Consider the following 56476-nt stretch of genomic DNA (forward strand, 5'->3'; position numbering starts at 1 on the left):
GCAAGACACTCATCGAAGCGCCCACCGCCGGCCACGGCGCCACCTGCAAGAGCTGCGCGCACTGCCCGTGGATGGCGATGAACGCCCTGCAGGGCGTGCTAGCCTGTTTGGAACACGGCAAGGGCGAAATCACCGTGCCCGAACCCGTGCGCAGCCAGGCGCTGGGCTGCATCGAGCGCATGCTCGACTTCGTCGCGCGCCACCCGACGGCCATTGCCCAGCCCCAGCACGGTTTCGTGCGTCATCTCGGAGCGGCCTGACCCCATGTTCGACCACGACGAAACCCTGGCCGAAGCCCGTGCACGCAATGTGCGCGACGCCTTGTTCGAAGACCTTGGCCGCCGCGACTGGACGGCCGAGCTGGTGCCTGCCGACCAACGTGTGCGCGCCCGAGTGCTGCTACGCGAGCCGGCCGTGCTGTGCGGTCGCGAGTGGTTCGATGCCTGCATGCACACGGTCGATGCGGCCACGCAAGTTCACTGGCGAGCGGCCGAGGGCTCCGAACTGCCCGCCGACACCGTGGTGTGCGAGATTGAGGCGCACGCGCGTGCGCTGCTCACCGCCGAGCGACCGGCGTTGAACTTCCTGCAACTGCTGTCGGGCACGGCCACCGTCACCCGGCAGTATGTGCGAGCCATCGAAGGCGCCAGCCCCAATCCAAGGGGGTGCGCCATCCTCGACACCCGCAAGACCTTGCCAGGCTTGCGGCTGGCCCAGAAGTACGCCGTGCGCGTGGGCGGCGGCCAGAACCAACGCCTGGCCCTGTACGACGGCATCCTCATCAAAGAAAACCACATCGCCGCTGCCGGCGGAGTCAGCGCCGCGCTTCGCAACGCCCGGGCGCTGGTTCAGCAAGCCCAGGCCGACATCGGCATCCAGATCGAAGTCGAAACCTTGGCGCAGCTCGAAGAAGCCCTGCAAGCCGGGGCCACCAGCGTGCTGCTGGACAATTTCGATCTGGAGCGCATGCGCCAAGCCGTCGCCTTGAATGCGGGGCGGGCCGTCTTGGAAGTCTCCGGCGGAGTCAGTCTGGACCAAGTGCGCGCCATCGCCGCCACGGGCGTGGACCGCATCTCCATCGGCCGCCTGACCAAAGACGTCAAGGCCGTGGACTTTTCGATGCGGGTGGTCCAGCGGCTGTGAGCCCGGCCCAACAGTTGGCCACCGAAGCCGGGGCTATTCCGGGATTCGCACCAGGGTCGGCTCCCCGATACTGCCCCATCCATTCCGGAGCATCGCATGAGCCCCGCCGATTTCACCAACGTCCACAACTACTTCGAACGCCCCGTCTTCGAGGCCGTATTGCAAGCGGCCACGCGCTACCCCCAGGTGCATGGCGACATGCTGGCCGACGTGGCCTGCGTGGCACTGAACCGGCTGCCGCCACGCTACATCCGCCACACGGTCGATCTGGCCTTTTACATGACCGAGAAAGAACGCGCCGACAACGAGCGCGCCTTGACCGAGGCCGTCGCCTACGCGTTCGAGTTCGTGCAGGCCCGCACCGCCATGCGCGCGCGCAGCTGAGGGCTCCTCACAGCCCGCACCCCGGAGGCGAGTCCGCCCAGCGTCGGCCCGCCGGGCGCGTCAGAATCGTTGGGAAACTCACCGGCAGCGTGCGTGGAAAGTCACGGCTGAAGTGCAGCCCTCGGCTTTCATGCCGCATCAGGGCTGAGCGCACGATGAGCTCAGCGCATTCGACGAGATTGCGCAACTCCAACAAGTCACGCGTGACGCGGAAGTTGGAGTAGTAATCGTCGATCTCGCTGCGCAACAACTGGATGCGGTGCAGGGCCCGCTCCAGTCGACGCGTCGTGCGCACGATGCCCACATAGTTCCACATCAGCAGGCGCAGCTCGTCCCAGTTGTGAGCGATCACCACCTGCTCGTCCGCGTCTTCGACCTGGCTTTCGTCCCAGGGCGGCAACGCGGCCACTTCCATGCGCGCATGGGCCTGGATGTGTTGCGCCGTCGTGCGTCCCAGCACCACACATTCCAGCAGCGAGTTGCTGGCCAAGCGGTTGGCCCCATGCAAGCCGGTATAGGTCGACTCCCCCACGGCATACAAGCCCGGCAGATCGGTGCGCCCGTTCAAGTCGGTCACGATTCCACCGCAGGTGTAGTGCGCGGCGGGCACCACCGGAATCGGCTGTCGCGTGATGTCGATGCCCAGCGACAGGCAGCGCGCGTAAATGGTCGGGAAGTGCTCCTTCAGAAAGCCGGCGTCCAAATGCGTGGCATCGAGCCACACATGGTCCAAGCCGTGCTTTTTCATTTCGAAGTCGATCGCACGCGCCACGATGTCTCGCGGGGCCAGCTCCGCGCGTGCGTCATGGGCCGGCATGAAGCGCGTGCCATCTGGCAATTTCAGATGGGCGCCTTCACCACGCAAGGCCTCGGTGATCAAAAAGCTGCGCTCCTGAGGGTGGTACAGGCACGTCGGGTGGAATTGAATGAACTCCATGTTGCCCACCCGGCAACCGGCGCGCCAGGCCATCGCAATGCCATCGCCCGTGGCCGTGTCGGGGTTGCTGGTGTAGCGATAGACCTTGCCCACACCACCGGTGGCCAGCACCACGGCCGCCGCCGGCAACGTGTCAACCCGGCCGCGCTCGATGTCCAGGGCATACACCCCATAGCAGCGAGGCGGCTCATCACGCTTGAGATGGCGCGAAGTGATCAGATCCACGGCCATCCAGCGTTCGCGCAATTCGATGGAAGGATGTCGGCGCACCTGCTCCAGCAGCGCCTCGTGGATGGCCTTGCCCGTGGCATCGGCCGCGTGGGCGATGCGGCGCACCGCATGACCGCCCTCGCGCGTCAGATGCAACCCCAGCGGGCCCTGCGGATCGGGCGAGAACGGCACCCCCTGGGCCACCAGCCACTCGATGGCCTCCGCACTGCGCTCGGCAATGAAGCGCGCCGCCGCCTCGTCCACCAGCCCGGCACCGGCATCTTGGGTATCGCGCACATGGCTCTCGATACTGTCATCGTGCCCCAGCACCCCGACGATGCCGCCTTGGGCCCAGGCGGTTGCCGCCTCATGCACGCCGCGCTTGGCCAACACCACCACCGGCCGCTGGGCTGCCAAGTGCAAGGCCACCGTCAGTCCGGCCAATCCAGCTCCCACGATCACCACGGGATCGTTGCGTGTCGATTCCATGCCATGTCCGAATTCATGCGAGCCGCCCGCGCTGCGCTGGGGGCCTCCTGTATGCTGCAAGGCATTCTATCGGCGAGACACGTCGATGCGAGCCCCTCATCGCCAGTGTGAAGAAGGTCTCACTCCATCGACCGCCTCCCCCGAACGGGTGTATCGGGCCCATGAAACGCATCGCTACACTGCCTTCACGCTCCGACCACGCTTCCCACACGAGGCACCATGTCCTACGTCCAGCGCATGGATGACGATACCCGCCCCCCGAACCGCCCCATCGAATGGGCGCCGACCATGCCTGACACCATGGCCACGCAAATCATGGCGCGCGACAGTGACGACCCCCGGGTCGCCGGCTCTCAGGACATCGGCCGGCTGACCGGCCCCAACACCCGCGAGCTGTTCGTCACTTGCGATGCGGCCGAAGCGCTGCGCTTGCAATTCGAACATTTGCAAAGCCAACATGTCGCGCTGCACGACATCGGAGGCAATGTCTCGCGCCAACTGCTGCGCCAACTCGCTGTGCAAGGCGGCAGTGCCGTGCAAAAGCTCATCATCCGTCAACAAGGCTACGGCACCCTGTTGGCCAGCATCGAGTACGCCACCTATGCCTCGCCTGAAGGCCAGCGCATCCACATCTATTCCACCGATGTGCAAAGCACCCCGGCAGGCCAACAAGCCGTCGCCAAAGTCTTGATGGAAAACGCCCAGGTCAGCGTCGTGCTGCTGGGTGAGATGGCCGGCCAAGGCTCGGCCAACGCCCTGCGGCAATGGATGCAATGGGTGCACGTACCGGCTTGGGTTTGCCCCAGTCTGTTGATCATGCCACTGGGCCCCGCGGCCGCACAGGCGGCCGCCGCGCAGTCTGCGCAAGTGGTGCAGCGTCATGGCATGCTCGTGCGCGCCGCCCCCCAGCCCTCGCGCCCGGCCGATGCCTGGTCCTTCATCCTGGGCTTCTGGCAAAAGAATGCCGCCCGAGGTCGCTTGGCCGGCGCGCCGCCAGCCAACCTGGGCCCATCCCCGCCCCAGCTCACCCCCCTGACGCTGCAGTTCGATGCACCGCCGGTCGACCGCGCCGCTCCCCCGTCGCACACACCACCTGCGCCACCGGCCCAAACCACCCCGACCGCGGCGGCCCAAGTCTCCATCGAAGCCTATGTCGGCCTGGTCGCCCAGATGACCGGTCTGCTGTCATGCTGTGTCTTCGACGTGCACCTGGGCGCCCCCTTGGGTTATGCAGGCCGGGGTCCCTCCCCCCTGGACATGGCCCGCCAAGGGGCGGCGATCTTGAAGGCACAGCAGATGGCCCGGCTGGCCCTGAATCTGGGCGAACCGATCCACGAGATCCTGACCTCCTCAGACCGCCACCACCAAGTCGTGCGACCGCTGCCAGGACTGCCCGATGTGGCCTTGCACTGCTTGCTGGACCGACACAAAACCAATCAGTCCTTGGTGCGCTTCCAACTGCAGCGGCTCGACGCTTGGCTCAAGCAGCAGTCTGCGGGGGCGCGCTGAGCGTCATTGCCAGGCAGCGTCAATGCGATGAGCCTGCATCGCCCGAACGGGAGGGGACTTCGCGCGCCTGCACATCGATCACCTCGTTCGAGACAGAAGAACGTCCACGCCCCATCGCTCCGGCACGGGCTCGCAGATCGCGCCAACGACAAGCCCGGAAGCGGCCCAGCTCAGCCAGATTCGGCCGCCGCCCCCGCAACAACGCCCACACGCTGAGCACCACTGCGACAAACAGGCCCGCGACCACCAAGCTGGCCAGGAACACGAGGCTGCAGACCACAACCAAGAGCCGCAGCAGCAATGCGGCCACGGAAGCCGCCAAAGTGCGTAAAAAATCCATCGTCATGAGAGTCCGGCTCGGCCCGCAGGTTCCGCCAGCGGTGCTGCGGGCCGATCGGACTCAGTGCACGGTGCGGCCGAACACGAACTCGCCGTTTTCCACGCCCACCGGAATCACATCCTTGGGCCCAAAGCGGCCTTCGAGGATGAGGCGAGCGACCGGATTCTCGATGCGATGCTGGATGGCCCGCTTGAGGGGCCGGGCACCGAACACCGGGTCGAAGCCCACCTTGGCCAATTCCGCCAAGGCTTCGGGCGACACCTCCAGCCGCATGTCCATCTTCTCCAGGCGCTGCTCCAACTGCTTGAGCTGAATCTTCGCGATCGCCTCGATGTGCTTCTGGTCCAGGGCGTGGAACACCACCGTCTCGTCGATGCGGTTGAGGAACTCGGGCCGGAAATGCTGTTTGACCTCCGCCCACACCGCCTGGCGAATCAATTCGGGGTCCTGCCCAGCCATCTGCATGATCTGATGCGAGCCCAAGTTGCTGGTCATCACGATCACCGTGTTCTTGAAGTCCACGGTACGACCCTGGCCATCGGTCAGACGGCCATCGTCGAGCACCTGCAACAACACGTTGAACACATCCGGATGGGCTTTTTCCACCTCGTCCAGCAGCAGCACGCTGTAGGGCTTGCGGCGCACGGCTTCGGTCAGGTAGCCCCCTTCGTCATAGCCCACATAGCCCGGCGGCGCGCCAATCAAGCGGCTGACCGAGTGCTTTTCCATGAATTCGCTCATGTCGATGCGAATCATGTGATCATCGCTGTCGAACAAAAAGCCCGCCAAGGCTTTGCACAACTCGGTCTTGCCCACCCCCGTGGGGCCGAGGAACAGGAAGCTGCCCAGCGGCCGGTTCGGGTCCGACAACCCCGCACGCGAGCGACGAATCGCATTGGCCACGGCGGTGATGGCCTCGTCCTGCCCCACCACCCGCTCATGCAGGCGCGCCTCCATCTGCAAGAGCTTCTCACGCTCACCCTGCATGAGCTTGCTTACCGGAATGCCCGTGGCACGCGAGACGACTTCGGCAATTTCTTCGGCTCCCACTTGGGTGCGCAACAAGCGTGGCCGACCACCGTCCTTCGCCCCTTTGGTCTTATCGCTTTCCTTGGCCTGAGCTTCCTTCAGCCGCTTTTCGAGCTCCGGCAGACGGCCGTATTGCAATTCGGCCACTTTGTTGAAGTCACCCTTGCGAGTGAACTCCTCGATCTGGAAGCGAATTTTGTCGATCTCCTCCTTGATCTGCGCCGAGCCCAAGGCGCTGGCCTTCTCCGCCTTCCAGATCTCCTCCAAATCGGCGTATTCGCGCTCCAGGCGCGCAATTTCCTCCTCGATCAGCGCCAAGCGCTTCTTGGAGGCCTCGTCCGTTTCCTTGCGCACCGCCTCGCGCTCGATCTTGAGTTGAATCAAACGCCGATCCAGGCGGTCCATTGCCTCGGGCTTGGAGTCGATTTCGATCTTGATCTTGGCCGCAGCCTCATCGATGAGGTCGATGGCTTTGTCCGGCAAGAAACGATCAGTGATATAGCGATGCGAGAGCTCGGCCGCCGCCACGATGGCCGGGTCGGTGATCTCCACACCGTGATGGACCTCGTATTTCTCCTGCAAGCCGCGCAGAATTGCAATGGTTTGCTCCACGCTGGGCTCGTCCACGAGGATTTTTTGGAAACGACGCTCCAGTGCCGCATCCTTCTCGATGTACTTGCGGTACTCATCCAGCGTGGTGGCGCCAATGCAGTGCAGCTCGCCACGGGCCAACGCCGGCTTGAGCATGTTGCCCGCATCGATGGCGCCTTCGGCCTTGCCCGCGCCGACCATCGTGTGGATTTCATCGATGAACAGGATGATGCGCCCCTCGTCGGCGGCCACCTCCTTGAGCACGGCCTTGAGCCGCTCCTCGAACTCGCCACGGTACTTGGCCCCGGCCAGCAGGCCCGCCATGTCGAGCACCAACACCCGCTTGTCCTTCAGGGTGTCGGGCACCTCGCCGGCCACGATACGCTGCGCCAGACCCTCGACGATGGCCGTCTTACCCACGCCGGGCTCACCGATGAGCACCGGATTGTTCTTCGAGCGGCGCTGCAGCACCTGAATGGCCCGTCGGATTTCATCGTCGCGGCCGATCACCGGATCGAGCTTGCCTTGACGGGCGCGCTCGGTCAGATCGAGCGTGTACTTCTTCAGCGCCTCGCGCTGCCCTTCGGCATCGGCGCTGTCCACCGCTTGCCCGCCGCGCACCGCTTCGATGGCCGCTTCCAGCGATTTGCGGCTCAAGCCATGGTCTCTGGCGATTTGGCCGATGTCGGCCTTGCTGTCGCTCAGCGCCAGCAGGAACATCTCGCTGGCCACGAACTGGTCGCCCCGTTTGAGCGCTTCTTTTTCAGCCGCCTGCAACAACGTGACCGTGTCGCGACCGACCTGCACCTGCTCGGCGCCTTGCACCTGCGGCAGACGCTTGATCGCCGCATCCACCGCCTTGTGCAAGCCGGCCGTGTTCACGCCGGCGCGGGCCAACAAAGCCTTGGGGCCATCGTCTTGCTGCAGCATCGCTAGCAGCACATGGGCCGGTTCGATATATGGGTTGTCGTGAGCCAAGGCCAGGCTTTGGGCGTCGCCCAAGGCCTCTTGGAACTTCGTGGTGAGCTTGTCCAGTCGCATGAGAAACCTCCAACTGCTCCCGCAGGTGGGGCAGGAGCGCCCACTTTCAAGTGGGCCCGGCGCCAAACGCGCCCCCCGAAGCACCAGGTTTGCGCTGGATCAAGCCCCGACGCTTGGCCTCACCCGATTCCGCCGCGCATCAACCGCCAACCCAGGGCGCAGGCCGCCAACGCCCCCAGGACATGACCCAGCCCATGCACAGCCCACAGCAGCCACTGCTCCTTTTGCAGCAGGTGCAGCGACTCCAGCGAAAACGCAGAAAACGTGGTGAACCCCCCGAGAAAACCCGTCACCAACAGCAGGCGCAAACCTTCGTCGGGATGGCGTGCCAGCCAGGCCATGGCCAGTCCCATGCCCAATCCTCCCAGCCAATTGACCAGCAGCGTCCCCAATGGAAAGCCCTTCCACGCCGGGTTGAGCCATGTACTGAGCGCCCAGCGAGCCAGGCCGCCAAGACCGGCACCCACCCCCACGGCCAGCGCCGCGGTCGGATGCAGCGCTCCCATCAGCGCCCCCCCGTTTGGCCAGCGTTGTGGGCCTCGATGCCCCAGCGCCGCAGCGCCTCGTCATCGCTGAGCCGGGCATCGACCCAGCGGGCACCGGCCGGGGTGGTTTCCTTCTTCCAAAACGGTGCCTGGGTCTTGAGGTAGTCCATCAAAAACTCGCAAGCGCGAAACGCTTCGGCCCGATGGGCCGACGTCACGCCCACATAGACGATTTGGTCCTGCGGCTGCAACAAACCGACCCGGTGGATCACCCGCGCGGCGCGGATCTCGAAGCGGCGCTGCGCCTCGTCGATCATGGCCTCGATAGCCTTTTCGGTCATCCCAGGGTAATGCTCCAGCTCCATGCAACGGACGCCTTGGCCGTCGTTGTGGTCTCGCACCGTGCCCACGAAAACCGCCACCGCCCCCACCGCGGGGTCACCGGCCCGCAAGGCCGCCACCTCAGCCCCCAGGTCGAAGTCCTCGGTCTGAATGCGCACACGCGGACCGCCCATGTTCAACCTCCGGTCACCGGGGGGAAGAAGGCCACCTCCACCCCATCCCGCAGGCGGGCCGATTCATCGCACAACGCCTGGTCCAGTGCCGCGCGCAAGACGCGCCCGGAAGCCAGCACCTCGGCATGGGCCGACGAGCGCGACTGCAGCAACACCCGCAGGCTTCCCACGGTACTGCCTTCGGGCACTTCGATGCTTTCTTGCGGGCCCAGGGCCTCACGGACCGAGGCAAAGTACTTCACCGTGATTCTCATTGCATCCACTCGGCAAACGACAGGAAACGCACCCGGTCCCCTGGAGCGATCGCTTGCCCCGGCGGCACATCGACGACGCCCTCGGCCCACACGGCCGAGGTCAGCACGCCGGAGCTCTGGTTCGGAAACAAGGCCAGGCGCCCGTCCTCTTGGCGACGCACCCGCAAAAACTCACGCCGCCGATCAGGACGCGGCCACTCGAACGCGGCCTCCAACCACACGCCGCGCGGCGCCGTGGGATCGGCCCCTTGCAAGGCCAGCAAGAAGGGACGCACCAGCAACAAAAAGGTGATGAAACTCGACACCGGGTTGCCGGGCAAACCAATGAAGGCCGCATCGCCGCCATCATCGCGTCGGACATGGCCAAAGGCCAAGGGCTTGCCGGGCTTGATCGCGATCTGCCACAGGTCCAAACGTCCCTCGGCCTGCACCGCCGGGCGGATGTGGTCCTCCTCGCCCACGGACACTCCCCCCGAGCTGAGGATCAGATCGTGATCACGGGCCGCCTCGCGCAAAGCCGCACGTGTGGCCTCCAGGCTGTCCGGCACGATGCCCAGGTCGGTACACTCACAGCCGAACTGAGCCAGCAGCCCGCGCAGCGTATCGCGATTGGCGTTGTAGATGGCCCCCGGGCGCAGCGGCTGGCCCGGCATGACGAGCTCATTGCCCGTGGACAGCAAAGCCACTCGCACGCGGCGCACCACCGGCAAGCTCGCTGCACCGGCGGTGGCGGCCAAGCCCAAGGCCTGAGGGCTCAGGCGAAGGCCACGGCCCAACACCACCGAGCCCTCCCGCAAGTCCTCGCCGCGCTGGCGCACCCACTGCCCCGGAGTCGGCACTGCGAGAATCCGCACCGCGCCGTCCAGCGGTTCGCACTGCTCTTGCATCACGACGGCATCGGCGCCCTCCGGCAGCGGCGCCCCGGTGAAAATGCGCGCGGCCGTGCCGGGCTGCAGCACCGCAGCCACTTGTCCAGCCGCCACACGCTGACTCACCGGCAGGACCGCACCGGCCACGGACACATCGGCCGCACGCACGGCGTAACCATCCATTGCACTGTTGGCCTGGGGGGGAACGTCCAGCGGCGAGATCAAATCACGCGCCAGCACCCGGCCCAAGGACTGGGCGGTGGGCAGCTCTTCAATCCCGGAAATCGGCGTAGCCGCTGCCAGCAGCTTGGCCAGCGCCTCCTCCAGGCTGAGCATCGGAGAACGGGGAGCGGTACTCATAGCGATCCTGATTGTGCAACAGGTGCTCCACCACGCTGGACGCATCGTTCAAGTCCAGCACCGGGCGCAAGGTGGCGTAAGGCAACTGCTGCGGGCTGTCCGTGGCGATGGCCGTCACGAAAGGATCCTCGATGTACTGCGCTGGCCGCCCGAGTGCGGCACGCCACACCTCGATCTTGAACAGGTCAGCATGCTTGAAGCCTTCCACCAGCACCCAGTCGCAGTCGTAGAGTTCGGCGATGAGCTGGTGCACGGTGGGTTCGCAGGGCACCTCGAATTCCCGAATCTTGGCCAAACGCCGATCAGAGGCCACCACCACCTCGAAGGCACCGGCTTGCCGGTGGCGCCAAGAGTCCTTGCCGGGATGGTCCACATCGAAGGTGTGATGGGCGTGCTTGACCACCGACACCCGCTGGCCTGCCAGCTTCAAGCCGGCGATCACCTGCTCGACCAGCGTGGTCTTGCCCGACCCGGAGTACCCGCAAAAACCCACCACCTTCATGCTCGCATCCCACGCGCCTGGCAACCGGCACGTCTCAACGGCAATTGTCGGCGATGTAGCGCTTGACCGCGTCGGCATCGACCCCCATGACCGTGAAGCGTTTGGGGAGGTTCTCCAAGCCCTGCAAGGCAGCCGGACGATCGGGCTCACGGCCCAGAGCCTCTCGGATGGTGTGGGCAAACTTGGCCGGCAGCGCCGTCTCGAGCACGATCATCGGCACGCCTGGATCCGTGTGCTCGCGCGCGACCTTCACCCCGTCGGCCGTGTGCGTGTCGATCATGACGCCAAACCGCGCATAGACGTCGCGGATGGTCGCCAGCCGATCGGCATGGGTACTGCGGCCAGAGACGAAGCCATAGTCGGCCACCTTGGCGAACTCGCCCGGCGTGAGCGTGAAAGCCCCAGCCTGCTCCACCGACTCACGAAAAAGCTGCGACGTGCGCTGGGCATCGCGCCCGAGCAAGTCGAACACGAAACGCTCGAAGTTCGAGGCTTTGGAAATATCCATCGACGGGCTGGAGGTCTCGAACGTCTCGGCGGCCTTGCGCACCCGGTAGGTGCCGGTGCGGAAAAACTCATCGAGCACATCGTTTTCATTGGTGGCCACCACCAACCGATGGATTGGCAGCCCCATCATCCGGGCCACGTGACCAGCGCAAACATTGCCGAAATTGCCCGACGGCACGCAAAAACTCACCCGCTCCTCGTTGCTGCGGGTGGCCTGGAAGTAGCCGGCAAAGTAATACACCACTTGGGCCAGCAACCTCGCCCAGTTGATGGAGTTCACCGTACCGATCTTGTAGCGACGCTTGAACTCCAGGTCGTTCGAAACCGCTTTGACGATGTCTTGGCAGTCGTCGAACACCCCCTCGATGGCCAGATTGTGGATGTTCGGATCCTGCAGACTGTACATCTGAGCCTGTTGGAACGGGCTCATGCGGCCGTGCGGAGAGAGCATGAACACGCGCACCCCACGCTTGCCACGCATCGCATACTCGGCAGCGCTGCCCGTGTCGCCCGAAGTCGCGCCCAGGATGTTGAGCTCCTCCGCGCGGCGGCCGAGTTCGTACTCGAACAACTGCCCCAACAGCTGCATCGCCATGTCCTTGAAGGCCAGCGTCGGTCCATTGGACAGTGCCAGCAGGAAAAAGCCCTCCCCCAGCGGCTTGAGCGGCGTGATCGCCTCGGTGCCGAACACGGCCTTGGTGTAGGTGCGCCGGACCAAGGCGCGCAAGTCCTCAGCGGGAATGTCGTCGATGAAGATCGACAGGATTTCGAAGGCGAGCTCGGGATAACTCAAGCCGCGCCAACGCCGCAACGTGGACTCGTCCACGCGGGGGTAGGCCACGGGCAGATACAACCCACCGTCCGGTGCCAGGCCCTCCAGCAAGATTTCCGAGAAACCGCGCTCGGTACGGTCACCACGGGTGCTGATGTACTTCATGGCTTTCAGTTCAGCTCTTCCTTGCGGATACGCACGATGGGCTCCAGCACCGTGGGCAGAGACTGCATCGTTGCGATGGCTTCGTTCATGCGACCTTCGCGGGTCTCGTGCGTCAAGATGATCAAGTCGGTCTGATTTTCGTCATCGCCGGCTTCACGTTGCAGCACCGCATCGATGGAGATGTCATGCTCGGCCAGAATGCCGGTGATGCGCGCCAACACACCCGTTTGGTCGGCCACGCGCAGCCTCAGATAGAAAGAGGTGACCACGTCTTCGATCGGCAGCACTGGCACATCGTCCAGCGCGTGCGGCTGAAACGCCAAATGAGGCACGCGATGATCGGGATCTGCCGTGTGCAGACGGGTCACGTCCACCAAATCGGCCACCACCGCAGAAGCCGTGGGCTCCGAACCCGCGCCCTTGCCATAGTACAGCGTCGAGCCCACCGCATCGCCGTGCACCACCACCGCATTCATCGCACCTTCCACATTGGCAAGGAGCCTCTTGGCTGGCACCAGCGTGGGATGCACCCGCAGCTCGATGCCGCCTGCGGGCAAATCGTCCCGGCGCTTGGTCACCCCGAGCAACTTGATGCGGTAGCCCAGCTGCTCTGCATACGCGATGTCGGCCGCTTGCAGCCGGGTGATGCCCTCCACATAAGCCTTGTCGAACTGCATCGGCACACCGAAGGCAATTGCGCTCATGATCGTGGCCTTGTGCGCCGCATCGACCCCTTCGATGTCGAAGCTCGGATCGGCCTCGGCATAGCCCAAGCGCTGCGCCTCTTTCAGCACGGTATCGAAGTCCAGCCCCTTGGAGCGCATCTCGCTGAGGATGAAGTTCGTGGTGCCGTTGATGATGCCGGCGATCCACTGGATGCGATTGGCCGTGAGGCCCTCGCGCAAAGCCTTGATGATGGGGATGCCGCCGGCCACGGCCGCCTCGAAAGCCACCATGACCCCTTTGTCGCTGGCCGCAGCGAAGATCTCGGTGCCATGCACGGCCAACAGCGCCTTGTTGGCCGTCACCACATGCTTGCCCGCGGCGATGGCCTTGAGCACCAGTTCGCGGGCACGCGTCGTGCCGCCGATCAACTCGACGACGATGTCCACCTGCGGGTCGGTCGCCACCGCGTCCAGATCGTCACTGATCGTGAGATCCGCGCCCAGGGCCGCCCGCGCCTTGGCCGGGTTGCGGGCCCCCACACGGGTCACCACGATGCCACGGCCGGCACGACGCTGGATCTCGGCCTGGTTGCGCGCCAACACGTTGACCACACCGGTGGCGACGACGCCAGCGCCCAGCAGGCCCAGGCGCATCGGATTCTGGAAGGAGTTCATGCGTTCGATCCGTGAGAGTGACGCTTGCGGTAATGCTCGAGGAAGCGGGCGATGCGGCCGATCGCCTCGGCCAAGTCATCGGAGTTGGGCAGGAAGACGAGACGGAAATGGTCGGGATGCGGCCAATTGAATCCGGTACCCTGCACGATGAGCACCTTCTCCTCGGCCAGCAGCTCATAGGCGAATTGCTGGTCATCGGCCACCGGGTACAGCTTGGGGTCCAGGCGCGGGAACATGTACAGCGCCGCCTTGGGCTTGACACAAGTGACCCCGGGAATGTCGGTCAACAGCTTGTACGCGAGGTCACGCTGGCGGCACAGGCGGCCGCCGGGCGCGACCAAATCCTTGATGCTTTGGTAGCCCCCCAATGCCGTTTGAATGGCCAACTGCCCCGGCGTGTTGGCACACAAGCGCATCGAAGCCAGCATGTTCAGGCCTTCGATGTAGTCCCGCGCATGCTTCTTCTCGCCCGAAACCACCATCCAGCCGGCCCGGTAGCCACAAGAGCGGTAGTTCTTCGACAGCCCGTTGAACGTGACGAACAGCACATCGTCGGCCAAAGAGGCAATGCTGGTGTGGGTATGCCCGTCGTACAACGTCTTGTCGTAGATCTCGTCGGCAAAAATGATGAGCTGATGCTGCCGTGCGATCTCCACCAGCTCCAACAACACCGACTCGGGATACAGTGCACCGGTCGGATTGTTCGGGTTGATCACCACCAGCGCCTTGGTGCGCGGCGTGATCTTGGCCTTGATATCGGCGATGTCGGGCATCCAGTCGGACTGCTCATCGCACATGTAATGCACCGGCACGCCACCGGACAACGACACCACCGCGGTGTATAGCGGATAGTCCGGAGCAGGAATCAGCACCTCGTCGCCATCGTTGAGCAAGGCGTTCATGCTCATCGCGATCAACTCGGATGCGCCATTGCCCAGATACACGTCATCGACCGTCACGCCGCGGATGTTCTTCTCTTGCGTGTAATGCACCACCGCGCGGCGCGGCGCAAACAGACCTTTGGAGTCGGTATAGCCCGCCGTGTGCGGCAGGTTGCGGATCATGTCCTGCACGATCTCCTCGGGCGGCTCCAAGCCAAAGACCGCCAAATTGCCGATGTTCAGCTTGATGATCTTGTGGCCCTCTTCTTCCATCTCACGGGCCTTTTCCAGCACCGGCCCACGGATGTCGTAGCAAACGTTGGCCAGCTTGGCCGATTTGGCGACGGGTTTCACAAAAGCACTCCCCGGAAGCAAGCCCCGATTCGGACTGCAACGAACGCAAATGGTGCGATCTTGCTGCGATGCAAAACCTATAATTTAACCATACGCCCACCCACCGCTGACGCCCCAGCCTCCCCCTGCCCGTGAAACTGCAGCCCGATCGCGCCGATGCGTCCTTGAACATCATCACGGCTCTGACGGCCCAGGGCATCACCATCAACGCCGTGGTGCATACCGGCAGCCTGCTGGTGCCATGGCGTGGGCCGGTGCAGTCCTGGGCCTGCCAGAGCGTGACGGATTTGACCGTCGAGGACTTCACCCGTGTGGCGGACCTCGCCCCCGAGGTCGTGCTACTGGGCACCGGTGCACGCCTGCAGTTCGCCCGGCCGCAACTCCTGCAGCCGCTGATGATGCAGCGTATCGGCGTAGAAACGATGGACACCGCCGCGGCCTGCCGCACCTACAACATTCTGGCCAGCGAAGGCCGCAGCGTGGTGGCTTTGCTGATGATGACGCCCCCGCCATCGGCCCCATGATGGGCCCCAGCCCCCATCATGGGGCCACCGACCATTGGCAAGGGATATCGGCAGGTGAGAAGCTATAATCTCGGGCTAGGCCTGAACGGGCGCAACCCTCTTCAACACCTACATGACGCCAGCCCTCAATAAACCTCTCCCGGACTTTGAAGCGCTTGCCACGAACGGGGTGAAGTTCACGCCCCAGGCCTACGCAGGTCAGATCGTCGTGCTGTATTTCTATCCCAAGGACAACACCCCGGGATGCACGACCGAGGCCATGCAGTTTCGTGACAAGCACAAAGAATTCGTGAAAGCCGGCGCGGTGGTTTTCGGTGTATCGCGCGACAACATGGCTTCGCACGACAAGTTCAAGCAGAACTTGGAGTTGCCCTTCGAGCTGATCGCCGACACCGAAGAAAAGCTCTGCCACATGTTCGGCGTGGTCAAAAACAAGATCATGTACGGCAAGAAGGTCAAAGGCATCGAGCGCAGCACCTTCGTGATCGATGGCGACGGCATCCTGCGCCACGAATGGCGCGGCATCAAGGTGGCCGGCCATGTGGATGAAGTCCTCAAGGCCGTCAAGGCGCTGAAGAAGGCGGCTTGAAATCTCGCCAGCGTGCCGGGTTCCATCGGCCGTACCGATGCACACGACGTGATGACATTGCACCGCTGCGGTGGCCGTGCATAATGAAGCCATGCCGTCGACCCGATTCGAGAGTCGTCACCGCCGCATCCACGCAAAGCCGCCCAGCTTGCTGTGCGGCTTTTTTGTTTCCGCTGCCTGAACCCGCCTGACGATGCCTCTGCCCAAGCCCCCCACGAAGAAAGCCACCCTGCTGACCCTCTCGGACATTGACGCGCAGAGCGCGCCGCGCAAGACCCCCCGATCGCAAAAATCCGAGCCCAGCTCTCACGGCCTGCTGGAACTGCGCACCGATGCACCGGTTGCGCTGGCGCCGGCGCAGCCTCGTCAGTCCACGCCTGTACCAGTGGCTGCGCAGGCGCAAGCCCCGGCCCGCCCGAAGCGGCCTCAGCGGCAAGGCCCGCCCAAGCTTTTCGTGCTCGACACCAATGTGCTGATGCACGACCCGATGTCGATCTATCGCTTCGAGGAACACGACATCTATTTGCCGATGATCACGCTGGAGGAGCTCGACAGCCACAAGCGGGGCATGTCCGAAGTGGCCCGCAATGCCCGGCAAGTCAGCCGCGAACTCGACGCCCTGGTGGCTCAAACGAATGCCAACTTCCCCGAGGGGGGAGTGCCCTTGTCCAAGACCGGGCATCGCGAAGCCGGGGGGCATCTGTTCTTCCAGACCCAGCTCGTGGACGTGCAATTGCCCGTGGGATTACCCCAGGGCAAGGCCGACAACCAGATCCTCGGCGTCGTGCAATCGCTGCGCCAGAAGCATCCCGACCGCGAGGTGGTGTTGGTGTCCAAAGACATCAACATGCGCATCAAGGCACGTGCCTTGGGGCTGCCGGCCGAGGACTACTACAACGACAAAACACTCGAGGACGGCGACCTGCTCTACACCGGCGTGTTGCCGCTGCCGGTCGATTTTTGGGAGCGCCATGGCAAGACCATGGAAAGCTGGCAGCAAGCGGGCCACACCTACTACCGCATCAGCGGCCCCTTGGTGCCGGCACTGCTGATCAATCAATTCGTCTATCTCGAAGCCCCTGGGGTGACGCCACTGTACGCACGCGTCACCGAGATCACGGGCAAAACCGCCGTGTTGCGCACCTGCAAGGAATACACCCACCAAAAGAATGCCGTGTGGGGGATCACGGCGCGCAACCGGGAGCAAAACTTCGCGCTCAACCTGCTGATGGACCCGGAGTGCGACTTCGTCACCCTCACCGGCACGGCCGGCACCGGCAAGACCCTGATGACGCTGGCCGCTGCCCTCAGTCAAGTCCTCGAGGAGCGACGCTACACCGAAATCATCGTGACCCGGGTCACCGTGCCGGTGGGTGAGGACATCGGCTACCTGCCCGGCACGGAAGAAGAAAAAATGTCGCCGTGGATGGGCGCTTTGGACGACAACCTGGAAGTGCTCGCTCGCACCGACACCAGCGCCGGCGAATGGGGACGGGCCGCCACCCAAGAACTGGTGCGCTCCAAAGTGAAGATCAAGAGCATGAACTTCATGCGTGGGCGCACTTTCCTGAACAAGTTCGTCATCATCGACGAAGCCCAGAATCTGACCCCCAAGCAAATGAAAACGCTCATCACCCGGGCCGGTCCTGGCACGAAGATCGTCTGCTTGGGCAACCTCGCGCAAATCGATACGCCCTACCTCACCGAAGGCAGTTCAGGCCTGACGTATGCCGTGGACCGATTCAAGGGCTGGCCGCACAGCGGGCATGTCACGCTGGCTCGCGGCGAGCGTTCGCGCTTGGCCGATTTCGCCAGCGAAGTGCTCTGAACGATCGAAGGGGGCCTCAGTAGTCGCCGCCCCCGAGCGCACCGGGCGCCAGATTCTCGAACTTGGTCAACGGCTTCAGGAAAGTGAGCTTGACGGTTCCGACCGGGCCGTTGCGCTGCTTGCCGATGATGATTTCGGCCACACCAGGCTCCTTGCATTGGTCCTTGGTGTAGTACTCGTCACGGTAGATGAACATGATGACGTCGGCATCTTGCTCGATCGCCCCCGATTCCCGCAGATCGCTCATCATCGGGCGCTTGTCGGTGCGGCTCTCGACACTGCGGTTGAGCTGAGAAAGCGCAATGACGGGACAGCGCAGTTCTTTGGCAAGAGCCTTGAGGCCACGTGAGATTTCGCCGATCACGGTGGCGCGGTTTTCTTCACTGCTGCCAGAGCTGCCGCTCATCAACTGCAAGTAGTCGACGATGATCAGACCAAGCTGGCCGCATTGACGCGCCTGGCGGCGGGCCCGCGCGCGCAGCTCACTGGGCGACAACCCTGGCGTCTCATCGATGAAGATGCTCGCGTTGCGCAGCTTCTCCACCGCCTCGGACAGCCGCGACCACTCATCGTCGCGCAAAGCGCCGGTGCGCAGATGGCTTTGGTCGATGCGGCCGAGCGAGCCCACCACCCGCAGCGCCAATTGGGCCGCCCCCATCTCCATCGAGAAAATCACCACCGGTAGCCCCTCATGGACGGCCACATGCTCCCCGATGTTCAGGGCAAAGGCGGTTTTACCCATGGACGGACGCGCCGCCAAGATGATCAGATCGCCCGGTTGCAGACCCGAGGTCATGCGGTCCAGATCGTAGAAGCCGGTACGCACCCCCGTGACATCCTCGGCGCCATTCTCGGCCAGCTCTTGCACGCGGTCGAGCAATTGCACGACCAGAGATTCCATCGAATGGAACCCCTGTTTGCCGCGGTTGCCCTCTTCGCCGATCTGGAAGATGCGCCCTTCGGCTTCGTCCAGGATCTGCGACACCGGGCGACCTTGTGGATTGAAGGCCGCCGTGGCGATCTCGTCGCTAGCCGAGACGAGTTTGCGCAAGATGGCGCGCTCTCGCACGATCTCCGCATAGCGGCGCAGGTTGGCCGCACTGGGCACGCTCTGCGCCAGCGCATTCAGATACACCAGACCACCACATTCTTCAGCCTTGCCCAAGCTTTGCAAGTGCTCGAACACCGTGATCACATCGGCCGGCTTGTTGGCGTTGATCAGTTGGCCGATGGCCGCGTAGATCAGGCGGTGCTCATGACGGTAGAAGTCGCTCTCCGTGAGCAAATCGCCGGCGCGGTCCCACGCTCCGTTGTCCAGCAGCAAGCCCCCCAACACGCTTTGCTCGGCTTCGACGGAATGCGGAGGAATGCGCAAACGCGCCACCTCGTCGTCCTGGCGACGAGGGGTCTCGGGAAAGGACGAACCTGAGACGATGGCGGACATAAGTCGAGTAGGTTAAGACGAGCCCCGCCGTGGGGCAAGGAACAAGTCTGTGGATATCTCGGGGACAGCCTGTGCCTTTGTGCAGAACAAGCTGTGTAGAAAACGAAAAGGCCGGTGCGAGGCACCGGCCTGTGTCGCACAGCCTTGCGTCTTCAGGCGGTTTCACCCACCACCGAGACCACCACTTCCACCACCACGTCGGTGTGCAGCCCCACCGTCACCGGGTGTTCGCCCACGGTCTTGATCGGGCCGTTGGGCAAGCGGATCTGCGACTTGTGCACCTGGAAGCCCAGCTTGCCCAGAGCTTCGGCAATGTCGATGTTCGTGACCGAACCGAACAGACGGCCGTCCACCCCAGCCTTTTGGGTGACTTGCACCGTCTTGCCGTTGATCTTCTCGCCCAAGGCCTGGGCAGCGGCGAGTTTCTCGGCGGCGGCCTTCTCGAGTTCGGCTCGCTTGGCTTCGAACTCCTTGATGGCCGCCTCCGTGGCGCGACGGGCCGCCCCCGTGGGAATCAGGAAGTTGCGGGCATAGCCGTCCTTGACCTTGACCACATCACCGAGGTTGCCCAGATTGGCGACTTTTTCCAGCAGGATGATTTGCATGTCTGGACTCCTCAAACCTTGTGCTGATCGGTATACGGCAGCAAAGCCAGGAAACGGGCGCGCTTGATGGCCGTCGAGAGCTGACGCTGATAAATGGCGCGCGTGCCAGTCAGACGGGCGGGCGTGATCTTGCCGTTCTCACCAATGAAATCGCGCAAGGTATCGACATCCTTGTAATCGATCTCCTCGACGCCAGCGACGGTAAAGCGGCAGAAACGCTTGCGCTTGAACAGCAGCGACTGCTGATTGCGCTTGGACTTGCGATCCTTTGAGAGCTTGCTACGGGGCGCAGCCATGATGGAACTTTCCTAATTGATCTATCCGAAGATTAACGATGCACTAAAGCAGGCCAGTGATGTGCAACACCACGCCGCGGCCATTGCGCTGAGAAGCCAGAAATCCAGCGAAGCGATGGACACTGCCCATCTCGACGCGGCTCAACTGCTCCGCCAAAGCCCCGATCACCACCGCTTTGAGGTCCATGCGGACTTTGCGCGGGATGGCGGCTTCCATCAACGTGGACTCGTGCGACAGCAGCAAGTCGAGCGCAGGAAGTCCGGCCGGGGTATAGCGCAGCGCACCTCGCTCAGTCACCCGAGCTTCCAGCATCACCTGGTTCATGCTCGGCAACCGACGGCACGCGGCAGCACCTCATTCAGGCAGCCGCCTCCTGTTGCGACTTGCGGGCCTCTTCCTTCTCGACGGCCTTCATCATGACCGACGGCGCGGTCTCGGCCTTGCGCTTTTGCACCGTCAAATGCCGCAGCACGGCGTCATTGAAGCGGAACGCCGTCTCCAGCTCGGCCAAGGTTTCTTTGCTGCACTCGATGTTCAAGCACACATAGTGGGCCTTGGCGAGCTTCTGGATCATGTAGGCCAACTGGCGACGGCCCCAATCCTCGACACGGTGGACCTTGCCACCTGCGGAGGTGACCATGCCCTTGTAGCGCTCGAGCATGGCGCCGACCTGCTCGCTTTGATCCGGATGGATCAATAGGACGATTTCATAGTGACGCATTGACACTCCTTGTGGATTCCCATCGAGATGGGTGGGTAAGCCGCCCCGGGCGTCAAGGCAGGCTCCATAGGAGCCTGCCCACGAGTGCGGCAAGGAACGAAAGCGCAAGATTATATCGAAAATCAGAGCGCCCCTCTCGTCGAGACTCGGGGCCCCTCATTGCCGGGATGCCGCCCGGCAAGGCCGCTCCAGACACCCATACGCCCGTGCGCCCATACGCCCTGCCCCCTCGCGCGGTTGGGACTGGCTGGCCAAGGTAGGCAAGGCCCGATGGCCGCACGCGACACTGCCTCCCCGAGCCCTCAAGCAAAAAGCCCGGCGCCTTGTCGGCACCGGGCTTTCGCATTCGATGGTCGGGGTGGCGGGATTCGAACTCGCGACCCCTTGCACCCCATGCAAGTGCGCTACCAGGCTGCGCTACACCCCGACGAAGCCTTGAATTATAGCCACAAATTTCACTCTTGTGCCAGGATGGCCCGGATGGACAGCAATTCTTCGCGCAGCTGCTGCAAGCCATAGATCGAGCGGGGCGCGACAGACGGGGCCGCGTCCTGGGCTGAACTGCCCTTGGCTCCCGGGTCCGTGGCCGAATCCGGGGCCGCCGCCCCCACCGCACGGCGGTCCGAGCCCTCGGCGTCGAGAGCCGCCTCCATGCCACGGCCGGCCAAGCCCATCTCCGCGAGCCGATTGCGCGCCCCGCTGATCGTGAAACCGTGTTCGTAGAGCAGTTCTCGGATGCGGCGAATGAGCAACACCTCGTGGTGCTGGTAATAGCGCCGATTGCCGCGCCGCTTCATCGGCTTGAGCTGCGTGAACTCCTGCTCCCAATACCGCAGCACATAGGGTTTGACGCCGCACAGTTCACTGACCTCACCGATGGTGAAGTAGCGCTTGGCAGGAATGGCTGGGAGCGCCTTCTCCATTGAAAATCAATGAGATCGTACCGAAGAGTTCAGACTTTACTCGAAGTCTTCCGCCAATGGGGTTTGCCCTTGCACCAGGGCCTTGAGCTTGTGGCTGGCGTGAAATGTGACCACATTGCGCGCTTTGATCGGGATGGACTCCCCGGTGCGCGGATTGCGCCCGGGGCGCGGGGCCTTGCGCCGGATCTGGAAATTGCCGAAACCCGAGAGTTTCACATCCTCGCCGCGGCTCAGGCTGTCATGGATGATCTCGAAGAAGGCCTCCACCATGTCCTTGGACTCACGCTTGTTCAGCCCCAAACGCTCGAACAGCAGATCAGCCAATTCCGCCTTGGTCAAGGTCGGCGTCTCGATCACCGGGAGGATCACTCGGTCCATCTCATACTCCATCCATCCAACCACGCCAGCAGGGGCAGCACCGAGCCGGCCCGGCATCTGACGGCCTGCGCTCAGGCCCGCAACCTCGCTCCAAAACGCTGGCTCAGCGTATCGACCACGGCTCGCACGGCGGCATCGATGCGCTCATCGGTAAGACCTCCTCGGTCATCCAACAACTCCAATCGCAACGCCAGACTGCGCTGCCCGGGGCCAATCTCCGGCGTCGGCGTTTTGGGACGGTATACATCGAAGAGCACGGCCTGGCGCACCAGCCCGTCGGTGGGCGCCTGCATGATGGCTTGCAGCAATGCATCATGCGTCACGCCTTCGCGCACGATGACGGCAATGTCGCGCCACACCGGTTGCTGGCGCGAAATCGGCCGGTACACCGGCAGCGGACGCTGCAACAACGCCTCGGCGTCGAGCTCGAACACCACCGGGGCGAGCGGCAGTTCATAGCGCTGGCGCCAGCGCGGGTGCAACTCGCCCACATGCCCCACCACACGGCCATCGACCACCACGCGAGCACAACGCCCCGGATGCAACGCAGGATGCTCCCCAGGTTCGAACCGAGCTTGCAGCGGTGCCAACAAGGTCTCGACATCGCCTTTGACGTCAAAGAAATCGACCACGCGATCCTCGCGTCCCCACTGCAGCTCATCCACCGGGCCATAAGCCAGCCCGCTCACATACAACGGTTGACGCAGCCCGGCCACCGTCGTGTCCGAGTCGACCACCGATGCATCGCGCAAGAACACCTTGCCCGCCTCGAACACACGCACCCTGGAGGCCTTGCGCGCCAAGTTGAACCGCAGCACCTGCACCAAGCTGCCGATCAGGCTGGATCGCATCACGCTCAAGGGCGCTGCAATGGGATTGAGCAACTGGATCGGACGCTCATTGCCAGCGAAATCGCGTTCCCACTGAGGCTCGACGAAGCTAAAGTTCAACGTTTCCTGATAGTCCAATGCCGCCAGGGCATGACGCACGGCATGCAGGCTACGGCGCGACTCCGAGCGCACCTTGGCCACCGTGGGCGCCAGCGGTGGGGTATCCGGCAGCCGGTCGTAGCCCAGCACACGGATCACTTCCTCGATCAGGTCTTCCTCGATTTGCAGATCGAAGCGCCAACTGGGCGGCTGCACGGTCAGACACCCCGGCTCCTGCGCAACTTGCAGGCCCAGACGGCGGAACACGCCGACGCAGTCCTCTTGCGTGACCGGCATGCCGATGACTCTGCTGGCCCGCTCCACTCGCAACTTGACGGGCGCACGCTCAGGCAGACGCAGCACTTGGTCATCGATCGGTCCGGCTTGGCCACCACAGATGTCCAGCACCAGCTGCGAAATGCGCTCGATGACGTCCACCGTCCGCGCCGGATCGACGCCGCGCTCGAAGCGATGCCCCGCGTCGGTCGAGAAGTTGTAGCGGCGCGAACGGCCGGCCACGGCCTTGGGCCACCAAAACGCCGCCTCCACATAAATGTTGCGGGTGTGATCGGACGTCGACGTGCGCTCCCCACCCATGATGCCGGCCAGCGATTCGACGGCCTCATCGTCGGCGATCACGCCGACTTGCCCGTCGAGCTCGATGGTCTCACCGTTGAGCAGCTCCAGGCGCTCGCCCGGGCGCCCCCAGCGCACCGTCAGCCCCCCATGGATCTTGTCGAGGTCGAAAATGTGAGTGGGCTGGCCATACTCGAACATCACATAGTTCGAGATGTCCACCAACGCATTGACCGAACGCTGGCCACAACGCGCCAAACGCTGCACCATCCAGGCCGGCGTGGCTGCCCGCGGATTCACGTGCCGGATGATGCGCCCGGAAAACCGCCCGCACAAGTCTGGTGCCTCGATGCGCACCGGCAGCCTGTCGGCATGACTCACACTCACCGGCGGGAAAACCGGTTGTTTCAACGGCGCACCGGTCAGCGCCGACACCTCCCGTGCAATGCCATAAACACTCAGACAATGCGCCAGGTTGGGCGTGAGCTTGAGCGTGAACAGCGTGTCGTCCAGCGACAACACCTCGCGCAGGTCGCGCCCCACCGGTGCGTCCTCATCCAGCACCAGCAAGCCCTCGTGATCGTCGGAGAGCTTGAGTTCGCGCGCCGAGCACAGCATGCCCTGGCTTTCCACTCCTCGGAGTTGGCCAAGTTTGATGCGCACGGGTTCGCCCCCGTCTTGCGCCGGCGGCAGCTGCGCCCCCACCAGCGCACAGGGCACCTTCAGCCCCGCGCCCACATTGGGCGCACCGCACACGATTTGCAGTGTTTGCCCCGTGCCGGCATCGACGCGGCACACATTCAGTCGATCGGCGTTGGGGTGCCGCTCCACCTCCAGCACTCGGGCCACGACCACCGATGAAAACGGCGGGGCCACGGGACGCAGCTCCTCCACTTCCAGACCGGCCATCGTCAGCAGTTCGGCCAGGGCTTCGGTGCTCAGCGGCGGGTCACAGAACTCGCGCAACCAGGACTCGGGAAATTGCACGTCGTCTTCCTTGCAGACAGAGTCTTAGGGGGGACAGATCAGCGAAACTGCGACAGAAAGCGCAGATCGCCCTCGAAGAACAGGCGCAGGTCGTTCACGCCGTAGCGCAACATGGCCAAACGGTCGATGCCCGAGCCGAAGGCAAAGCCGATGTAGCGCTCGGGATCCAGACCCATGTTGCGAATCACTTGCGGATGCACCTGCCCCGACCCGGACACCTCCAACCAGCGGCCTTTCAAAGGCCCGCTGCCGAACATCATGTCAATCTCGGCACTGGGCTCGGTGAACGGAAAGTAACTGGGCCTGAACCGAATGCGGATGTCCGTGGTCTCGAAGAACTCCTGCAAGAAGTTGACGTAAACCGCCTTCAGGTCCTTGAAGCTCACGTTTTGGCCAACCCACAGACCCTCGACCTGGTGAAACATCGGCGAATGGGTTGCATCGCTGTCCACGCGATACGTTCGCCCTGGCGCAATGACACGGATATCCGGCATCGGAAGCCCCGACGCAAGCCGCGCCTCATGGCGCTTGACATGCTGCACCGCATGCCGGATTTGCATCGGGCTGGTGTGGGTGCGCAGCAAATGCCCCCCTTCGACATAGAACGTGTCGTGCATCGAGCGGGCCGGATGGTCCTGCGGCGTGTTCAGCGCCGTGAAGTTGAACCAGTCCGATTCGATCTCCGGTCCATCGGCCACCTCGAACCCCATGGAACCGAAGATGGCCTCGATACGCTCCATGGCCCGGGTCACGGGATGCAAGCCGGCCACACCGCGCCGACGTCCCGGCAGGCTCACGTCCAGCGCCTCGGCGCGCAACTGACGCTCCAGCTCGGCATCGGCCAAGGCCTGCCGCCGCGCATTGAGCAAGGCTTCGACTTGCTGCTTGGCCTCGTTGATGGCCGCACCACGGGTTTTCTTCTCCTCGGGCGGCAAGGCGGCCAAGCCCTTGAGCAAGTCCGTCAGGCGGCCGGACTTGCCCAGGTAACGGGCCTTGGCATTTTCCAGGTCGGCGGGGGTCGTGGCCGCGTCGAAATCCGCACGGGCGCTGTGGACCAGTTGTTCGAGCTCGTTCATGCGTGGATGACGTCAGGTTGCGGTGCGGGGCTCGCCAGGCAAACCCTGCGGCAATAAAAAAAGGCCGAACCCGGTGTCGGCCTTTCCGGCTGCCCGGCCGGGAAGCCGGGAAGCTGCAATGTCGGACCCGCCGACTGGCGGGCCCATCATGGCAATCAAGCAGCGAGTTGAGCCTTCACCTTGTCGACGATGCTGCCAAAAGCCGCCGGATCGTGCACGGCCAAATCGGCCAACACCTTGCGGTCGATCTCGATGGCCGCCTTCTTGATGCCGTTCATGAACTTGCTGTAAGTCAGACCACGCTCACGCACCGCTGCATTGATACGGGCAATCCAGAGCTGACGGAATTCACGCTTCTTGGCACGACGGTCACGGTAGGCATATTGCCCAGCCTTCATCACCGCCTGCTTGGCGACGCGGAAAACATTCTTGCGGCGACCCCGGAAGCCTTTGGCCAGAGCCAGAACTTTCTTGTGACGGGCGCGTGCGGTGACACCACGTTTGACGCGAGGCATGTGCTTTCTCCTTCAACCCAAACGATCACAGACCCGCAAAGGGCATCATCCGAGCGATGTGACCCATGTTGCTGTCGTGCACATTGACCGCACCGCGCAGTTGGCGCTTGCGAGTGGTCGACTTCTTGGTGAGGATGTGGCGCTTGAACGCCTGACCCCGCTTGACGGTGCCACCGGGACGAACGCGAAACCGCTTGGCCGCGCTCTTCTTGGTCTTCATTTTGGGCATGACTGCTCCTTCTACTGGGTGCCCGTGAGGCGCCGCGAACCTTTCGCGGACTTGTCGGCCCCGGGCCACTGCCCCGGCGTGGCGACCCACCGCCGCCGGGCTGCCGATCACCCGAAGGTGATCACTTTTTCTTCTTCGGCGCCAGGATCATGACCATCTGGCGCCCCTCCAACTTGGGCATGTTCTCCACCACGCTCACATCGGCCAGATCGTCGCGCACGCGCTCGAGCAGGCGCATCCCGATCTCTTGGTGTGTGATTTCGCGACCACGGAACCGCAGCGTCACCTTGCCCTTGTCACCATCTTCGAGGAATCGACGCAGGTTGCGCAACTTGATTTGATAGTCACCCTCGTCGGTCCCAGGGCGGAACTTGACTTCCTTGATGTCGATGACGTGCTGCTTCTGCTTGGCCTCGTGCGCCTTCTTCTGCTCCTGGTACTTGAACTTGCCGTAATCCATCAAGCGGCACACAGGCGGATTGGCCGTGGCCGCGATCTCGACCAGATCGACATCAGCTTCGGCGGCCATGCGCAAAGCCTCGGCGAGGCTCACGATGCCCAGCGGCTCGTTGTTGGGCCCGTTGAGGCGCACCTCTGGCGCGGTGATCTCACGGTTCAGGCGATGCTTGCGCTCCGCATTCGGGATGCGACGGTCAAGATAAGTAGCGATGGCTCGAATCTCCAGGGGCCAGACCCCAATGACAAACACACACGCACCCGGCGGCCGCAGGGAGCAGGCACAAGCCCGCTCCAAGCGTCACAGCTTCTGGGCAATGTCGCTCGTGATCTTCTGAATGAAGGCATCGAGGACCATCACACCGAGATCCTGATTGCCTCGGGCGCGCACCGCAACGGCTCCGGACGCTTTCTCCTTGTCGCCCACGACGAGGATGTACGGAACCTTCTGCAAAGAATGCTCCCGGATTTTATACGTGATCTTTTCGTTACGCAAATCGGTTGCGATTCTAAGTCCTTGTTTTTGCAGCGTTTTGGCCACTTCCCGGGCGTAGTCGGCCTGGGCATCGGTGATGTTGGCCACCACCACCTGCACCGGGGCCAACCACACCGGCAGCGCCCCGGCGTGCTGCTCGATCAAGATGCCGATGAAGCGCTCCAGGCTGCCCACGATGGCCCGGTGCAGCATCACGGGCGTGCGACGCGAGCCATCCTCGGCCACGTACTCGGCTTCCAAGCGCTGCGGCATCGAAAAGTCCACCTGAATCGTGCCGCACTGCCACTGCCGCCCCAGCGCATCCTTGAGCGTGTATTCGATTTTCGGGCCGTAGAACGCTCCGTCGCCCTCAGCGATCTCGAAGTCGCAGCCGGAGCGGCGCAGGCTTTCCATCAGCGCATGCTCGGCCTTGTCCCAAGACTCGTCCGAGCCGATACGCGCCTCGGGGCGCGTGGCCACTTTGTAGATGATGTGCTCGAAGCCGAAGTCTTTGTAGACCTTTTGCAGCAAGGCCGTATAGGCCACGCATTCATCGAGGATTTGATCCTCGGTGCAGAAGATGTGGCCGTCGTCTTGCGTGAATCCACGCACCCGCATGATCCCGTGCAGGCCACCGGAGGGCTCGTTGCGATGGCACTGACCGAATTCTCCGTAGCGCAGCGGCAAATCCCGATAGCTCTTGATACCCTGCTTGAAGATCAGCAGGTGGCCCGGACAGTTCATGGGCTTGAGCGCGTAGTCCCGCTTTTCACTCTCGGTCGTGAACATATTGTCCCGGTACTTGTCCCAGTGACCGGTTTTCTCCCAGAGCGTGCGGTCCAGGATCTGCGGGCCCTTGACTTCCTGGTAGCCGTTGTCACGGTACACCGCTCGCATGTACTGCTCGACCTGCTGCCACAAGGCCCAGCCTTTGGGATGCCAGAACACCAGCCCAGGCGCATGTTCGTCCAGGTGGAACAGGTCGAGTTCGCGGCCAAGTCGGCGATGGTCGCGCTTTTCAGCCTCCTCGAGCATGCGCAGATACTGATCGAGCTCCTCTTTCGTGGCCCAAGCGGTCCCGTAGATGCGCTGCAGCTGCTCATTGCGGTGATCGCCCCGCCAATAGGCGCCCGCCACTTTCGTCAACTTGAAATACTTGAGCTTGCCAGTGCTGGGCACGTGCGGCCCGCGACACAAGTCGGTGAAATTGCCCTCGCTGTAGAGCGACACCTCCTCACCAGGCGGAATGCTTTCGATGATCTGCGCCTTGTAGTGCTCGCCCAGGCTCTTGAAATAAGCCACCGCCTCATCGCGCGGCACGACCTTGCGCAGCACTGGCTCGTTCTTCTTGGCCAACTCGGCCATCTTCCGCTCGATGGCTTCCAAGTCCTCGGGCGTGAAGGGACGCTTGTAGGCGAAGTCGTAATAAAAGCCGTTCTCGATCGTCGGGCCGATGGTGACTTGGGCGTCAGGGAACAGCTCCTTGACGGCATAGGCCAACAAATGGGCCGTGGAGTGGCGCAGGATGTCCAGGCCGTCGGCGTCCTTGTCGGTCACGATGGCCAGCGGCACGTCCTGACCGTCGATCACGAAACTGGTATCCACCAGGCGGGCCTGCTCACCACGCCCGATGCGCCCAGCCAGCGCCGCCTTGGCCAGACCAGGACCGATCGAGGCCGCCACCTCGGCCACCGAGACCGGCGCGGGGAACTCACGGCGCGAACCGTCAGGAAGTTGAACACTAACCATGGGATCTCCAGTCACAAAAAAAGCGCGGGGGCGCCGCGCTTTTCATCCAGGAAGAACGAAGACTCAGGATCGCCGCGGCCGACCGACTAGACCTCCGGGGTAGTCACGGTCGAAGTTCGCGGTGTCATAACCTGTCGCGCCTTTCTCGCTCTTGCCAATGGGAATTGTGTTCGATTGTACCGCAAGACCAAAAAAAGAGCCCGCAGGCCGAGCAGCCCGCGGGCCAAGAGCATCCACCAGGATGCGGGAGCTTGTTCAGCCACCGGCCATGTCGGCCGGCGATCGATGCGAATTTCAGCCGTGCTTGTGGTCGAAGAACTGCTCGTCTTCGGTCGACCCCTTGAGCGCAGCGGTGGAGGCCTCGCGCTCGATCGTGGTGGTCACGGCATCGAAGTAGCCGGTGCCGACCTCGCGCTGGTGCTTCACGGCCGTGAAGCCCTTCTCGGCGGCGGCGAACTCCTTCTCCTGCAATTCGACGAAGGCGCTCATCTGGTTGCGGGCGTAGCCATACGCCAGCTCGAACATCGAGTAGTTCAGGCTGTGGAAGCCCGCCAGCGTGATGAACTGGAACTTGTAGCCCATGGCGCCGAGCTCGCGCTGGAACTTGGCGATGGTGGCGTCGTCCAGATTCTTCTTCCAGTTGAACGAGGGAGAGCAGTTGTAAGCCAGCAGCTTGCCCGGGAACTGTTTGTGAATGGCCTCGGCGAACTTTTTGGCGTACACCAGGTCCGGCTTGCCGGTTTCGCACCAGATCATGTCGGCATAGGGCGCGTAGGCCAATCCGCGGGACACCGCTTGCTCCAGACCCGGCTTGGTGCGGAAGAAGCCCTCGACGGTACGCTCGCCGGTGCAGAACGGCTTGTCGTTGTCGTCGATGTCGCTGGTGATCAGATCGGCAGCCTCGGCATCGGTACGGGCGATCAGCACCGTGGGCGTGCCCATCACGTCAGCCGCCAGACGCGCAGCCACCAGTTTGGAAATGGCTTCGCGCGTGGGCACCAGCACCTTGCCGCCCATGTGGCCACACTTCTTCACCGAGGCCAGTTGGTCCTCGAAGTGCACACCGGCGGCGCCCGCATCGATCATGGCCTTCATCAGTTCGAAAGCATTGAGCACGCCGCCGAAGCCCGCTTCGGCATCGGCCACGATGGGCGCGAAAAAGTCGATGTCGTTCTTGCCTTCGGACCATTGAATCTGGTCGGCACGCAAGAGGGTGTTGTTGATGCGACGCACCACGGCCGGCACGGAGTTGGCCGGGTACAAGGACTGGTCGGGGTACATCTCCCCGGCCAAGTTGGCGTCGCCAGCCACTTGCCAGCCCGACAGATAGATCGCCTTCAGGCCGGCCTTGACTTGCTGCATGGCTTGGTTGCCGGTCAAGGCGCCCAGCGCGTTGACGAAGGGCTCGGTGTTGACCAGGTTCCACAGCTTTTCAGCGCCGCGCTTGGCCAGCGTGTGCTCGATCTGGATCGAGCCGCGCAAACGCACCACATCAGCGGCGGAATAGCTGCGCTTGATCCCCTTCCAACGGGGGTTCTCAGCCCAGTCCTTCTCCAGGGCAGCGGCTTGTTGTTCGCGGGTCAGGTTGCTCATGGCAGGCTCCGTTCTGACTGAAAAAGACAAGGGGTTGGAATGAACTCAAGGATACGGAGCCGCCGCCGCCTCGCCAAGACTTATGTCTTATATAAGACTAAAAATTTTTTCTTTGAGAATCAAAGACTTATGTTTTTAATTTCGCAATACAAAAAAATATTTACCACAATGAAAAATTATGCGGCGCTGCAGCAGTGCGGCATCTCATATTGAGAAAACCAATTTGCGCGATGTGGAATACGGTCTGCGCCGATCTTGGGCCAGGCACTGCGTCGCAGCAAGCGCCCTCATCCCGCCGCAGGCGCATGCTGCAGCCAATCCGGCGGGCTCAGCACCGCACGGCCCTGCACATAGCGCGGGTGGATTTCATAGACCAGGCAATCCAGCATCCGCCCGGCCACCTCCACCGTCACCCGCCGCTTGAGGTATTCGTCGCGTTGTTGCGGATAGACTTCCTCGATGCCATCGAGCACGCGCTCGAGCTTCGGATCGAGGTGATAGACCTCCCCGGCCACTGCCGGCCCTCGCTCGTCCAGCAGCAAGCCGGGGTAGCGCCCTAGGCTGTACAGCCACCCCCTGACCGATGCCGGCCCCACGAAGCGTCCCGGTGGATCCAAGCGGGTGATGTCATTGGCCCCGCCACGACGCAGGGTCCCGTAGACGAAGACATGTTCCAGCCCGCTGGGCTGGTACAGGGTGCTCACAGGTTCGTTCATGCTGCCCAGGGGGTTCAGATCTGCAAGGCGGTGGTGTGCTTGACCGTGCGCAGCACCAACATGGAATTCAATCGCACGACGCCCGGCAGTCGCGACAACACGGTTTCATGGAAGGATTCGAGATCCGAGGCATCGCGATAGGCGAAGCGGACCAGATAGTCGTGACTGCCGGCGACGTAATAGCAGTCCAGAATGGCGGCCTCGGCCCGCACGGCCGCTTCGAAAGCCTGGCGGGTTTGCGGTGTGATGCTTTCCAAGTTCACGATGGTGAACGAGATTCCCGGCTGCCCCACGGCCCGCGGGTGGAGCAGCGCCACGTAGCGGGCGATCACCCCTTCCTCTTCGAGACGCCGCACGCGGCGCAAGCAGGCCGAAGGCGATAGATGCACCCGTTCGGCCAGCTCTTGATTGGACATGCGGCCATCGTTCTGAAGCATCCTCAAAATCTGCCGGTCGATGGCATCGAGTTGCACAGGCGCGTCGGGTGGAGGCATCTTCTACGAAAACTGACTGTGATGACCGCATGATATTGCGTCAGACCGGTTTGCGCCCCCGCGAGTCGCATACACATTGCGCCAAGGGCTTCATAGACTAGAGGACCTGCGCGCCACCGAGGAGACCGCCCATGCAACCCCAGCTCGATGCTTACTGGATGCCTTTCACGGCCAACCGCCAATTCAAGAAAGCCCCCAGGCTGCTGGCTCGGGCCGAAGGCATGTATTTCTGGACGCCAGAGGGGCGGCAGGTGCTCGACGGGGTGGCCGGGCTGTGGTGCGTCAACGCCGGACATGCTCGACCGAAGATCGTCCAGGCGATTCAGCAGCAAGCCGGCGAACTCGACTATGCGCCGCCGTTCCAGATGGGCCATCCGAAGGCCTTCGAGCTGGCCGAGCGGCTGGTGCAGCTCACTCCCCCCGGCCTGAACAAAGTCTTTTATACGAACTCGGGCTCGGAGTCGGTGGAAACGGCGCTGAAGATGGCCATTGCCTACCACCGTGTGCGCGGTGAAGGGCAGCGCACGCGGCTGATCGGTCGTGAGCGGGCGTATCACGGCGTGAACTTTGGCGGCATCTCGGTGGGCGGCATGGTGGCCAACCGCAAAATGTTCGGCAGCTTGCTGAGCGGGGTGGATCACCTCCGCCACACGCATGACCCGACGCGCAATGCTTTTTCGCGCGGTCAGCCAGCCTATGGCGCAGAGCTGGCCGACGATTTGGAACGCCTGGTGGCTTTGCACGACGCCTCGACGATTGCCGCGGTGATCGTCGAGCCGGTGGCCGGCTCCACCGGGGTGCTGATCCCGCCGCAGGGCTACCTACAGCGCCTGCGCGAGATCTGCGACAAGCATGGCATTTTGCTGATCTTCGACGAGGTCATCACCGGCTTTGGGCGCACGGGCCAGCCCTTTGCCGCACAGACCTTTGGCGTCACCCCAGATCTGATGACGGTGGCCAAAGGCATCACCAATGGCTGTGTCCCGATGGGGGCGGTCTTCGTCAAACAGGAGATCCATGACGCCTTCATGCAGGGGCCCGAACATTTGATCGAGTTCTTCCACGGCTACACCTACTCGGCCCACCCGCTGGCCTGCGCCGCGGCCTTGGGCACCTTGGACACGTATGCCGAAGAAGGCCTGCTCACACGGGCTGGCGAGCTGGAGTCTTACTTCGCCGACGCGGTGCATTCGCTGCGGGGCCTGCCACATGTGATCGATGTGCGCAACATCGGGCTGGTGGGCGGCATCGAGCTGGCGCCTCGTCCCGAGGAGCCGGCCAAACGGGCGTTCGAAGTGTTCCTCGATTGTTGGGAGCAAGGCGTGCTGATCCGCACCACGGGCGATACGATCGCGCTATCCCCGCCGCTGATCATCGACCAAGCGCAGATCGATCAGATCGTCCAGGCCGTGGCCACGGCCCTGCGGAGGGTGCGCTGATGCCCCTGGCATGCGGTCGGCGCGGCACACACGCGAGGGCGATCACTTGAGTTCGGCCGTCCCCATGGCGGCTTACGCCAGCCTGGCCCTGAGCATGGCCCTGGTCGGCAGCTATGTCGCGCTGTCCAAGATTCTGGTGCTCGTCTTCCCGGTCATGCTGCTGGCTTGGCTGCGCTTTGGCATCGCCGCAGTGGCCATGGCCGGTTGGGTGCGCCGCCGTCCCGGCCAGCAGCCGCTGTCGGCCACCGACCGCCGCTTGCTGTTCTGGGAGTCTTTCTTCGGCAACTTCCTGTTTTCGGTGTGCATGCTGTTCGGTGTGTCACTCACCTCGGCGCTGGCTGCTGGCGTGATCATGGCCTCCATCCCGGCCGTGGTGGCCGTGCTGTCGTGGTGGCTGCTGGGTGAGCGCATCTCCCTCAGGGTGCAAATCGCCATCGCGCTGGCCGTAGGCGGTATCGTCGTGTTGTCGGTGGCCAAGGCCAGCGGCGCTGATTCGCACACGGGAGGACTGCGCGCCCTGTTGGGCAATGCCTTGCTGTTTGCCGCGGTCTGCTGTGAAGCGCTGTACGTGGTGATCGGCAAGAAGCTTACGGGCCATGTCTCGGCCCAGCGCATCAGTGCACTGGTGAATCTGTGGGGCTGGGCCTTGGTCACGCCCTTTGGGCTGGTGGCAGCCTGGCAGTTCGATTTCGGTGCAGTCTCCCTCGGCCATTGGGGCTTGTTGGTGTTCTATTCGCTGGCTGCCAGCATGATCACCGTGTGGCTTTGGATGACGGGCCTGCGCCATGTTCCTGCCGCATCGGCCGGCATCTTCACCGTCTTCCTGCCCATCAGCGCGGGCTTGGTCGGGGTCTTGGCTTTGGGCGAGCGTTTCACCGCCTTGCATGCCTGGGCCTTCGGTTTGGCCCTGTCCGGCGTGGTGTTGGCCACCTGGCCAGCGCGCCGGCTGGCGCCGGCCACCTGAGGCCGCCGCCCCATCTCACGCGATGGCCACCCCTTCGGCTTGACGGGCGGCTGCCTGCTCCATCGCTTGACGGGCCAGGGCCATGACCTCGGCGGGCGGCCGATGCCGCAGCCGGTGGTCGGACCACACCTGCCGCCACCGACGCGCACCGGGCACGCCGTTGTATAGACCCAGCATGTGCCGAACGATGTGCGGCCAAGGCACATTGTGTCGAATCTGCATCCGCTCGCAGTACGCCACCATGTCGGCCTCGATGGCTCGTCGCTCGGGCGCCGGCTCGGCCCGTCCAGCAAAGCGCGCATCCCAGCAGGCCATGGCATAGGGGTTGTGGTAGGCCTGGCGACCGATCATCACCCCATCGACATGTTCAAGCTGCTGCGCCATGGCATCGTCGTCCTTCAAGCCGCCGTTGATGACGATGGTCAACTGGGGGAAGTCGCGCTTGAGGCGATGCACGATTTCGTAGCGCAGCGGCGGGATGTCGCGATTCTCTTTCGGGCTGAGCCCCTGCAACCAGGCATTGCGGGCATGGACGATGAAGACCTCACAGCCGGCTTCGCTGACCGTGCCGACGAAGTCACGCACGAAGTCGTAGCTCTCGTGCCGGTCCACGCCGATGCGGTGTTTGACGGTCACCGGCAAATCCACCGCGTCGCGCATGGCCTTGACCGCGTCGGCGACCAAGCCGGCTTCCTTCATCAAACAGGCCCCGAAGGCGCCCCGCTGCACTCGCTCACTGGGGCAACCGCAGTTCAGATTCACCTCGTCATAGCCCCAGCGTTGCGCGAGCCGGGCGCAGGCGGCCAAGTCCTCGGGCTCGCTGCCGCCCAGTTGAAGCGCCACCGGATGCTCTTCGGCGTTGTAGTCCAGGTGTCGGGCCTGGTCCCCATGCAGCAAGGCCCCGGTGGTCACCATCTCGGTGTAGAGGCGAGTGTGCCGGGTGATGAGCCGATGGAAGTAGCGGCAGTGCCGATCCGTCCAATCCATCATGGGGGCCACGGACACTCGCCAGGGATGGCAGTCGTTGAGGATTTGGGTCACGCGCGCAGACAGTGAAAAAGCATGATTTTCTCAGCCAGGCTGAGTCCGTGCCCGTGCCAGGGATGCTCAAAGGTCGAGCACGTACACCTGGGCCGTCGAGCGCTCTCGTTCGTTGTGACCCGCCAAGGCCGCATCCCACTCCTTGCCCTGGGCACCGACATGGGGCTGCAGGCCGGCGGTCATGACGGCCACCTCCTCGGAGCCGGCGTCGAAGTCGAGCACATGGCGACGCTCACCGTCGAACAGGCGCGCGACCATGACGCCACCCTGCTCGATGAGCAGCAAGTATTTGGCAGGGGCTTGCATACGCACTGCGGCTCGGGCTTCGATTCGACACTGAGCGTAGCACGCGACCGTCGGTCGCGCGATCGTTCAGTACAACCCGTTCAGGGGGTGGGCATGGGCTGGCCAGGGGCTGACGAAGAAGGCCTGCACCATCTCGGGGGTGACGTCCTCGATGCGCGCTGGATTCCAGCGTGGTGCATGGTCCTTGTCCACGGCCAGCGCACGAATGCCCTCCACGGTCTCGCTGGCTGCACCTGGGCGCAAATGAAAGCAATGGCGCACCAGATCGCGTTCCATGCGCAGGTCCTCGGCCAGCGTCATGCGGCGGGCGCGACGAATCTGTTCGAGCGTGACGGCCAGCATCAGGGGTGAGCGCTTGCGCAAGGTCGCAGCGATCTGTGCCGGCCAGTCGCTGTCGGACTGCTGGGCCAGCGCCGCCAAGATGGCGGGCACGTCCTCACCAGCGAAGCAGCGATCGATGGTCGTGAGGTGCGGCCGCAGCATCGGTTCGGGAGCCGGGTGCAAGCGGGATCGGGCCAGCGCCATCAAACTCACGGCATCGGCGTCGACGGACAAGGCCTCGACCAGTTCGTCCATGGCCACACTGGGCAGATATCCGTCGGCCAAGCCCCAGGCGATCGCATCACCCGCCCCGATGACCTGGCCAGTCAATGCCAGAAACTCACCCACCCGCCCCGGGCAGCGCGAGAGGAACCACCCCCCGCCCACATCGGGAAAGAGACCGATGTTGGTCTCGGGCATGGCCATCTTCGTGCGCTCGGTCACGATGCGCAGCGCCGCGCCTTGGCTGATTCCCATGCCTCCACCCATCACGATGCCATCCATCAAAGCGATGTAAGGCTTCGGGTATGCATGGATCAAGTGGTTGAGGCGGTACTCCTCGGTGAAGAAATCCTCCAGCCGCGGATCGCCCGCCAGTGCGGCCTGGTGGAAGAAGCGAATGTCTCCGCCGGCACAAAATGCCACGCCTTTGCCGTCCTGTGTAGCGCCGCGAACCAGCACCGCTTGCACCACGGGATCCTCACGCCAGGCCAGCAGCCAGGCGGTGAGGTCGCGGATCATCGACAAGGACAAGGCGTTGAGCGATTGAGGGCGGTTCAGCGTGATCAGGCCCAGACTGCCGCGGCGCTCGGCCAGAACCAGGCCCTCACCACTGAGGGCGGGAAGGGTCAGTGCCATCGTTGGTCTCCTTGTCGTGTGAGAGAAATCTCGGAAAGCGGCACGGTGGACACCCGGGCAGTGCGACGCAGCCCCACGGCCTCGTTGAACACCAGGGCCCCCAGCACCAGCATGCCGCCCTGCAAGGCATGGGGGGACGGCACCTCGTTGGCACCCAGCCAAGCCCAAGCCACGCCGAAGATCACCTCCAGCAGGGCCAGCAATGCCACTTCCGGCGCGGGCAGCACACGCGCCAGTTGCACCGCGATCAGGCAAGGCACTGCCAACTGGAACACCCCCAGCGTCGCCAGCAGTCCCAGGTCATGGGCACGGGCCTGAAAGGGCCAGGCCAGCGGCAGTGTCACGGCCGCAGAGATCACGGCACCGATCAGCACCGCTGGCAGCATGTCTCGACGCCGGGCATCGTTGGGTTGCTGGGTGGTATGCTGGATCACCGTCCAGTTGATGGCCGCCGCCAGCGGCACGCCCAGGGCCACGAGGGTGCCGACCAGGTGACGCAGCTCGGCCACGGCCCATTCGCGCCCATACATCCACGCGATCCCGGCACCAGCCACGACGATGGCGCCCCAGGTGTGGGCAGGCAAGCGGTGGCGAAGCGTCAGGCGCGCCAGCAGCGCGGTCATCAGGGGGCCCAGGGCCATCGTCACCAGCACATTGGCCACGGTGGTCAGCGTCAGCGCCACCATGAAGCAGGTGTACATGACCGACCACATCACGCCCGACACCCACAGTGGCCAAGCACCGTGGCGCAGCTCTTCCCACAGCCCTCGACCCTTCCACAGCAGCAGGGCCACGGCCATGAAGGCCGCATTGAAGAAGCTGCGCCAAAAGGTCACTTCGAAGGTACGTGCGGCCTCGAGATGCCGGGTGAGCACCCCAGCAATGCTCCACATCAGCGTCACGAGCACCATCAAAGCGATGGCGCGTCCATGCGTCATGCGAGGATCTCCTCGTGGATGGCAGCGCCCATTCAGGCTGCCTCGCGCTGTGCACGCTTGCGCTCGTGCTCCTTCAGGAAACGCTTGCGCAGCCGAATCGACTTGGGCGTGATCTCGACGAGTTCGTCGTCCTCGATGAACTCCACCGCATACTCCAGCGTCAGCTCGATCGGTGGGGTGAGTTTGATCGCATCATCCTTGCCCGAAGCGCGGAAGTTGGTGAGCTGCTTGGTGCGCACTGCGTTGACGACGAGGTCGTTTTCGCGGCTGTGGATGCCGACGATCATCCCCTCATACACGGGATCACCTGGCTTGACGAACATCCGCCCGCGGTCATCGAGCTTGCCCAGCGCATAGGTGACGATCTCACCATCCTCTTGGCTGACCAGCACGCCGTTCTTGCGCCCCTCGATCTCGCCTTTGTAAGGCTCATAGCCGTCGAAGATGTTGCTCAACAGACCGGTGCCGCGGGTGAGGTTGAGAAATTCGTTTTGGAAGCCGATGAGACTACGGGCGGGAATGCGGTACTCCAGACGCACACGCCCCATGCCATCGGGCTCCATGTTGACCAGTTCACCTTTGCGCAAGCCCAGAGCCTGCATCACACCGCCTTGGTGCTGCTCCTCCACGTCGGCCGTGACGAACTCCATGGGCTCACAACGCTGGCCATTGATCTCGCGAAACACCACACGGGGCTTGGAGACGGCGAGCTCGTACCCTTCACGACGCATGTTCTCCAACAGGATGGTCAGATGCAATTCGCCTCGCCCAGACACTTCGAAGACGCCATCCTCGCCGGTTTCACGCACACGCAGGGCCACGTTGGATTGCAGCTCCTTCTGTAGCCGGTCCCAAATCTGGCGACTCGTGACGAACTTGCCCTCGCGTCCGGCCAGCGGCGAGGTGTTGACGCAGAAATTCATCGTCAGTGTCGGCTCGTCGACCTTGAGCATGGGCAGTGGCCGCGGCTGCTCGATCGACGTGACGGTCACACCGATGCCAATCTCATCGATGCCATTGATCAGCACGATGTCGCCAGGTCCCGCAGACTCGACCTGCCGACGCTCGAGTCCTTCGAACTTCAGAACTTGGTTGATGCGTCCTCGGTAGGACCGGCCCTCCGGCCCCTCCATCACCAGCACATCCATCCCGGGGCGCAGCGTGCCGGAGTTGATCCGTCCCACACCGATGCGGCCCACGTAGGTGGAATAGTCCAGCGAAGAAATTTGCAGCTGCAAAGGCGCCTGCGGATCCCCTTGATGGACAGGCACATGCTGCAAGATCGTCTCGAACAGCGGGCTCATGTCCTCCCCCCAGCGGGTGCCGGGCTCGCCTTCGGTGAGCGAAGCCCAACCATTCAGACCCGAGGCATACACCACGGGGAAATCGAGCTGTTCCTCGGTTGCGCCCAGTTTGTCGAACAGATCGAAGGCCGCGTTGATGACATAGTCGGGACGCGCCCCGGGCTTGTCGACCTTGTTGACGACCACGATGGGCTTGAGACCCAACGCTAGCGCTTTCTTCGTGACGAAGCGGGTCTGCGGCATCGGGCCTTCCTGCGCGTCGATCAGCAACACGACACCATCGACCATCGACAGCGCACGCTCGACTTCACCACCGAAGTCGGCATGCCCAGGCGTATCGACGATGTTGATGTGCGTCCCGCGCCAGCTGACGGCGCAGTTCTTGGCCAGGATGGTGATGCCACGCTCGCGCTCCAGGTCGTTGCTGTCCATCACCCGTTCGCCGACCTGCTGGTTCTCGCGGAAGGTTCCGGATTGACGCAGCAGTTGGTCCACCAGCGTGGTCTTACCGTGGTCGACGTGCGCAATGATGGCAATGTTGCGGATGGGCTTGGTCATGATGAATGGACGATGGCGCCCCGGATGAGGCGATCTGGACAGTGCAATCAGAATGAATGGGAGGCAAGCGCGAGCAAGGCCTGCACCTCGGGCGGGCTCAATAGCCGCATGGGAATGAGTTCGCCGGCACGGATCCGGGCGCTGCCGAGAAAGGCCCCCGCTTGCGGACCGTACACGCGAACGGCCTGCGCATCGGGATGGTTCAGCCGTCGACGCATCCCGCTCAGGAAGCGTCCAGCCTCGTCAGCGGCCAGATGCACGGCCGGCCAATGGGCGAGCAGCACGTCTGGGCTCAGGATCTGCGCATCTCGCTCGGCTGGCGCCATCTGCTCCAGCCTCTCGAGTGTGACGGCCTGCCCGACGGACAACGGGCCGCTGGCCGTGCGACGCAGGTCCAGCAAATGGGCGCCACAGCCCAGCGCTTGGCCAAGATCCTCGGCCAGCGTGCGCACATAGGTGCCCTTGCTGCACAGGACATCGATCTCCAGCCGATCATCCCGCCAGGCCACGAGATCGAGGCGATGGATCTTCACGCGCCGGGCTTGACGCTCCACCTCCACGCCGGCACGGGCATATTCGTACAGCGGCCGTCCCTCGCGCTTGAGGGCCGAGTGCATCGGGGGGATCTGCTCGACTTCGCCGGTGAAACGGGCCAGCGCAGCCTCCACCTGAGCCTGCGTCAGCGAGACGGGGCGCTCATCGATCACGGCGCCTTCGGCATCGCCCGTGGTCGTGCGCCGCCCCAATTGCAGCACTGCACGATAGGCCTTGTCGGCTTCGAGACTGACCTGAGAGAACTTGGTGGCCGCACCGAAACACAAGGGCAACAGGCCGGTGGCCAGGGGATCCAAAGTCCCGGTGTGACCGGCCTTTTGGGCCTGCAACAACCGTTTGACTTTCTGCAAGGCATCATTGCTGCTCAGTCCGCGGGGCTTGTCGAGCAGCAACACGCCGTGCAGCGCACGGCGCTCGATGCGATGGCGCGCTGGCGCAACGGTGACGGCTGCAGGCATGACGAGTTCAGTCCTTGGCGCGGGTGGCGTTGGCCTGCGCGATCAGCGCATTCAAATCGGCAGCCCGTTCGGTCGTGCGATCGAAAATGAAATGCAAGGTGGGCACGGTGTGAATCTGCAAGCGCTTGAACAGCCCATTGCGCAGATAGCCGGCGGCTTCGTTCAAGGCAGCCTGGGTTTCCTCGGGATCGCCGACCAGTAGCGAGAAGTAGACCTTCGCATGGGCATAGTCCGGCGTGACTTCCACTGCGTTGAGGGTGACCATCCCAATGCGAGGATCTTTCAGCTCGCGAATGAGTTCGGCCAGGTCGCGTTGAATCTGATCGGCCACCCGGTGGGCACGGTTGGGAATGGATCGCTTGTGTCGCATGGTGGGACTCCGGTTGCTGCCAGAAACACAAACCCCGCCCATCTTTCGATCGGCGGGGCCTGAGCGCGAGAGCGCCTCCGCCTTTACAGCGTGCGTGCCACTTCCTTGATCTCGAAAAATTCGAGGTGGTCACCTTCCTGGACGTCGTTGTAGTTTTTGATGCTCAGACCACACTCGAAGCCTTCCTTGACCTCGCGCACATCATCCTTGAAGCGTTTGAGCGACTCCAGTTCGCCGGTGTAGATGACGACGTTGTCACGCAGCAGACGCAAGCGGGCATTGCGGCGGACCACACCGGACAGCACCATGCATCCGGCAATCGTTCCCACCTTGGAGATGCGGAACACTTGGCGGACCTCGGCCGTGCCGATGATCTCTTCCTTCTGCTCCGGCGCAAGCAGGCCCGACATGGCCGCTTTCACTTCGTCGACCGCGTCATAGATGATGTTGTAGTAGCGGATGTCCACCCCATTGTGCTCGGCCAGCTTGCGCGCGCCCGCATCGGCGCGGGTATTGAAGCCGATGATGACCGCTTTGGATGCCAGCGCAAGGTTGACGTCGCTTTCGCTGATGCCACCCACGGCCGCGTGCACGATTTGCACCTTGACCTCGTCGGTGGACAGCTTCAGCAGCGAAGAGGCCAGCGCCTCCTGTGAACCCTGCACGTCGGCCTTGATGATCAGTGGCAAGGTCTTCACATCACCTTGCCCCATTTGCTCGAACATGTTCTCGAGCTTGGCGGCTTGCTGCTTGGCCAGCTTGACGTCTCGATACTTGCCCTGGCGGAAAGTAGCGATCTCGCGAGCACGACGCTCGTCGGCCAGCACCATGAACTCGTCGCCGGCCTGGGGCACTTCGGTCAGACCCTGAATCTCGACCGGAATGGACGGTCCCGCTTGCTGAGTGGGTTTGCCGTTCTCATCGATCATGGCCCTTACGCGGCCGTAACTGGCTCCTGCCAGCACCACATCGCCGCGCTTGAGCGTGCCCGACTGCACCAGCACCGTGGCCACCGGACCACGGCCTTTGTCCAGCTTCGCCTCAATGACCAAGCCTTTGGCCGGCGCATCCACGGGGGCCTTGAGTTCGAGCACTTCGGCTTGCAGCAGCACGTTCTCCAGCAGGTTGTCGATCCCCTCCCCCGTCTTGGCCGACACCAGACAGAACGGGGCATCGCCGCCATACTCCTCGGGCACGACTTCCTCGGCCACGAGCTCCTGCTTCACACGTTCGGGATTGGCATCGGGCTTGTCGATCTTGTTGACCGCCACGACGATAGGCACACCCGCGGCTTTGGCGTGATGGATGGCTTCGCGAGTTTGCGGCATCACACCGTCGTCGGCAGCCACCACCAGGATCACGATGTCCGTGGCCTTGGCACCACGTGCCCGCATGGCCGTGAACGCCTCGTGACCAGGCGTGTCCAGGAAAGTGATCGTGCCACGAGGCGTGTCCACATGGTAGGCGCCGATGTGCTGCGTGATTCCACCGGCTTCGCCTGCGGCCACCCGTGATCGACGGATGTAGTCCAGCAAGGAGGTCTTGCCATGGTCGACGTGGCCCATCACGGTCACCACCGGGGCGCGCGTCACCAGCTCGGCTTGATGTGCGGTTTGGCTTTCCTCGAGGAAAGCCTCCGGGTCGTCGAGCTTGGCGGCGAAGGCCTTGTGCCCCATTTCCTCGACCACGATCATCGCGGTTTCCTGGTCGAGCTGCTGATTGATCGTGACCATCTGCCCCAGCTTCATCAGCTGTTTGATCACTTCGGAGGCCTTGACCGACATCTTGTGGGCCAGCTCGGCCACGGTGATGGTTTCTGGCACATGCACCTCGTAGACCTGCGGCTCGGTCGGTGCCACGAAGGTCGTGGCCGTCTCGCCACGGTCTCCCCGGCGCGCGCCGCCCTTGGCAGGTGCCCGCCAGCCACCCCGAGTGGTGGCCGCCGTGTCGCCGCGCGTCTTGAGCGTGCGCTTCTTGGCCGCGTCGTCGGCCCAGCTGGACGAAAGCTTCTCGGATTTGACCGACTTCTTGTCGCCCGGCTTGGGTGCGCTGCTGGGCGAGGCTGGCGCCGCAGCGGCAGACGCCGATGTTTTGGGTTTGTGAATGGTGCCTTTGATGCCTTCCTTGCCCGCTTCGGCCTTGGGTTTGTCTTCCTCGGGCTTCTTGGCCGTCATCACGCCGCGCTTGGGAGCGGCCATCATGGCCCGAATCGCAGCCGCCTCGGCTTCAGCGGCCTTGCGTTTACGCTCCAGCTCGGCCAGGCGTTGCTTTTCTTCGGCCTCGACATCGACGGCCTTGACCACCCGCACGGCGGACTTGGGCGGCTCGGCGGCCGCCTGAGCCGGTGCCGGCGCCGGTGCCGGTGCCTGAGCCGGTGCGGCCGCAGGCGCTTGGGCCGGCCCTTGGGCAGCGGCCAGCTCGGCGCGACGCGCCTGCTCGGCACGGGCCGCCTGTTCGGCACGGGCCTTCTCGGCCGCCTCACGCTCGGCCTGCTCGCGCGCACGGGCCTCGGCCTCCTCGCGCTGACGCCGCTCCTGTTCCTCGCGCTGGCGGCGCTTTTCGGCCAACTCCTCTTCTTGACGGCGCAAGAGTTCGGCTTGACGGTTGGCCTCTTCCTCGCGGCGGCGCAGCTCGGCCTCGTCGACGACGGGCTTGGGCGCGGCGACCTCTTCGACCGGCGAAGCGCTTTCGTCACGCTTGACGAACACGCGCTTCTTGCGCACCTCCACTTGGATCGTGCGCGCCTTGCCCGAAGCATCGGCCTGCTTGATCTCGGTGGTGGACTTCTTCGTGATCGTGATCTTCTTGCGCTCGGTGCCGGCGGTTCCGTGCGCCATGCGCAGGTACTCCAGCAAACGCTCCTTGTCGGACTCGGTCAGCAAGTCTTCCGGCGAGGCTTTCGCCACCCCGGCGGACTTCAACTGCTCCAGCAGCGTCGCGGCGGGGCGGTTCAGCTCGGAGGCGAACTGTGCGACTGTGGTAACGGCCATTGTGTGTGATCCTTGACGAACTTGCTTGGGCTGGACGGGCGGAACCTCGGTGCAGCCTTCAGGCCGTGAACCAGTGTTCTCGAGCCTTCATGATGAGCGCTTTGGCCTGTGCCTCGTCGACACCGGTCATCTCGATCAGCTCATCGACCGCCAAGTCGGCGAGATCATCGCGGGTGTGGATGCCGGCGTCGGCCAGCTTGGCAATCAAATCCGCGTTCAGCCCTTCGAGATCGCGCAGGTCCTGCGACACCTCTTCGACCTTCTCCTCACGGGCAATTTCCATCGTCAACAACGCATCTTTGGCGCGCGTGCGCAGCTCGTTGACGGTGTCCTCGTCGAATGCCTCGATCTCGAGCATCTCCTGCAGCGGCACATAGGCCACCTCTTCGAGACTGGTGAACCCTTCCTCGATGAGGATGTCGGCCACCTCCTCGTCGACATCGAGCTTCTCGACGAACAAGCGACGGATCGCGCTGGTTTCCTCGGCCTGCTTCGCCTTGGACTCCTCGGCGGTCATGATGTTGATGCGCCAGCCGGTCAATTCCGAGGCCAGGCGCACATTCTGCCCTCCGCGGCCAATGGCGATCGCCAGGTTCTCCTCGTCCACCACGACATCCATCGCGTGGCGTTCCTCGTCCACCACGATGGACACGACATTGGCCGGGGCCAGCGCACCAATCACGAACTGTGCTGGGTCCTCGGACCACAGCACGATGTCCACACGCTCGCCGGCAAGCTCGTTGGTCACGGCATTCACCCGCGAGCCGCGCACGCCCACACAGGTGCCGATCGGATCGACCCGCTTGTCGTGCGACAGCACCGCGATCTTGGCCCGCGAGCCAGGGTCGCGGGCGCAGCTCTTGATCTCCAGCAGGCCCTGCTCGATTTCTGGCACCTCTTGGCGGAACAGCTCGATCATGAACTGCGGCGAGCTGCGCGACAGGATGATCTGAGGCCCCCGCAAGCTCGGATCGACCTCCAAAATCACCGCACGCACACGGTCTCCGGTGCGCAAGTTCTCCTTGGGGATCATCTCGCTGCGCTTGAGGCGCCCCTCGACACGACCAGACTCGACGATCAGGTCGCCTTTGTCCATCCGCTTGACGGTCCCCACGAAGATCTTGTCGCCGCGAGCCAGAAAGTCGTTGAGCAATTGCTCCCGCTCGGCATCGCGGATTTTTTGCAAGATGACCTGCTTGGCCGCTTGCGCGCCGATTCGGCCGATCGGCACGGACTCGACCGGCTCTTCGATATAGTCGCCGACTTCGATATCGGGAATCTGTTCACGCGCCTCGAACAGCAGGATTTCCGCATCGGGCTGCTGCAGCCCAGCCTCGTCCGGCACGACGTGCCAGCGACGGAAAGTCTCGTACTCACCGGTCTGACGGTCGATCACCACACGGATATCGACCTCGCCCTCGTAGAGCTTCTTGGTGGCGGATGCCAAGGCGGCCTCGACTGCGCTGAACACGACATCGCGTTCCACGTTCTTCTCACGCGAGATCGCGTCCACCAACATCAACAGCTCGCGGTTCATGATTCCTGACCTCCGTCTTCTTGTGCATCGTCCGTGGGCGCAGCCCCAGCTTGCCCCTTGCGCCGACCCTTGAAGTCGATCACGGGCACCAGGCGGGCTTCACGCACCTCGTCCAGAGAAAAATCCAATGCCTGCTCCTGGAGGCCCTCGCGCAACACCAGGCGCCACCCCGAGTCCAGCGGCTCCAACACGCCACGGTACTTCTTCCGCCCCTGGAAAGCCTGCTTGAGAGTGATCTCCACTTCCTGGCCGACAAAGCGGTGGTAATCGGCCTCCTTGCGCAACGGCCGATCCAGACCAGGAGACGACACCTCCAGGCGTCGATAGTCGACGTTTTCCACTTCCAGCACGTACTGGAGCTGGCGCGTCACCCGCTCGCAATCGTCCACGGTGATGAAGGCGCCCCGCGGATCGCCAGCCACGCGGTCGATGAACACGCGCAGCAGCCCTCCCGGGCTGCGCTCGCACTCGACGAAGTCGTACCCCAACCCCGTCACCGTGTTCTCAACCAAGGCCTGCCAACCCATCGCGTACCCAACACTCCCGCAGCAACACCATCCGCAACTTGCACGCGCGCCGACCACCCGCGAGGCGCCCACAGCCCACAAGCGCAACAAGCCACCGCAACCAGCCACCCCAGCCCCGCATCGACACGCACCTCGGCACGCACTTCGCCATGCAACGCGACGCAAACGAGGCCAAGCAAAAAAAATGGGCTGGATATCTCCGCCCATTATTTACAATGGCTCACAATGACTTAGCGAAAGCAGGATTCTACCGCGCCCCACAAGACCAAGCAAGTCCTGGGCCCGTTCGTTGCGTCGGCATGCCGGCACCGCGGGCCGGCGCATCTGGCGCCCCGGACAGCGCGCATGCCAAAATCTTCCTTCTTTGACCCTCGCGGAGACAACATGGGATTTCTCGCCGGCAAGCGCTTTTTGATCACCGGCCTGCTGTCCAACCGATCGATTGCCTATGGCATTGCGCAGGCCTGCCGTCGCGAAGGCGCCGAATTGGCGTTCAGCTATGTGGGCGAACGCTTCAAGGACCGTATCACCGAGTTTGCCCGGGAGTTTGATTCCGACCTGGTGTTCGAATGCGACGTGGGCGACGATGCCCAGATCCAATCCCTGTTCGACCGACTCGGCCAGGCGTGGCCAAGCTTCGATGGGTTCGTCCATTCGATCGGCTTTGCCCCACGCGAGGCCATCGCGGGCGAGTTCCTCGACGGCCTGTCACGCGAAGCGTTTCGCATCGCGCACGACATTTCGGCCTACAGCTTCCCGGCCATGGCCAAGGCTGCGCTGCCGCGCCTCAGCCCCAAGGCCGCACTGCTGACCCTGACCTACCTGGGCGCCGTGCGCGCCGTGCCGAATTACAACACGATGGGGCTGGCCAAAGCCTCGCTGGAAGCCAGCGTACGCTATCTTGCCGCCCAGCTCGGCGCCCGCGGCATCCGCGTCAATGGCATCTCCGCCGGCCCGATCAAGACCTTGGCTGCCTCGGGCATCAAAGGCTTCAGCAAGATCCTGGACATCGTCGAGTCCAATGCCCCCCTGCGGCGCAATGTCACGATCGAAGACGTGGGCAATGTGGCGGCTTTCTTGCTGTCCGATCTCGCCTCGGGCGTGACCGCCGAGATCACCTATGTCGATGCAGGATTCAGTCGCGTCATGGGCGGTCTTCAGCCCGGAGCGCTCGAAGCCTGAGCGTCGCGCCAGTGGCCGGACGACGCCCGGCGGCGACCGTCGCCGCCGGGGTCTCGGGCAGCCTCACAGCAATTGCAAGACCTCCTGGCGCTTGCGCTGGAATTCCTCATCCGTGATCAGCCCCTGATCACGCAAGCGCTGCAGTCCGCGCAAGCGCTGCTCCTGCTCCTCGTAAAACCGCTCATCGCGTCGAGCAGGCGCGGGTGACGCCGCCGAGCCCGGACCGAGGGCCGGCGCCGCCGCCGGCGCAGGCGCCGCAACCACCGGCTGCAACGGAAACACCAACCAATCGGCCCGCTTGACCCGAGCTTGCGCGCTGGCCACGGTCGAAGGCCCCGCTTGCGTGCGCGAACCATGCTCGAACCGCGGCAACACCTTCGTGGCGCGGTAAGCGTGGAAAAACTCCAGGCGCGCATCGTGCACGATCAAGTTCAAGCCTTGATCGTCGATGAACAAGCGGGCCGTCACACCATATGGCGTGCTCAAGAAGTTTCCGTGACGTCGCGCCGTGCTGAGCAGCTCCACGTCCTGGCCAGGCGTTGCTGCGGCAAACGCCTGCACCAAGACGCCGACCCAGTCCTCCAGCTCGTCCTGGCTGAACAACGCCTCCGCACGATCTCGCACGACCGTGGTGACGCTGGCCAGCGCGCGCCGCACCAGCTCCGGGGTCACGATGGCCGGATGAGCATTGGGCGCCTCGTGGCCCGCCTCCCGTGCGGCCAAGCGAATGTACGTCAGCTCATTGATGCGCCATTCCCGCGCTCGCGGGGCCACCGAGGCGTCGGCCGCCACGGCTGGCGCCCATCCGCCGGGACCCCATCCTGCCGCCAGGGCCAGCAGCACCATGGTTGCCGCGACCCGATGTCGCCCCCGAGCCACCGCCCGGGAGTGTCGATGTTCCTGGCTCACCCGGCCCATCCGTACCCCCTTCAACTCAGTTCATCCAAAGCCCGCGCCGCCCCCAGCAAAGCGGGATGAGCGGCTTGCACGACGTAGGTCGGAATCTCGGCCAGATAAGACTTGAATCGACCCTTGTCCTCGAAACGCCGCCGGAAAGCAGACCGATCGAACCATGCGCCCAGACGCGGCACGATGCCGCCGCCGATGTACACCCCCCCACGCGCGCCCAAGGTGAGCGCAAGATTGCCAGCCACCGTGCCCAGGAAGCTACAGAACAACGCCAGAGCCTGTTCGCAGGCGGGGTCCTGTGCGCTCAAGCCTGCCTGCGACACCTCCGCCGGGCTCAGGGCTGCCGGCGCGATGCCACGTAGCTGGCATACGGCATCGTAAAGATGCACCAAGCCCGGCCCCGACAAGGCGCGCTCGGCAGAAGCATGCCCGAAGCGCCGCCGCAAAACGCGCAGCACCGCCTCTTCCTCTTCGTCGGCCGCCGCCAAGGTCACGTGCCCCCCTTCGCCATGGACCGGCACCAAGCGCCCGCCCCCCCATGAGAGCAACCCCGAGACGCCCAAGCCCGTCCCCGGCCCCACCAAGGCCCTGGGCTCTCCCTCGACGGCGCGGCCACCCCCCACCAGGCGCAGATCGTCGCCCGACAGCGAAGGCAGCGACATGGCCAACGCCGTGAAATCATTGAGCACCAGCAAGCGCTGCAGCCCCAAGCCATCGCGCAAGGCGCCAATGGAGAAGGCCCAGTGGTGATTGGTCATCTGAACCCAGTCGCCGGTCACCGGATTGGCGATACCAATCGCACACCAAGGCGGGACGCCCAGCCCCTCATCCGCCAAATACGCCCGGATCACGGACTCCAGCGACTCATAGGCAGCACAGGCATAGGTCTTCACACGCTCGGGCAAGCGGCCAGGGGCTGCCACCCAGGCCAGGCGGGCGTTCGTCCCGCCAATGTCCCCGACCAGGCGGGGGTAGGTTGGATCCACAGTGTCGTCTTCCTCGATGAATGGCATCCGGGCGCTTGGCAAAAGCATGCCCCGGATGTAGGCAAACTACATCTAGATGCTAGACGAGTTCGAACGCCCTGTCCACGCCCGATCCATCCACTCGCGGCCGCAGCGATGATTGCGCCGTCAGGTCATGTAGGCGTGTAGTCGTACAGGGTTATCCCGGGTTCAGAATGAGTAGTTTTATTTCTAACATCCGATTCGTTATCAAACTACACGCCTATCTGTAGTGATCCTACAACCTGCCATGACGGACGCGAGCTTCTCGGCGGCACCCCGCCCAGCGGCCGTGATGGCTCCGCGGTCTTCAGCGCGAGCGAGTTCGCGACGCCCGACCCGGCGTCGCCTCTTTTTCGCAGCCACACCCGGTTTCCCCAACCGCTGCGAAGCGGCCTCGGCCGTGCGCAGCATGACCCCCAGCCATCACTCATGAGGAGTTCCACCATGCATCACAAATTCAAGCTGCTGGCTGCCGCGGCAGCCGTGGCCGGCGCTTTCGCCGCGCCGGCCACGTGGGCGCAAGGCATCGAGTTCCACGGTTATGTGCGCACTCAGGTCGGCGGCACCAGCGAAGGCGGCAACCTGCAATGTTTCCGCCTCGGTTGGCCCGCGCAGGCCAAGTACCGACTGGGCAATGAATGCGACAACTACGGCGAAGCGGCGGTATCGGTGCCCTTTGGCAAGTCCGACGGTGCTTGGGCGAAGTACAACCTGCGCCTGGCACTGCGCGAAAAGGGAGCGCAAGACTATGAAAGCGTGATCGACCCCAACCCTTCGAGCGACAGCAAGAGCTTCGACATCGCCAGTCGCGAGAACTACGTCATCGCCGGCGGCTTCTTTCCCGACGGTGCACTGCAGGACGCCAAGGTCTGGGTGGGCAAGCGCTTCTACAACCGCCACGACGTGCACATCAACGACTACTACTACTGGGCCAACACCGGCCCCGGCGCCGGCATCGAAGACGTCGAGGTGGGGCCGGCCAAATTTGCGTTCGCCTACCACCAAAACGGTGGCAACTCGGGCTTGGACGGCGCGCCGGGCAGCTTCGTGTTCGGTGGTGGCGTGGGCGTGAATGCCGCCAAGCGCTATGAATTCCGCTTCTACGACATCGGCGTCAATCCCAACGGCAAGCTCGAACTGGCCGCCCAAATCATCCGTGGCAGCAACGCCATCGCCAGTGACGAGAAAACGGGTTACCTATTGACGGCTCAGCACTTTCAGGGCGGCGTCCTCGGCGGATTCAACAAGCTTGCGCTGCAGTACGGCCGGGGCAATGGCGCCGGCATGAACTGGATCCCGGCCTACGCCGGCGGCAACAACGACACCAAGGGAGAGTCGATTCGCCTGGTCGAGCAGATCTACATCGCGCCTGCAGGCAGCAACTGGTCCGGCATGGGCACGTTCATCTGGGACAACCTGAAGAAGGCCCCCTGGGATCTGGAGCAACGCCAATGGATGAGCTTCGGGGTGCGTCCGCAATACAACTTCAGCGACAACTTCTCGCTGGCGGTGGAGCTGGGCGTGGACCGCGCCAAGGACGACAGCCAAACCAACGCGAAATGGGCCACGCTCACCAAGCTGACCATCGCGCCGCAGCTGTCCCTGTCGCGCGGGTTCTGGTCGCGTCCGGTGTTGCGCGGTTTCGTGACCTACGCCACCTGGAACGAGGCGGCTCGCAGTGGCGTCAACGCGAACTCGAACAACGTGTTTGCCGACAAGAAGTCTGGCCTGACCTATGGCGTGCAGGCCGAGACCTGGTGGTGATGCGCAACGCCGTGCCGGCTCGTGACGGCACGGCGGCATGAGCGCATGGGCGGCGCAGCGCCGCCTGCAAAGCGATGGGCATCGACATGCCGTGTCCATCGCTTTGCACCAGGGGTGCCAAAACCAACCGCAAACTGACGGACTTTCCGACGTGACCTTCGTCTCGACCACACCTGCACGCGCCACGGACTGGTGGCGCGGCGCCATCATCTATCAGATCTACCCTCGCAGCTTCGCCGACAGCAACGGCGATGGCATCGGGGACTTGCCCGGCATCATTGAGCACCTGCCCTATGTGGCCCGCCTGGGGGTGGATGCGATTTGGATATCGCCGTTCTTCCGCTCCCCGATGAAAGACTTCGGCTACGACATCGCCGACTACCGCGATGTCGACCCGATGTTTGGCACCTTGGCCGATTTCGATCGCTTGGTCCAGCGTGCGCACGAATTGGGACTGAAGGTGATGATCGATCAGGTGCTGTCGCACACCTCCGACCAACACCCCTGGTTCGTCGAAAGCCGCCGCAGCCGCGACAACCCCCGGGCCGATTGGTACGTCTGGGCCGACCCCAAGCCCGATGGCACGCCTCCGAACAATTGGCTCAGCGTCTTTGGTGGATCGGCCTGGCAGTGGGACCCGCGTCGTCGCCAGTACTACTTGCACAACTTTCTGGCCAGCCAGCCGGACCTGAATTTCCACCACCCGGCGGTGCAACAGCAGGTGCTGGAGGACATCCGCTTCTGGCTGGAACGCGGGGTGGACGGATTCCGCTTCGATGCCTGCAACTTCCATTTCCACGATCGGCATTTGCGCGACAACCCGCCAGCGACACAACGCGACACCAAGACGGTCATGGAGACCAATCCGTATGGGATGCAGCGCCACCTGTACGACAAGACGCAGCCGGAGAACTTGGTCTTCCTGCAGCGTGTGCGTGCGCTGCTGGACGAGTATGGCGCAGCCAGCGTGGGTGAGGTCGGCGACGATGATTCGCTCAAGACCATGGCCGCCTACACGGCCGATGGCGACAAATTGCACATGGCCTACAGCTTCAACCTGCTGACGTCCGAGCGCAGTGCTGCGTACATCCGTCAACAGGTCGAGGAGCTGGAAGCCCAGATGAAGGACGGCTGGGCCTGCTGGTCCTTCGGCAACCACGATGTGGCCCGTGTGATGACGCGCTGGGGCGGGCCAGGCGCTTCGACCGATTTCATCAAAGTGGCCGGGGCCATGCTGATGAGCCTGCGAGGCAGCGTGTGCTGGTGGCAAGGCGATGAACTGGCCCTGACCGAAGCCGATATCCCGTTCGAGAAGCTGCAAGATCCTTACGGCAAGGCCTTCTGGCCCGAATTCAAGGGCCGCGATGGTTGCCGCACGCCCATGCCCTGGTCGAGCACGCGGCCGCATGGGGGCTTCAGTGGTGATGCCACGGTGGAACCCTGGTTGCCGGTGCCGCCCGAGCATCTCGCTCGAGCAGTGGACCTCAGCGAGGCCGACCCCGCCTCGCCCTTGCAGGCGCTGCGCCGATTCATGGCCTGGCGCAAGGCACAGCCAGCGCTGATTGGCGGCGACATTCGCTTCTTCGATGCCCCCGAACCGGTGCTCGCACTGGCGCGCACCCCGGCCGCCGACCAGCCAGGCGATGCGGTCCTGGCATTGTTCAACTTGGGATCGGAACCCGTGAGCTTCGAGCTGCCGCAGGCACCGGCCAGCGTGGCACTCGACGATCATGGCTTTGCCGGCGCGCATCGCCAGGCTCAGCGTTTCACCTTGCCCGCCTACGGTGCCTACTTCGGCAAGATGGTGTGATGTCCGACGCCTGAATCGAATCCAACCATGGCCCATCTCCAACTCAAGGCGCTGCGCAAATCCTACGGCCAGATCGAGACGCTGCACGGCATCGATCTGGACATCCACGACGGTGAGTTCATCGTCTTCGTCGGCCCCTCGGGCTGCGGAAAGTCCACGCTGCTGCGCTGTATCGCCGGACTGGAAGACATCACCAGCGGCGAGCTGTACATCGACGGACGGCTGGTCAACGAAGTGCCCCCGGCCAAGCGAGGCATTGCGATGGTTTTCCAGAGCTATGCCTTGTATCCCCACATGACCGTGGCGGAAAACATGGCCTTCGGGCTGCGCCTGGCGGGGGTGAAGAAGCACGAGCAGGAAGCCGCCGTTCGGCGAGCCGCGCAGATCCTGCAAATCGAGCATCTGCTGGACCGCAAGCCCAAGGCACTGTCCGGCGGGCAGCGGCAACGGGTGGCCATCGGCCGAGCCATCGTGCGCAAGCCAGGCGTCTTCCTCTTCGACGAACCCTTGTCCAACCTGGACGCCGCGCTGCGGGTGCAAATGCGGGTCGAGTTGGCCCGACTGCACCGTGAACTCAAGACCACCATGGTGTATGTCACGCACGACCAGGTCGAGGCCATGACCCTCGCTCATCGCATCGTGGTGTTCCATGCCGGACGCATCGAACAGGTCGGCACACCGATGGAGCTGTACCACCGGCCAGCCAACCTCTTCGTGGCCGGCTTCATCGGCTCGCCCAAGATGAACTTCATTTCCGCCACCCTGGAGTCGGCCGCGGCCACCGAAGCGCTGTTGCGGCTGGGCGATGGACGCACCATCCGCGCGGCCGTCGATGCCACCGGTGTGGCCGCCGGTACACCGGTGACCGTGGGCGTGCGTCCCGAACACCTCGCCACCGATGGCCTCGACACGAGCAACCAACTGCGCGGCATCGTGCAAGCCGCCGAGCATCTCGGCGACGTCACCTACTTGTATGTGGACCTTCCCGGCGCTTCAGCACCCGTGGTGGTGCGCGCATCGCCGGACACCCCGTTGGGCATCGGCGACATCGCCCACCTCGGCGTACCGCCCCAACGCTGCCACGTTTTCGATCCCCACGGTCATGCCCTGCCCCGCGCAGGATGACCGAGCCCCTTTTCCCCAACCGTGTCACTGCACGACCCCAAGCGCCCGAACAGGCCGAAACCAAAGGAGCAAGCCATGAACATTCAACGTCAACGCATCAAGCTGGTGGCCGCGGCCACTGCGCTGGCCTTGTCGGCCGGCTTCACTGCGCCGGCTCTTGCCGTCGAGCCCGGCAAACTGCTGATCTGGATCAACGGCGACAAAGGCTACAACGGACTGCAGAAAGTCGGCGATGAATTCGAGAAGAAGACCGGTGTGAAAGTGACGGTCGAGCATCCGGAAGATGCCCCGGGCAAATTCCAGCAGGCCGCCGCCGCAGGCAAAGGCCCGGACATCTGGATCTGGGCCCACGACCGCGTGGGAGAGTGGATCCAAGGCGGCCTGCTGCAGCCCGTCACCCCATCCAAGAAGATCGTCGAAGACATCGACCCATTGGCATGGAAGGCCTTCAATATCGGCGGCCGCACCTGGGGCTACCCGATCTCGATCGAAGCAGTGGCCCTCATCTACAACAAGGATCTGGTGCCGACTCCACCCAAGAGCTTCGAAGAAGTGATCGCGCTAGACAAGAAACTCTCGGCTCAAGGCAAGAAAGCCATTCTCTGGGACTACAACAACACCTACTTCACTTGGCCGCTGCTGGCAGCCAACGGTGGGTATGCCTTCAAACAAAAGGCCGACGGCACCTATGATCCGACCGACACCGGAGTCAACAACGCCGGGGCTCTCAAAGGTGCCGAGCTGATCGTCAAGATGATCAAAGACGGCGTGATGCCCAAGGGCGCCGGCTATGCCGACATGGAAGCCGCCGTCAACCAGGGCAAGGTCGCGATGATGATCAATGGACCCTGGGCCTGGGACAACCTGAGGAAGTCCAAAATCAACTTCGGCGTGACCAAGATCCCCACCGTGGCCGGCAAGAAGGCGGCGCCCTTCGTCGGCGTGATGGGGGCCATGATCAACAAGGCCTCACCGAACCGTGAACTTGCCATCGAGTTCATCGAAAACCACATGCTCAGCGTGGCAGGCCTCAAGACCATCAACGACGATGTGCCGCTGGGCACGCCGGCGTCCAAATCCTTCTTCAACCAGCTCAAGAGCGACCCCAACATCCAGGCCACGATGGCCAGCGCGCAAGACGGCGCTCCCATGCCCAACATCCCGGAGATGGGGCGCTTTTGGTCCTCGATGGCTTCGGCACTACAGAACATGACCGAAGGACGCCAAAGCCCCAAGGAAGCCTTGGACGCTGCGGCCAAGCGCATCACCGCCAAGTGACCTGACCCAAGGCCCGCAAGAGTTGCACCCTGGTGGTTCGGCCTCCAAGCCGGACCACCCAAGCATTCCGTATGACTCAGACTTCCGTCCTGCAGCGTTGGGCTCCCCGGATGACCGGCTTCGTGCTGGCCCTGGGAGCGCTTTACCTCGTCACCCTCGTCTACGCTGCCGGCGAAATGCTGCTGGCCGGCACCTTGCTGGTGGTCATCGCCCTGGCGGCGTGGGTCTACACCTCGCAGCGCCTGTACGCCTGGCGCTATCTCTTTCCCGGCTTGGCCGCGGTGATCATTTTCGTGGTCTTTCCGATGTTGTATACGGTGGCCATCAGCTTCACCAACTACAGCTCGCGCAACCTGCTCAGTTTCGAGCGTGCCACGGCCTACCTGCTGGATGAAACCTACCAAGCCGAAGGACGCACTTACGACTTTGCACTGCTGAGCGATGGTCAGCGCCACATCCTCCGCTTGCAAGCGCCAGACACAGGCGAGGTCTTCCTCACGCCTGCCATCGACCTCGAGGATGCGTGGCCGAGCTCCGTGGCCGCGGCACCCGCCGCGCAGCAGCCGCCCCAGCTTGCCACGGTCGAACTGCGCGAACTCATTCGCCTACAGCCCCGCCTGCGCAGCCTCACCATCGCCATGCCCGATGGCACGACCGTGCGCATGAGCAGCCTGCGTCAGTTCGCACCGGTGCGAAAACTCTATGTCCGCAACGCCGACGGCAGCCTGACGAATCAACGAGATGGTTCGGTGCTGCGCCCCAATTTCCAGGTCGGTTTCTACCAAACCGAAGCAGGCGAGAACGTACCCCCGGGGTTCCAGGTGAACATCGGTGCCTCCCACTATGTGCGCATCTTCACCGACGAAGCCTTCCGCGAGCCCTTCGTGCGCATCTTCATCTGGACGGTCGTCTTCGCGGCGCTGACCGTGCTGTTTGCGACCTCGTTGGGCATGGTGCTGGCCGTGCTGCTGAGTTGGGAGGCCTTGCGTTTCCGCGGCATCTACCAGACGTTGCTCTTCTTGCCCTACGCCGTGCCGGGCTTCATCTCCATCCTGGTGTTCAAGGGCCTGTTCAACAACAACTTCGGCGAAATCAACCTCATCTTGCACGGCTTGTTTGGCATCAAGCCCGCCTGGTTCTCGGACCCTTTTCTGGCCAAGGTGATGCTGCTCATCGTCAACACCTGGCTGGGTTATCCGTACATGATGGTGTTGTGCATGGGACTGCTCAAGGCCATCCCGTCGGACCTCTACGAAGCCTCGGCCGTGGCAGGCGCCGGGCCACTGACCAACTTCTTCCGTATCACGCTGCCACTGATCATCAAACCACTCAGCCCGCTGTTGATCGCCTCCTTCGCGTTCAACTTCAACAATTTCGTGCTGATCAATTTGCTGACCGGCGGACGGCCCGACTTCCTCGACACGCAGATCCCTGCGGGCACCACCGACATCTTG

54 protein-coding genes and 1 tRNA gene (2 of these 55 only partly in view) are annotated in these 56476 nt (G+C 63.6%); 15 read left to right on the plus strand and 40 right to left on the minus strand.

All coding sequences use genetic code 11. The annotated features are described in order from the left end of the window. The 3 genes from nadA to CTA01S_RS05300 form a co-directional block, all read left to right on the plus strand. On the plus strand, window positions 1-260 hold the end of the coding sequence (nadA, locus tag CTA01S_RS05290; protein WP_062192989.1) for a quinolinate synthase NadA. 853 nt of this gene lie to the left of the window's left edge; 260 of the gene's 1113 nt are visible here — the last part of the coding sequence; its start codon lies off the left edge, out of view; its stop codon occupies window positions 258-260. 4 nt (window positions 261-264) lie between these two features. After that, the gene (gene nadC, locus CTA01S_RS05295) at window positions 265-1143 is read left to right on the plus strand and encodes a carboxylating nicotinate-nucleotide diphosphorylase (protein WP_019559487.1); all 879 of its coding nucleotides are present in this window, start codon (window positions 265-267) and stop codon (window positions 1141-1143) included. 96 nt (window positions 1144-1239) lie between these two features. Continuing rightward, window positions 1240-1527 carry a late competence development ComFB family protein gene (locus CTA01S_RS05300; RefSeq protein WP_062192991.1) on the plus strand — a complete coding sequence of 96 codons (288 nt, stop codon included), beginning with the start codon at window positions 1240-1242 and terminating at the stop codon, window positions 1525-1527. A gap of 7 nt (window positions 1528-1534) precedes the next feature. On the opposite strand, the gene nadB is transcribed toward CTA01S_RS05300, so the two are convergent. Then, the gene (gene nadB / locus CTA01S_RS05305) at window positions 1535-3163 is read right to left on the minus strand and encodes an L-aspartate oxidase (RefSeq protein WP_019559485.1); all 1629 of its coding nucleotides are present in this window, start codon (window positions 3161-3163) and stop codon (window positions 1535-1537) included. Between the two features lie 219 nt (window positions 3164-3382). Between nadB and CTA01S_RS05310 the strand changes: the two genes are divergently transcribed. Next, entirely contained in the window at window positions 3383-4672 is a 1290-nt protein-coding gene (locus tag CTA01S_RS05310; RefSeq protein ID WP_019559484.1) for a hypothetical protein, read from the plus strand. Window positions 4673-4691: 19 nt separating this feature from the next. On the opposite strand, the gene CTA01S_RS05315 is transcribed toward CTA01S_RS05310, so the two are convergent. The 10 genes from CTA01S_RS05315 to CTA01S_RS05360 form a co-directional block, all read right to left on the minus strand. Continuing rightward, the gene (locus tag CTA01S_RS05315; protein ID WP_019559483.1) at window positions 4692-5018 is read right to left on the minus strand and encodes a hypothetical protein; all 327 of its coding nucleotides are present in this window, start codon (window positions 5016-5018) and stop codon (window positions 4692-4694) included. A gap of 54 nt (window positions 5019-5072) precedes the next feature. Next, window positions 5073-7673: an ATP-dependent chaperone ClpB gene (gene clpB / locus CTA01S_RS05320; protein ID WP_019559482.1), complete on the minus strand. Its 2601-nt coding sequence runs from the start codon at window positions 7671-7673 to the stop codon at window positions 5073-5075. 119 nt (window positions 7674-7792) lie between these two features. After that, the gene (gene crcB, locus CTA01S_RS05325; protein ID WP_019559481.1) at window positions 7793-8179 is read right to left on the minus strand and encodes a fluoride efflux transporter CrcB; all 387 of its coding nucleotides are present in this window, start codon (window positions 8177-8179) and stop codon (window positions 7793-7795) included. Next, window positions 8179-8673, minus strand: a complete 495-nt coding sequence (moaE, locus tag CTA01S_RS05330; RefSeq protein WP_019559480.1) for a molybdopterin synthase catalytic subunit MoaE — start codon at window positions 8671-8673, stop codon at window positions 8179-8181. Before moaE ends, crcB begins: the two co-directional genes overlap by 1 nt. 2 nt (window positions 8674-8675) lie before the next feature. Further along, window positions 8676-8927 carry a molybdopterin converting factor subunit 1 gene (gene moaD, locus CTA01S_RS05335; protein ID WP_062193000.1) on the minus strand — a complete coding sequence of 84 codons (252 nt, stop codon included), beginning with the start codon at window positions 8925-8927 and terminating at the stop codon, window positions 8676-8678. Beyond that, window positions 8924-10156 carry a molybdopterin molybdotransferase MoeA gene (locus CTA01S_RS05340; protein WP_026329946.1) on the minus strand — a complete coding sequence of 411 codons (1233 nt, stop codon included), beginning with the start codon at window positions 10154-10156 and terminating at the stop codon, window positions 8924-8926. The genes moaD and CTA01S_RS05340 overlap by 4 nt, the downstream gene beginning before the upstream one ends. Next, on the minus strand, window positions 10068-10658 hold the full coding sequence (gene mobB, locus CTA01S_RS05345) for a molybdopterin-guanine dinucleotide biosynthesis protein B (protein ID WP_019559477.1): 591 nt from the start codon (window positions 10656-10658) through the stop codon (window positions 10068-10070). Before mobB ends, CTA01S_RS05340 begins: the two co-directional genes overlap by 89 nt. Before the next feature lie 34 nt (window positions 10659-10692). Continuing rightward, window positions 10693-12102, minus strand: coding sequence for a threonine synthase (gene thrC, locus CTA01S_RS05350; RefSeq protein WP_019559476.1), 1410 nt, complete (start codon window positions 12100-12102; stop codon window positions 10693-10695). 5 nt (window positions 12103-12107) lie between these two features. After that, entirely contained in the window at window positions 12108-13442 is a 1335-nt protein-coding gene (locus CTA01S_RS05355; protein WP_062193004.1) for a homoserine dehydrogenase, read from the minus strand. After that, a complete protein-coding gene (locus tag CTA01S_RS05360) occupies window positions 13439-14677 on the minus strand; it encodes a pyridoxal phosphate-dependent aminotransferase (protein ID WP_062193008.1) in 1239 nt (412 codons plus the stop codon). Before CTA01S_RS05360 ends, CTA01S_RS05355 begins: the two co-directional genes overlap by 4 nt. A gap of 131 nt (window positions 14678-14808) precedes the next feature. Between CTA01S_RS05360 and CTA01S_RS05365 the strand changes: the two genes are divergently transcribed. The 3 genes from CTA01S_RS05365 (at window position 14809) to CTA01S_RS05375 (ending at window position 17618) form a co-directional block, all read left to right on the plus strand. Then, the gene (locus tag CTA01S_RS05365; RefSeq protein WP_062193011.1) at window positions 14809-15201 is read left to right on the plus strand and encodes an Mth938-like domain-containing protein; all 393 of its coding nucleotides are present in this window, start codon (window positions 14809-14811) and stop codon (window positions 15199-15201) included. A 112-nt stretch (window positions 15202-15313) separates the two neighbouring features. Next, a complete protein-coding gene (locus CTA01S_RS05370; RefSeq protein ID WP_026329945.1) occupies window positions 15314-15790 on the plus strand; it encodes a peroxiredoxin in 477 nt (158 codons plus the stop codon). Between the two features lie 193 nt (window positions 15791-15983). Beyond that, entirely contained in the window at window positions 15984-17618 is a 1635-nt protein-coding gene (locus CTA01S_RS05375) for a PhoH family protein (RefSeq protein WP_019559471.1), read from the plus strand. A 16-nt stretch (window positions 17619-17634) separates the two neighbouring features. Here the strand turns inward: CTA01S_RS05375 and dnaB are convergent, their stop codons facing one another. The 17 genes from dnaB to CTA01S_RS05460 form a co-directional block, all read right to left on the minus strand. Further along, the gene (gene dnaB, locus CTA01S_RS05380; protein ID WP_019559470.1) at window positions 17635-19062 is read right to left on the minus strand and encodes a replicative DNA helicase; all 1428 of its coding nucleotides are present in this window, start codon (window positions 19060-19062) and stop codon (window positions 17635-17637) included. 152 nt (window positions 19063-19214) lie between these two features. After that, the gene (gene rplI, locus CTA01S_RS05385) at window positions 19215-19667 is read right to left on the minus strand and encodes a 50S ribosomal protein L9 (RefSeq protein ID WP_062193015.1); all 453 of its coding nucleotides are present in this window, start codon (window positions 19665-19667) and stop codon (window positions 19215-19217) included. Between the two features lie 11 nt (window positions 19668-19678). After that, entirely contained in the window at window positions 19679-19963 is a 285-nt protein-coding gene (gene rpsR, locus CTA01S_RS05390; RefSeq protein ID WP_019559468.1) for a 30S ribosomal protein S18, read from the minus strand. 43 nt (window positions 19964-20006) lie between these two features. Then, window positions 20007-20288 (minus strand): primosomal replication protein N, encoded by a 282-nt coding sequence (gene priB / locus CTA01S_RS05395; protein WP_019559467.1) that lies wholly within the window; start codon window positions 20286-20288, stop codon window positions 20007-20009. A gap of 34 nt (window positions 20289-20322) precedes the next feature. Next, window positions 20323-20685 carry a 30S ribosomal protein S6 gene (gene rpsF, locus CTA01S_RS05400; RefSeq protein WP_019559466.1) on the minus strand — a complete coding sequence of 121 codons (363 nt, stop codon included), beginning with the start codon at window positions 20683-20685 and terminating at the stop codon, window positions 20323-20325. Between the two features lie 350 nt (window positions 20686-21035). After that, a tRNA-Pro gene (locus tag CTA01S_RS05405) sits at window positions 21036-21112 on the minus strand. A 28-nt stretch (window positions 21113-21140) separates the two neighbouring features. After that, on the minus strand, window positions 21141-21608 hold the full coding sequence (locus tag CTA01S_RS05410) for a MerR family transcriptional regulator (RefSeq protein WP_019559465.1): 468 nt from the start codon (window positions 21606-21608) through the stop codon (window positions 21141-21143). A 36-nt stretch (window positions 21609-21644) separates the two neighbouring features. After that, a complete protein-coding gene (locus CTA01S_RS05415) occupies window positions 21645-21986 on the minus strand; it encodes an integration host factor subunit alpha (RefSeq protein WP_019559464.1) in 342 nt (113 codons plus the stop codon). Between the two features lie 71 nt (window positions 21987-22057). After that, window positions 22058-24478: a phenylalanine--tRNA ligase subunit beta gene (pheT, locus tag CTA01S_RS05420; protein ID WP_062193019.1), complete on the minus strand. Its 2421-nt coding sequence runs from the start codon at window positions 24476-24478 to the stop codon at window positions 22058-22060. A 38-nt stretch (window positions 24479-24516) separates the two neighbouring features. Beyond that, window positions 24517-25554: a phenylalanine--tRNA ligase subunit alpha gene (gene pheS, locus CTA01S_RS05425; protein ID WP_019559462.1), complete on the minus strand. Its 1038-nt coding sequence runs from the start codon at window positions 25552-25554 to the stop codon at window positions 24517-24519. 155 nt (window positions 25555-25709) lie between these two features. Next, window positions 25710-26069, minus strand: a complete 360-nt coding sequence (gene rplT, locus CTA01S_RS05430; RefSeq protein WP_019559461.1) for a 50S ribosomal protein L20 — start codon at window positions 26067-26069, stop codon at window positions 25710-25712. Between the two features lie 25 nt (window positions 26070-26094). Next, on the minus strand, window positions 26095-26298 hold the full coding sequence (gene rpmI, locus CTA01S_RS05435; protein ID WP_019559460.1) for a 50S ribosomal protein L35: 204 nt from the start codon (window positions 26296-26298) through the stop codon (window positions 26095-26097). Between the two features lie 121 nt (window positions 26299-26419). After that, on the minus strand, window positions 26420-26977 hold the full coding sequence (infC, locus tag CTA01S_RS05440; protein ID WP_083932366.1) for a translation initiation factor IF-3: 558 nt from the start codon (window positions 26975-26977) through the stop codon (window positions 26420-26422). Between the two features lie 78 nt (window positions 26978-27055). After that, window positions 27056-28978 (minus strand): threonine--tRNA ligase, encoded by a 1923-nt coding sequence (gene thrS / locus CTA01S_RS05445; RefSeq protein WP_026329943.1) that lies wholly within the window; start codon window positions 28976-28978, stop codon window positions 27056-27058. Window positions 28979-29272: 294 nt separating this feature from the next. Beyond that, complete coding sequence (aceA, locus tag CTA01S_RS05450) at window positions 29273-30562, minus strand: isocitrate lyase (protein WP_026329942.1); 1290 nt, start codon at window positions 30560-30562, stop codon at window positions 29273-29275. Between the two features lie 296 nt (window positions 30563-30858). Further along, window positions 30859-31287, minus strand: coding sequence for a gamma-glutamylcyclotransferase family protein (locus CTA01S_RS05455; RefSeq protein WP_026329941.1), 429 nt, complete (start codon window positions 31285-31287; stop codon window positions 30859-30861). 14 nt (window positions 31288-31301) lie between these two features. Beyond that, window positions 31302-31781, minus strand: a complete 480-nt coding sequence (locus CTA01S_RS05460; RefSeq protein ID WP_019559455.1) for an Lrp/AsnC family transcriptional regulator — start codon at window positions 31779-31781, stop codon at window positions 31302-31304. Between the two features lie 131 nt (window positions 31782-31912). Between CTA01S_RS05460 and aptA the strand changes: the two genes are divergently transcribed. Together aptA and CTA01S_RS05470 are read left to right on the plus strand one after the other, a co-directional pair. Then, entirely contained in the window at window positions 31913-33220 is a 1308-nt protein-coding gene (gene aptA / locus CTA01S_RS05465; protein ID WP_062193022.1) for an omega-aminotransferase AptA, read from the plus strand. Between the two features lie 64 nt (window positions 33221-33284). After that, on the plus strand, window positions 33285-34184 hold the full coding sequence (locus CTA01S_RS05470) for a DMT family transporter (RefSeq protein WP_198150785.1): 900 nt from the start codon (window positions 33285-33287) through the stop codon (window positions 34182-34184). Window positions 34185-34199: 15 nt separating this feature from the next. Here the strand turns inward: CTA01S_RS05470 and dusA are convergent, their stop codons facing one another. From dusA to rimP, 10 genes are all read right to left on the minus strand, one after another. After that, window positions 34200-35174, minus strand: a complete 975-nt coding sequence (gene dusA / locus CTA01S_RS05475; protein ID WP_062193119.1) for a tRNA dihydrouridine(20/20a) synthase DusA — start codon at window positions 35172-35174, stop codon at window positions 34200-34202. A 117-nt stretch (window positions 35175-35291) separates the two neighbouring features. Then, entirely contained in the window at window positions 35292-35531 is a 240-nt protein-coding gene (locus CTA01S_RS05480) for a hypothetical protein (protein ID WP_019559451.1), read from the minus strand. Between the two features lie 66 nt (window positions 35532-35597). After that, window positions 35598-36710 (minus strand): enoyl-CoA hydratase/isomerase family protein, encoded by a 1113-nt coding sequence (locus CTA01S_RS05485; protein WP_062193026.1) that lies wholly within the window; start codon window positions 36708-36710, stop codon window positions 35598-35600. Continuing rightward, window positions 36701-37648, minus strand: a complete 948-nt coding sequence (locus CTA01S_RS05490; protein WP_019559449.1) for a DMT family transporter — start codon at window positions 37646-37648, stop codon at window positions 36701-36703. The genes CTA01S_RS05485 and CTA01S_RS05490 overlap by 10 nt, the downstream gene beginning before the upstream one ends. 32 nt (window positions 37649-37680) lie before the next feature. Further along, entirely contained in the window at window positions 37681-39510 is a 1830-nt protein-coding gene (typA, locus tag CTA01S_RS05495; protein ID WP_019559448.1) for a translational GTPase TypA, read from the minus strand. 47 nt (window positions 39511-39557) lie between these two features. Continuing rightward, entirely contained in the window at window positions 39558-40523 is a 966-nt protein-coding gene (gene truB / locus CTA01S_RS05500) for a tRNA pseudouridine(55) synthase TruB (RefSeq protein ID WP_019559447.1), read from the minus strand. 7 nt (window positions 40524-40530) lie between these two features. Beyond that, window positions 40531-40893 (minus strand): 30S ribosome-binding factor RbfA, encoded by a 363-nt coding sequence (gene rbfA / locus CTA01S_RS05505; protein WP_019559446.1) that lies wholly within the window; start codon window positions 40891-40893, stop codon window positions 40531-40533. An 83-nt stretch (window positions 40894-40976) separates the two neighbouring features. Then, complete coding sequence (gene infB, locus CTA01S_RS05510) at window positions 40977-43883, minus strand: translation initiation factor IF-2 (RefSeq protein ID WP_019559445.1); 2907 nt, start codon at window positions 43881-43883, stop codon at window positions 40977-40979. Window positions 43884-43941: 58 nt separating this feature from the next. Continuing rightward, the gene (gene nusA, locus CTA01S_RS05515; protein ID WP_019559444.1) at window positions 43942-45420 is read right to left on the minus strand and encodes a transcription termination factor NusA; all 1479 of its coding nucleotides are present in this window, start codon (window positions 45418-45420) and stop codon (window positions 43942-43944) included. Beyond that, entirely contained in the window at window positions 45417-45947 is a 531-nt protein-coding gene (gene rimP, locus CTA01S_RS05520; RefSeq protein ID WP_019559443.1) for a ribosome maturation factor RimP, read from the minus strand. The genes nusA and rimP overlap by 4 nt, the downstream gene beginning before the upstream one ends. Window positions 45948-46331: 384 nt before the next feature. On the opposite strand from rimP, the gene fabI reads away from it, so the two are divergent. Further along, window positions 46332-47129, plus strand: a complete 798-nt coding sequence (gene fabI, locus CTA01S_RS05525) for an enoyl-ACP reductase FabI (RefSeq protein WP_019559442.1) — start codon at window positions 46332-46334, stop codon at window positions 47127-47129. Window positions 47130-47192: 63 nt separating this feature from the next. On the opposite strand, the gene CTA01S_RS05530 is transcribed toward fabI, so the two are convergent. Both CTA01S_RS05530 and CTA01S_RS05535 read right to left on the minus strand, forming a co-directional pair. Further along, window positions 47193-47975, minus strand: a complete 783-nt coding sequence (locus CTA01S_RS05530; protein ID WP_062193029.1) for an SHOCT domain-containing protein — start codon at window positions 47973-47975, stop codon at window positions 47193-47195. Window positions 47976-48058: 83 nt separating this feature from the next. Then, on the minus strand, window positions 48059-49051 hold the full coding sequence (locus tag CTA01S_RS05535) for a glucokinase (RefSeq protein ID WP_019559440.1): 993 nt from the start codon (window positions 49049-49051) through the stop codon (window positions 48059-48061). A gap of 438 nt (window positions 49052-49489) precedes the next feature. On the opposite strand from CTA01S_RS05535, the gene CTA01S_RS05540 reads away from it, so the two are divergent. The 5 genes from CTA01S_RS05540 to malF form a co-directional block, all read left to right on the plus strand. Further along, a complete protein-coding gene (locus CTA01S_RS05540) occupies window positions 49490-50809 on the plus strand; it encodes a maltoporin (RefSeq protein ID WP_019559439.1) in 1320 nt (439 codons plus the stop codon). Window positions 50810-50846: 37 nt separating this feature from the next. Then, the gene (locus tag CTA01S_RS05545) at window positions 50847-52619 is read left to right on the plus strand and encodes an alpha-glucosidase (protein ID WP_232300998.1); all 1773 of its coding nucleotides are present in this window, start codon (window positions 50847-50849) and stop codon (window positions 52617-52619) included. 27 nt (window positions 52620-52646) lie between these two features. Then, window positions 52647-53744: an ABC transporter ATP-binding protein gene (locus tag CTA01S_RS05550; protein WP_062193034.1), complete on the plus strand. Its 1098-nt coding sequence runs from the start codon at window positions 52647-52649 to the stop codon at window positions 53742-53744. A 75-nt stretch (window positions 53745-53819) separates the two neighbouring features. After that, window positions 53820-55022: a maltose/maltodextrin ABC transporter substrate-binding protein MalE gene (gene malE / locus CTA01S_RS05555; RefSeq protein ID WP_062193037.1), complete on the plus strand. Its 1203-nt coding sequence runs from the start codon at window positions 53820-53822 to the stop codon at window positions 55020-55022. Between the two features lie 71 nt (window positions 55023-55093). Then, window positions 55094-56476 carry the 5' portion of a maltose ABC transporter permease MalF gene (gene malF, locus CTA01S_RS05560; RefSeq protein ID WP_062193040.1) on the plus strand. Its footprint extends 150 nt past the window's final position, so 1383 of the gene's 1533 nt are visible here — the first part of the coding sequence; the start codon lies at window positions 55094-55096; its stop codon lies off the right edge, out of view.

This window comes from Caldimonas taiwanensis NBRC 104434 (assembly GCF_001592165.1).
GTDB lineage: Bacteria > Pseudomonadota > Gammaproteobacteria > Burkholderiales > Burkholderiaceae_C > Caldimonas > Caldimonas manganoxidans.

Bases quoted from the DNA above. Each gene is read 5' to 3' on its own strand.
- CTA01S_RS05485 (WP_062193026.1), bottom strand. From the start codon at position 36,710: ATGGCACTGACCCTTCCCGCCCTCAGTGGTGAGGGCCTGGTTCTGGCC.
- rbfA (WP_019559446.1), bottom strand. From the start codon at position 40,893: ATGCGACACAAGCGATCCATTCCCAACCGTGCCCACCGGGTGGCCGAT.
- CTA01S_RS05460 (WP_019559455.1), bottom strand. From the start codon at position 31,781: ATGCCTCCACCCGACGCGCCTGTGCAACTCGATGCCATCGACCGGCAG.
- infB (WP_019559445.1), bottom strand. From the start codon at position 43,883: ATGGCCGTTACCACAGTCGCACAGTTCGCCTCCGAGCTGAACCGCCCC.
- thrS (WP_026329943.1), bottom strand. From the start codon at position 28,978: ATGGTTAGTGTTCAACTTCCTGACGGTTCGCGCCGTGAGTTCCCCGCG.
- truB (WP_019559447.1), bottom strand. From the start codon at position 40,523: ATGCCTGCAGCCGTCACCGTTGCGCCAGCGCGCCATCGCATCGAGCGC.
- CTA01S_RS05455 (WP_026329941.1), bottom strand. From the start codon at position 31,287: ATGAACGAACCTGTGAGCACCCTGTACCAGCCCAGCGGGCTGGAACAT.
- rpsR (WP_019559468.1), bottom strand. From the start codon at position 19,963: ATGGCTGCGCCCCGTAGCAAGCTCTCAAAGGATCGCAAGTCCAAGCGC.
- moaE (WP_019559480.1), bottom strand. From the start codon at position 8,673: ATGGGCGGTCCGCGTGTGCGCATTCAGACCGAGGACTTCGACCTGGGG.
- CTA01S_RS05410 (WP_019559465.1), bottom strand. From the start codon at position 21,608: ATGGAGAAGGCGCTCCCAGCCATTCCTGCCAAGCGCTACTTCACCATC.
- CTA01S_RS05300 (WP_062192991.1), top strand. From the start codon at position 1,240: ATGAGCCCCGCCGATTTCACCAACGTCCACAACTACTTCGAACGCCCC.
- dusA (WP_062193119.1), bottom strand. From the start codon at position 35,174: ATGATGGATTGGACGGATCGGCACTGCCGCTACTTCCATCGGCTCATC.
- CTA01S_RS05490 (WP_019559449.1), bottom strand. From the start codon at position 37,648: ATGACGCATGGACGCGCCATCGCTTTGATGGTGCTCGTGACGCTGATG.
- thrC (WP_019559476.1), bottom strand. From the start codon at position 12,102: ATGAAGTACATCAGCACCCGTGGTGACCGTACCGAGCGCGGTTTCTCG.
- nusA (WP_019559444.1), bottom strand. From the start codon at position 45,420: ATGAACCGCGAGCTGTTGATGTTGGTGGACGCGATCTCGCGTGAGAAG.
- CTA01S_RS05480 (WP_019559451.1), bottom strand. From the start codon at position 35,531: ATGCAAGCCCCTGCCAAATACTTGCTGCTCATCGAGCAGGGTGGCGTC.
- CTA01S_RS05340 (WP_026329946.1), bottom strand. From the start codon at position 10,156: ATGAGTACCGCTCCCCGTTCTCCGATGCTCAGCCTGGAGGAGGCGCTG.
- CTA01S_RS05470 (WP_198150785.1), top strand. From the start codon at position 33,285: ATGGCGGCTTACGCCAGCCTGGCCCTGAGCATGGCCCTGGTCGGCAGC.
- typA (WP_019559448.1), bottom strand. From the start codon at position 39,510: ATGACCAAGCCCATCCGCAACATTGCCATCATTGCGCACGTCGACCAC.
- CTA01S_RS05540 (WP_019559439.1), top strand. From the start codon at position 49,490: ATGCATCACAAATTCAAGCTGCTGGCTGCCGCGGCAGCCGTGGCCGGC.
- fabI (WP_019559442.1), top strand. From the start codon at position 46,332: ATGGGATTTCTCGCCGGCAAGCGCTTTTTGATCACCGGCCTGCTGTCC.
- CTA01S_RS05535 (WP_019559440.1), bottom strand. From the start codon at position 49,051: ATGCCATTCATCGAGGAAGACGACACTGTGGATCCAACCTACCCCCGC.
- nadC (WP_019559487.1), top strand. From the start codon at position 265: ATGTTCGACCACGACGAAACCCTGGCCGAAGCCCGTGCACGCAATGTG.
- CTA01S_RS05370 (WP_026329945.1), top strand. From the start codon at position 15,314: ATGACGCCAGCCCTCAATAAACCTCTCCCGGACTTTGAAGCGCTTGCC.
- aptA (WP_062193022.1), top strand. From the start codon at position 31,913: ATGCAACCCCAGCTCGATGCTTACTGGATGCCTTTCACGGCCAACCGC.
- clpB (WP_019559482.1), bottom strand. From the start codon at position 7,673: ATGCGACTGGACAAGCTCACCACGAAGTTCCAAGAGGCCTTGGGCGAC.
- rpmI (WP_019559460.1), bottom strand. From the start codon at position 26,298: ATGCCCAAAATGAAGACCAAGAAGAGCGCGGCCAAGCGGTTTCGCGTT.
- rplT (WP_019559461.1), bottom strand. From the start codon at position 26,069: ATGCCTCGCGTCAAACGTGGTGTCACCGCACGCGCCCGTCACAAGAAA.
- CTA01S_RS05415 (WP_019559464.1), bottom strand. From the start codon at position 21,986: ATGGACCGAGTGATCCTCCCGGTGATCGAGACGCCGACCTTGACCAAG.
- pheS (WP_019559462.1), bottom strand. From the start codon at position 25,554: ATGAACGAGCTCGAACAACTGGTCCACAGCGCCCGTGCGGATTTCGAC.
- rpsF (WP_019559466.1), bottom strand. From the start codon at position 20,685: ATGCGTCACTATGAAATCGTCCTATTGATCCATCCGGATCAAAGCGAG.
- CTA01S_RS05315 (WP_019559483.1), bottom strand. From the start codon at position 5,018: ATGACGATGGATTTTTTACGCACTTTGGCGGCTTCCGTGGCCGCATTG.
- CTA01S_RS05355 (WP_062193004.1), bottom strand. From the start codon at position 13,442: ATGAACTCCTTCCAGAATCCGATGCGCCTGGGCCTGCTGGGCGCTGGC.
- malE (WP_062193037.1), top strand. From the start codon at position 53,820: ATGAACATTCAACGTCAACGCATCAAGCTGGTGGCCGCGGCCACTGCG.
- CTA01S_RS05550 (WP_062193034.1), top strand. From the start codon at position 52,647: ATGGCCCATCTCCAACTCAAGGCGCTGCGCAAATCCTACGGCCAGATC.
- nadB (WP_019559485.1), bottom strand. From the start codon at position 3,163: ATGGAATCGACACGCAACGATCCCGTGGTGATCGTGGGAGCTGGATTG.
- CTA01S_RS05310 (WP_019559484.1), top strand. From the start codon at position 3,383: ATGTCCTACGTCCAGCGCATGGATGACGATACCCGCCCCCCGAACCGC.
- dnaB (WP_019559470.1), bottom strand. From the start codon at position 19,062: ATGTCCGCCATCGTCTCAGGTTCGTCCTTTCCCGAGACCCCTCGTCGC.
- mobB (WP_019559477.1), bottom strand. From the start codon at position 10,658: ATGAAGGTGGTGGGTTTTTGCGGGTACTCCGGGTCGGGCAAGACCACG.
- crcB (WP_019559481.1), bottom strand. From the start codon at position 8,179: ATGGGAGCGCTGCATCCGACCGCGGCGCTGGCCGTGGGGGTGGGTGCC.
- CTA01S_RS05545 (WP_232300998.1), top strand. From the start codon at position 50,847: ATGAGCGCATGGGCGGCGCAGCGCCGCCTGCAAAGCGATGGGCATCGA.
- CTA01S_RS05375 (WP_019559471.1), top strand. From the start codon at position 15,984: ATGCCTCTGCCCAAGCCCCCCACGAAGAAAGCCACCCTGCTGACCCTC.
- rplI (WP_062193015.1), bottom strand. From the start codon at position 19,667: ATGCAAATCATCCTGCTGGAAAAAGTCGCCAATCTGGGCAACCTCGGT.
- moaD (WP_062193000.1), bottom strand. From the start codon at position 8,927: ATGAGAATCACGGTGAAGTACTTTGCCTCGGTCCGTGAGGCCCTGGGC.
- rimP (WP_019559443.1), bottom strand. From the start codon at position 45,947: ATGGGTTGGCAGGCCTTGGTTGAGAACACGGTGACGGGGTTGGGGTAC.
- CTA01S_RS05530 (WP_062193029.1), bottom strand. From the start codon at position 47,975: ATGGTGCTGCTGGCCCTGGCGGCAGGATGGGGTCCCGGCGGATGGGCG.
- priB (WP_019559467.1), bottom strand. From the start codon at position 20,288: ATGAACCAGGTGATGCTGGAAGCTCGGGTGACTGAGCGAGGTGCGCTG.